The sequence below is a fragment of the Streptomyces sp. PL-25 genome (assembly GCF_058344915.1).
In genome coordinates this window covers 3,076,793-3,133,546 of record NZ_CP136997.1, presented here as the reverse complement: position 1 = coordinate 3,133,546, position 56,754 = coordinate 3,076,793, and the positions used below count along the sequence as shown (strand labels likewise).

The following is a 56,754-nucleotide window of genomic DNA, read 5'->3' as shown; positions in this document are numbered from 1 at the left end:
GCCTCGGGCATCTTCACCCTGCGCAACGGCTCCAGCGGCACCTGCCTGTCCGTCTCCTACGGCTACGGCGCGATCATGGAGAGCTGCACGTCCGCGCGCGCGGACTGGGAGTTCCGCAGCGCCGGCTCCGGCGGCGTCCACCTCTTCAACAAGGCGACCGGCGCCTGTCTGAGCGCCAGCCTGCCGGCCGGCGGCCTCATGACCATGTCCTGCGACCGCGCAGGCAGCAGCGACGCGGACATCAGCTGGCGCTACGGCTCCGGCGGCACCCTCAGGAGCGACTACAACGGCCGCTGCCTCGCCGTCCTCGCCAACGGCACCGTGGACACCGCCGCCTGCTCCTCCGGCTCCGCCGCCCAGCGCTGGTCGAAGGGCTAGGCCCGGCGCCGGCCGGAGCACCGGGACGGCGCCACGCGCCCGCCGGGCACGGGGCGGTCGCGGGACGCGCGACCGCCTCGGCGATACTGGACCCCATGGCTTACGACGATCTTCGCTCCCTGCTCAGGGCGCTGGAGCGCGAGGGCGACCTCAAGCGCATCAAGGCCGAGGTCGACCCGTATCTGGAGGTCGGTGAGATCGTCGACCGGGTGCAGAAGTCCGGCGGCCCCGCACTGCTCTTCGAGAACGTGAAGGGCTCGGCGATGCCGCTCGCCATGAACGTCTTCGGCACCGACCGCAGGCTGCTGAAGGCGCTCGGCCTGAAGTCCTACGCCGAGATCAGCGAGCGGATCGGCGGGCTGCTGCGGCCCGAGCTGCCGCACGGCTTCGTGGGGGTGCGCGAGGCGTTCGGCAAGCTCGGCGCGATGGCGCACGTACCGCCGCGCAAGGTCAAGGAGGCGCCCGTCCAGGAGGTCGTGCTGCGCGGCGACGACGTCGACCTCGACGCGCTGCCCGCGCTGTTCACCTGGCCCCAGGACGGCGGCTCCTTCTTCAACCTCGGTCTGACCCACACCAAGGACCCGGAGTCGGGCATCCGCAACCTGGGCCTGTACCGGCTCCAGCGCCACGACCGGCGCACCATCGGCATGCACTGGCAGATCCACAAGGACAGCCGCAACCACTACCAGGTGGCGGCCCGGCGCGGCGAGCGGCTGCCGGTCGCCATCGCCTTCGGCTGCCCGCCCGCCGTGACGTACGCCTCCAGCGCGCCGCTGCCCGGCGACATCGACGAGTACCTGTTCGCCGGGTTCCTCGCGGGCCGGCGGATCGAGATGGTCGACTGCAAGACCGTGCCGCTCCAGGTCCCGGCCCAGGCCGAAGTGGTCATGGAGGGCTGGCTGGAGCCGGGCGAGATGCTGCCGGAGGGCCCCTTCGGCGACCACACCGGCTTCTACACCCCGCAGGAGCCCTTCCCGGCGCTCACCATCGACTGCGTGACGATGCGCAGGCGCCCGCTGCTCCAGTCGATCGTGGTCGGCAGGCCCCCCACGGAGGACGGCCCGCTCGGCCGCGCCACCGAGCGCTTCTTCCTGCCGCTGCTCAGGATCATCGTGCCGGACATCGTGGACTACCACCTGCCCGAGGCGGGCGGCTTCCACAACTGCGCGATCGTCTCCATCGACAAGAAGTACCCCAAGCACGCCCAGAAGGTGATGCACGCCATCTGGGGAGCGCACATGATGTCGCTGACCAAGCTGATCGTGGTCGTCGACGCCGACTGCGACGTGCACGATCTGCACGAGGTCGCCTGGCGGGCCCTGGGCAACACGGACTACGCCCGTGACCTCACCGTCGTCGAAGGCCCCGTCGACCACCTCGACCACGCCTCCTACCAGCAGTTCTGGGGCGGCAAGGCAGGCATCGACGCCACGAAGAAGCTGCCGCAGGAGGGATACACCCGCGACGGCGGCTGGCCGGAGATGGTGGTCTCCGACCCGGATACGGCGGCGAAAGTCGACCGCCGCTGGAAGGAGTACGGCCTGTGAGCGCCTCCGCCGCCGCGATGCCCCAGCCGGGACGCACGAAAGCATTCCTCCGCCTGGTCATGATCGAGCACTCGGTCTTCGCGCTGCCCTTCGCGTACATCGCCGCGCTCACCGCGATGTACGAGTGGGACGAGAACATCCACTGGGCGCGGCTGCTCCTGGTGACCGTCTGCATGGTGGGGCTGCGCACCTTCGCCATGGCGGTGAACCGGATCATCGACCGGGAGATCGACGCCCGCAACCCGCGCACCGCGCACCGCGAGCTGGTCACCGGCGCGATGTCCGTACGGCACGCCTGGACCGGTGCGCTGATCGCCCTGGTGGTCTTCCTGGGCGCCGCCGCCCTGCTGAACCCGCTCTGCCTGGCCCTCGCCCCCATCGCGGTGGTCCCGATGGTCGTCTACCCCTACGGCAAGCGGTTCACGAACTTCCCGCAGGCCATCCTGGGCCTGGCCCAGGCGATGGGCCCGATCGGCGCCTGGCTGGCGATCAGCGGCGAGTGGTCGTGGAAGGCGGTGATCCTGGGCCTGGCCGTCGGCGTCTGGATCGGCGGCTTCGACCTGATCTACGCCTGCCAGGACGTCGAGACCGACCGCCAGATCGGCGTCCGCTCGGTCCCGGCCCGCTTCGGCATCCCGGCCGCGATCTGGGGCGCCCGCGCCTGCCACACCGTCACCACGGCCCTGTTCGTCTGGTTCGCCCTGGCCACCGGCGCGGGTGTCCTCTTCTGGCTCGGCCTGCTCGTCGTCGTCGGCGCCTTCCTCTACGAACACACCATCGTCCGCCCCCACGACCTGTCCCGCCTGAACCGGGCGTTCTTCAGTGTCAACGGCTTCATCGGCATCGCGCTCTTCGTGTGCGCGCTGCTGGATCTGCTGGTGCGGGGGCTGCGGCCGTAGCCCGTCGTCGGGTGAGGCCGAGTGCTCACCCCGAAGTGACCTGATCTGCCCGGTCACTTCGGGGTGAGTGGGGTGCGGTGGGTGGTTCGCTTCTCGTGGTGGGACCTTGACACAGGGTGAAACCACGCCTTTAAATCTCGCTTACCTATGAAGATCTTGTGATGGCGGGGGCGGGGTTTCGTGCGGGTGGGGTGGGGTGGGCTGGAAGCCGTGGTGCGCCGTGGGCGCAGGCGGCGTGGTGGGACGGCTTCCGCGGTGGCGGCGCTGACAACGGTGGCCGTGATGGCCGCCCTGCCGGCGCCGGCGGCGCATGCCGTCTCCGCGGCGGGGACGGACTCGGTGCCCGTCTCCGAAGGGCAGAAGGCGCTGACCCGGGCGGAGCAGTCCGGCGAGCGGGTGGAGGTGCCGGGCGTGGACCGTGCCGGTCTTCGGCGACGACTCCGGCGAACCCGGCTACTCGGGCGGCAGTTCCTTCGCGGACCGTGCCCTGAACCAGGCCTGGCGCTGGAACCTCGACTATGTCGAGGACCCTCGCGGCAACGCGGTCACCTTCGGCTACGCCGAGCGCTGCACCGCCGACAACTGCTCCAGCCTCACCAAGGACACCGCCGACAACTGGCCCGAGGTGCCCTTCGACGCCTTGTGCACGAAGGGCGACGACGACTGCGACGCCGCCGGTCCCTCCTTCTTCACGCGCAAGCGAGAACGCCGCCATCGACTGGTTCCACAAGTACCGCGTCCTCGCGGTGAACGTCTCGGACCCGGCCGGCAACAACGAGGCCCTCGAATACGCCTACAGCTACAGCGGCGCGGCCTGGCACCACAGCGACGACCCGTTCACTCCGAAGAACGAGCGGACCTGGTCCGACTGGCGCGGATACCGCCAGGTCACCACCCTGGCCGGTGTCACCACCGAGACGCGGTCCAAGACGGTCTCCCTGTACCTCCAGGGCATGGACGGCGACAAGAACAAGGACGGCAGCACCAAGTCCGTCACCGTCGCACCGCTCGCCTCGCCCGCCCTGGGAGCGGCTGCGCAGGCCGACAGCGACCAGTACGCGGGCATGCTCCGCCAGGAGGTCACCTACGACGGCGCGACGGCGATCTCGGCCACGGTGAACGACCCGTGGTCCAAGGAGACAGCTCGCCAGAGCCCACCGGGCGCCGACGACCGGATCGCCCGCTATGTCCGGACCGAGAAAGTCCACTCCTACACGTACCTGACGACGCCTCAGAGCTGGCGCGAACGGCAGACGAAGACGTCTTTCGACGCCACCGTCGTCGGCCAGTGCGCCACGAAGGACGCGGCACTCGATCTGCCCGCGGCCGCCGACCGGCGCGGTGACGTGCTCGCGGACGCCGCCACCGTCTACGACACGCCGAACGCCACCACCTGGTCGGCCACGCAGAAGCCGACCCAGGGGCCAAGCCACCTGGGTCGGCCGCCCCACTGGCTGGTGGCTGTTACTACACCTGCCCCAGGAGCGGCGGAACAGCCAGCAGCGGAGGTGGAACGATCACCCCCGGGGGGAACAGCTTCGGCACACCGACGGGGCCTCTACCGGGAAGCGGTCTCTGCCGGTTACGGGCAGTGCGATCGAGGACCCGTACTACGCGATTCGCGCGCAAGCTTCTCAGATCTGGGATAATTTGCCGGGCTTTTGCAGGTCCTCGCCGGTATGGCCTTTCTGTGGAGGTGCAGTGGCGAGCAGCTCGGCTGCAGCGGAAGACTATGGGCCCGATACCTTGATAATGCGCTGGGTTTTGGGGCGTGGTCCGCACCGAGTTGTTTACGGGGATGACAGTTTGATGTCGGCTTACATGGCAGCCACTTCGGAGGCTGTGGAGGATCGGGCCGCTGCGGTGGGAGACTGGAAGAAGTATCATGAATCCGACTTGGGGACTCTTGCTGAGTACAGCCTGAGTGAGATGTCCACTCTTCAGGGATTTCTTCATGTTTCCATAGATCTCAAGAGTTTGAATAGATACAGGGTGAGGGCTCGGCTAGGTCGCTCGACAGAAGCTCGGGTCCGATGGCGGATGTGACTCATGTGATCACCTGGAAGGAGACACTCTTCTTTGACGAGAACTAGTTCAGGGGCTTACCGGCGTCTAAGGGGGAACGGCGCGTTGAAAGCTTCTCGTTCCTGGCGGTGGATCGCGGGGCTGCTGTTGTGGTGTCCCGTCGGGCTGTTGGCCTCGGGGTGCGGACTTCTCTCCGACTCTCCCGTCGGAGTCAAAGAGAGGATTTCTCGTGACGGTCTGACGGGTGAATGGAAAGACGAGAACGGGTCTTCCATCACATTCCTTGAGACGGGTGATTTCACCGCTGAAAGGGTGTGTGGTGACCCTTCGGTGCGGGGAGGATCTTGGAGGATATTCACCCCCAGTTCGACCGTCGAACCTCATGCCGCTTCGCAGGTGAAGTTGACATTTCGAGGCGACGCTTCGGGGGCGGTAGCGCAATATGAGGTCGCCCGCAGGGAGGGGAAGGTCACCCTGTGGGCAGCTCTGGGGGACTTGGATGATTCTGACTACTGCTTCTTGAGCAAGGGGTGAAGCTCTCGCGTTCGGGCTGGCCGGACCCGTTCTTTTTTCACCGAGCGAAGGGCGAGGTTCTGGAATTTTTTGCCCGGATGGATCCCGGCGCGATCCAAGGAGCTCCGCCTGAGGGCGAGTTGCGGGCTGAAGCAGAACTGAGTGTGCAAGCTTTGTACCTGGCCATGGTGCGGCGGTCCTGGTCGTGAGCTCTGGCCGGACTCGGCTCGGCGGCTCGCACGGCCCACGGGTGGCGGGGACCGGCGGACACGGAGCGTAGGACAGGGCGCAGACTGCTCCCCCTTGTGCGCGGCGGTGTCGCAAGCGTCGGTCCCTGGTTCTACCGGGGCACAGGCAGGCGATCCGTCGCGTCGGCAGGGCCGAAGAGACGACCGGCCCGGTGGCGGGTGACACGGCGATGCATAGAAGGAGAGCCCGGTCGAGCCTTATGCCGTCCGTACCCCTTCCGTCGCCCCGCCCTCCTGGTGCGAGCGCCCGTAGCCCCCGCCGGTAGGCTCGATATGTGAACGCAGGGAAAACGCGGCGCGAGCCTTGGATCGTGGGGGTTTCCGGCGCGTCCGGTACGCCGTACGCGGCTGCTGTGCTGCGCGGGCTGATCGACGCCGGGGAGAGTGTCGACCTGGTGGTCAGCCGGGCCTCGCGGCTCACCCTGCTCGACGAGACGGGCATCTCCTTCCGGGACGCGCACTGGCGGGAGGATCTGGGGGAGTGGCTGGCGCTGGGGGCGGACGGGGAGCCCGGCACCTTCGAGGCGGACCTCGCGGACGTGCGGCACTGGAGCGCCGGTGACCTGGCGGCCGGGCCGTCCTCGGGGTCGTACCCCGCGCGGGGGATGCTGATCGTGCCGGCCTCGACGGCGTGCGTGGCCGGGGTCGCGCTCGGTCTGTCGAAGGACCTGCTCCAGCGGGCGGCGAGCGTGACCCTCAAGGAGCGCAGGCCGCTGGTGGTGGCCGTCAGGGAGACCCCGCTGAACGGCCCGACGCTGCGGCAGCTCGTCGCCCTGGACGACGCGGGCGCCACCGTCCTGCCCGCCTCGCCCGCCTTCTACGCCGGTGCGACCCACATCCAGCACCTGGTGGACTTCGTCGCCGGCCGCGCTCTCGACGCGGTGGGCGTGCCGCACCGGCTCTACCGCCGCTGGGAGGGCGAACTGGGTGGCGGTGCCCGGCGTTAGCAGCAGTACCCGTACCACTTGAGAACAGCATCACTGGGACTTCAGGAACTTCTTTCAGCGGAAGGCTTCGATCGCATGGACGCGGTGGACAGGCAGCTCATCCAGGCCCTGAGGGAGAACGGCCGGGCCTCCTACGCCGAGCTGGGGCGCCTCGTCGGCCTGTCGGGACCGAGCGTCACCGACCGCATCAACCGGCTGGAGGCGGCCGGGGTCATCACCGGCTACCGGGCGACGGTGGACTCCGCCTCGCTCGGCCTCGGCGTGACCGCCCTGATCGGCATCTCCCTCTCGGACGCGGCCGACCACGAGGACGTGGCGCAGCGGCTGAAGGACCTGCCCGAGATCGAGGACTGCTGGTTCATCGCCGGTGACGACTCCTTCATGCTCAAGGTGCGCGCCACGGACGTCGACGGACTGGAGAGGATCATCCGCCGGCTGTCCGGCACCAAGGGCGTCTCCCGGACCCGTACGACCATCGTGCTGTCCACGAAGTGGGAGAACCGGGTGGGAGAGCTGCCCGAGGAGGTCTGACGGCCGGGGCGTCCGGTCCGGGCGTACGGTGTGCAGGAGTCGGTGGAGGAAGAAGAGGAAGAGGTAGCAGAGGTATGGGTATGGACGTCGGGCTCAAGCGCGAGCTGGAGGAGAAGGTCCGCTCCGGCGAGCGGCTGACCCGCGAGGACGGCATCGCGCTGTACGAGTCGGACGACCTGGCCTGGCTCGGCGGGCTCGCGCACGAGGTGCGGACGCGGAAGAACGGCGACGTCGTCCACTTCAACGTCAACCGCCACCTCAACATGACGAACGTGTGCACCGCGTCCTGCGCCTACTGCTCCTTCCAGCGCAAGCCGGGCGAGAAGGACGCGTACACGATGCGCATCGAGGAGGCCGTCAAGCTCGCCCAGGGCATGGAGGCGGAGAACCTCACCGAGCTGCACATCGTCAACGGACTGCACCCGAACCTGCCGTGGCGCTACTACCCGCGTTCGCTGCGCGAGCTGAAGGCGGCGCTGCCCGGGGTGTCGCTGAAGGCGTTCACGGCCACCGAGATCCACCACTTCGAGACGATCTCCGGGCTGAGCGCGAGCGAGATCCTGGACGAGCTGATCGACGCCGGTCTGGAGTCGCTGACCGGCGGCGGCGCGGAGATCTTCGACTGGGAGGTCCGGCAGCACATCGTGGACCACCGCACCCACTGGGAGGACTGGTCCCGTATCCACCGGCTGGCGCACGAGAAGGGTCTGAAGACCCCGTGCACCATGCTCTACGGGCACATCGAGGAGCCCCGCCACCGGGTGGACCACGTGCTGCGGCTGCGCGAGCTCCAGGACGAGACCGGCGGTTTCCAGGTCTTCATCCCGCTGCGCTACCAGCACGACTTCGTGGACATGAAGGACGGCAAGGTCCGCAACCGCCTCCAGGCGCGGACCACGATGGCGACCGGTGCCGAGGCGCTGAAGACGTTCGCCGTCTCCCGGCTGCTGTTCGACAACGTGCCGCACGTGAAGGTGTTCTGGGTGATGCACGGGGTGCAGACCGCCCAGCTCGCCCTCCAGCACGGCGCCGACGACATGGACGGCTCGGTCGTCGAGTACAAGATCACGCACGACGCGGACAACTTCGGCACACCGAACAAGCTGACCCGCGACGACCTGCTGGAGCTGATCCGCGACGCGGGCTTCCGCCCGGTCGAGCGCAACACGCGCTACGAGATCATCCGCGAGTACGACGGCCCGGACGCCGGGCGCCGCGAGTCGCCGCAGCCCATGCGGGTGTGACCGCCCGCGAGCGGTGAGGCCGGATGCCGGGCGGGTACCCGTCCGGCATGGCTGGCGCGAGGCCCCAGAGAACGCGGAGAACCCAGAGGACTCACCCAGGGTCGGACGGCGCGGTGAAGACGCCCGAGGACGCCTACTCCGCCGCGCCCTTCGTCCCGGCCCACGCGGATCTGGCCGCGCTGCGCGAGGCCGCGGCGCGCTGCCGGGGCTGCCCGCTGCACCGGGACGCCACCCGGACCGTGTTCGGGGCGGGAGCGGCGCACGCCCGGGTGATGCTCGTGGGCGAGCAGCCCGGTGACCAGGAGGACCGGCGGGGCGTGCCGTTCGTCGGACCGGCCGGGAAGCTGCTGGACCGGGCGCTGGCCGAGGCGGGCATCGATCCCGGCGAGGCGTACGTCACCAACGCGGTGAAGCATTTCAAGTTCACCCGGTCCGGGCCGGGCAAGCGGCGGATCCACAAGGCGCCGAGCCTGCGCGAGATGACCGCCTGCGGCCCCTGGCTGGCGGCTGAGCTGGCGCTCGTGGAGCCCGAGCTGATCGTGGTGCTGGGCGCGACCGCGGGCAAGGCCCTGCTCGGCTCCTCCTTCCGGGTGACCCAGGTGCGCGGCACCCTCCTCGAACACGAGATCCATGGACGCCCCGAGCGCCTGGTGCCCACGGTGCACCCCTCGGCGGTGCTGCGCGCGGACGACCGGGAGGCCGCCTACCAGGGTCTTGTGTCGGATCTGGGGGTCGCGGCCGGTGCCCTGGGCCGCTGAGTCGACGGCCTTCCCTTCCCCGGATGGTAATAGGTAGTGTTGCGCTATGCCTCTTACCTTCACTCTTGATCCCTCCGTCGACCGCGCCCTGCGCGACGGCATCCTCGACCTCTGGGCGGACGTCACGGACGCGGGCGGCGCGGTCGGCTTCGTGGCGCCGGCCTCGCGGGAGGCGATCCGGCCGGAGCTGGTGAAGCAGTTCGTGGCGATGGCCGAGGGCCGGTCCCGGCTGCTGGTGGGGCACGACGAGACGGGCCGGGTCGCCGCGACGGCGTTCCTGACCCTCAACCGGGACGCCCTCTCCGCCCACTGGCTGTGGCTCTACACGGTGATGGTCCACCCCCGCCACCAGGGCAAGGGCTACGGCCGCGAGCTGCTCGCCGCGGCGGCGGACGCGGCCCGCGGCATCGGGGGCATCGAGGCGCTCCGGCTCAGCTGCCGGGGCGGCCAGGGGCTGGAGCGGTTCTACGCCTCCTGCGGCTACAAGGAGGTCGGCCGGATCCCCGGTGCCACCCGGGTCGCGCCGGACGACGACCGCGATGAAGTGATCATGCTCATGCCGCTGACCTGAGGCTTCGTGCGCCCGCGTGACCCGCCTGCGGGAACGGGCCCCCAGCGTGCTTCACTGGACGGTGCCCTTTGGCCTTGTTCGGAACGGAAGAGTGGTTTGGGATGCTCCGCTACACGCTGATGCGCCTCGGTATCTTCGCGGGCTGCCTCGTGGTCGCCTGGGGTCTCGTGTACGTCGGCATCGTGCCGAGCGGCCGCAACGGCTCCAACGGCCTGTGGATCCCTCTTCTCGCCCTGGTCCTCTCGGCGCCGATCAGCTTCGTCGTGCTGCGCAAGGAGCGTGACCGGGCCTCCGAGCAGGTCGCCGCGCGCGTCGACCGCATGAAGGCGAACATGCAGGCCAGCGCGCTCGAAGAGGAACTGGCCGGGGAAGAGGCGCGGGGCACCTCCAAGGCGTCCTGACCCTCCGGGCCCGCCTGCGCGCCGGGTTCCCGCCCGGTCGGCGGGTCGGCGGGCGGCCGGGTGAACCGTAGGCTTGCCGCCATGGGTGCCGTGAAGACCAAGCGGATGCCGCGCGCGGTTCGTGAACAGCAGATGCTCGACGCCGCCGTGCGCATCTTCGGCCGGCGTGGCTACCGGGCCGCCTCCATGGACGAGATCGCCGAACTGGCGGGCGTCTCCAAGCCGTTGGTCTATCTGTATCTGAACTCCAAGGACGACCTCTTCAGCGCCTGCATCCGGCGCGAGGCCGCCGCGCTGACCGCCGCCGTCCGGGCCGGGGCCCGCCCCGGGCTGCCCGCCGACCGGCAGCTCTGGGAGGGTCTGCGGGCCTTCTTCACGCACACCGCGCGGCACCCGGACGGCTGGGCGGTGCTGCACCTCCAGGCGCGTACCCACGGCGAGCCGTTCGCCGCCGAGACCGCCGCGATGCGCCGGGAGATCGTCACCTTCGTGCGGCAGCTGATCACCGAGGCGGCACACGCCGCCGCCTGCGCCGGGGAGGCGGAGGGCGGCCCCGGCCGGGTGCCCGAGCACGAGGCCGCCGGACTCGCCGAGGCCCTGGTCGGCGCCGCCGAGTCGCTCGCCGACTGGGCCAACACCACCCCGGGTGTCACGGCCCGGCAGGCCGCCACCACCCTGATGAACTTCGCCTGGGCGGGCCTCGGCGACCTCATGGAGGGCCGCCCCTGGACCCCGCCCGCGCCGGGGGCCTGACGCGGGCTCCCACGGGCGCGGGGCAGTGCTCAGCCGCCCGGCGCCGCCACCTCGCCCTCCAGATGCACCCGCCCCGCCGCCCGGTCCGCCGCCCCGTCCGCTGCCTCGCCCGGCGCGCGCAGCGCGAAGCGGCCCCGCTCGTCGGCCGCGTACACCACCGTGCCCGGCAGGAGCACCGGCGCCTTGAACGCGGCCCGGACCGAGACGGCCTCGGGGACCCCGTGGGCGGCCAGGCAGCGCGCCACGGTCCACATGCCGTGGGCGATGGGCCGGGGGAAGCCGAACAGGCGGGCGGTGAGCGGGTGCAGATGGATCGGGTTGCGGTCGCCGGAGGCGGCGCCGTAGCGCCGTCCGAGATCGGCGGGCAGCCGCCACTCGGCCGCGGCGGGCGGCGGGGCCGCCTCCGGCGCGGACCGGCCGGGCCCGCCGGTGGTCCCGGCCGTGCGGTGACGGGCCAGATAGGTGCTGGTGGACTCCCAGACCGTCTCTCCGGCGGCGCGCAGCCCGGTCACGACGACGGCCTCGGTGCCGCGCCGATGGGGTGTCAGGCCCGCGATGTGCACGGAGAGTTCGTATGCCTCGGTGGCGCGCAGGGCGGTGTGCCGGGTGAGGGCGATCGAGGTGTGGACAAGACCGAGCAGCGGCAGCGGGAAGCCGCCGCCGCTCATCAGGCGCATCGCGAGCGGGAAGCCGAGGACGTGCGGATAGGTGAGCGGCAGCGCGTCCGCGCCGGTCGGGAAGCCGCACACCCGCTCGTAGGCCGCCAGCCGGGCCAGGTCGACGCGGGCGGACGGCAGCACGAGCCGGGTGTGCGGCACGGGCGCGTCGGGCCGGGGACGCCGGAAGGGGGAGCGCAGCGCGCCGCGCGCGAGCAGCGGGCCGAGGGCGGGGGCGCGGGTGAGGAGGACGGCGGGGCGCTCCTGCGGTGCGGGGCGCTCCTCGGGTGCGGTGCGGGCCATGGCGGCGTCACGCCCCCAGCAGGCTCTGCCCGCACACGCGGACGACCTGGCCGTTGACCGCGCCGGAGCCCGGGTGGGCGAGCCAGGCGGTGGTCTCGGCGACGTCGACGGGCAGACCGCCCTGGGCGAGGGAGTTCATCCGGCGGCCCGCCTCGCGGATGAGCAGCGGGACGGCGGCGGTCATCTTCGTCTCGATGAAGCCGGGCGCGACCGCGTTCACCGTGACCCCGTGCCGCTCGCGCGCGTGCGGTGCGAGGGCGCGGACCAGTCCGGCGACGCCCGCCTTGGAGGCGCCGTAGTTGGTCTGGCCCGCGTTCCCGGCCAGGCCCGCGATGGAGGCGGTGGCCACGATCCGGCCGCCGGGGCGCAGGGCGCCGGCCGCGAGCAGCGTGTCGGTGGTGCGCAGCACACTCGCCAGGTTGACGTCCAGGACCTGGCCCCAGCGTTCGGCGGACATGTTGACCAGGCGCCGGTCGCGGGTGATGCCCGCGTTGTGGATCAGTATGTCGAGGCCGTCGGGCAGCGCGGCGGCGATCCGCTCGCCCGCGTCGGCGGCGGTGATGTCCAGGGCGAGGGCGGTGCCGCCGAGGCGGCCGGCGACCGCGCGGGCGTCGGCCTCGGCGGCCGGGACGTCCAGGACGACGACCTCGGCGCCGTCCCGGGCGAGGGTCTCGGCCACGGCCGCGCCGATGCCGCGCGCGCCGCCGGTGACGAGGGCGGTGCGCCCGGCGAGCGGCTGCCCCGGGGCACCGGCGGTCCGCTCGTCGCGGGGGCGGCCCGCGTCCGGCCCGGCGACGTGGACCACCTGGCCGCTGACGTACGCCGACCTGGGGGAGAGCAGGAAGTCCAGGGTGGTCCCGGCGGCTTCGGCGTCGGTGAGCCGGACGAGGTTGACGGTGCGGCCCCGGCCGATCTCCTTGCCGAGCGAGCGGATGAAGCCCTCCAGCGCCTGCTGGGCGGCGGCCTGGTGGTGGTCGTCCGGGTCGAGCGGGGCGCCGAGCACGACCACGCGCCCGCTCGCGGCGAGCGTGCGCACCACCGGGTGGAGGGCGGCGTGCACCGCGCCGAGCCCGTCGACGTCCCGGACGCCGGTCGCGTCCAGGACCACGGCCGCCGGATCGCGGTCGCCGGGGGCGCCGAGGGGCAGGCCGGTGCGGGCGAGCACCGGGGCGAGCACCGGGCCGGGACCGAGCGCGGACTTCCCGGCCGTCAGGTGCAGCAGCGGGCCGTCGAGCGCGGGGCGCCCGGCTGACCAGCGGCGCAGCGGCGCGGGCCGGGGCAGTCCCAGGCGCCGGGTCAGGAAGCGGCCGGGCGCGGTGCCGGTGAAGCGCAGATAACGGTCGGCCATGTGCCGTCTCCCACGGGTCGCAAGTGCTTACTGTGGAGTAAGGTTACCGGGGGTAATGCTACGTCACGGGTGAGGAGAAGGTCGAGATGAGTCCTCTTCGGACCGAGTCGCGCGGCATCCGGCGGGTGGCGGTCGTCGGCGGTGCGCGCATCCCCTTCGCCCGCTCCGACGGCCCGTACGCCACCGCCGGTGACCAGGAGATGCTGACCGCCGCGCTGGACGGCCTCGTCGAGCGGTACGGACTCCAGGAACCGGGCGCGGTGGGCGAGTTCGTGGCCGGGGCGGTCCTCAAGCACAGCCGCGACTTCAACCTGGCCCGCGAGACCGTCCTCGGCTCGCGGCTGGACGCGCGCACCCCCGCCTACGACATCCAGCAGGCGTGCGGCACCGGTCTCCAGGCGGTGATCGCCGCCGCCAACAAGATCGCGCTGGGCCAGACCGAGTCGGCGGTCGCGGGCGGCGCGGACACCGCGAGCGACGCGCCGCTGGGCGTCAACGACGAGCTGCGCCGCATCCTGCTCGCCGCCCGCCGGGCCCGGACGACCGCCGCCCGGCTCAAGGCCCTCGCCGGGATCCGGCCCCGCCACCTGGTGCCCGACATCCCGCGCAACGCCGAGCCGCGCACCGGCCTGTCCATGGGCGAGCACGCCGCCGTGACCGCCCGCGCCTGGGGCATCGGCCGCGAGGCGCAGGACGCGCTGGCGGCAGCCAGCCACCAGCGGCTCGCCGCCGCCTACGACCGGGGCTTCTTCCAGGACCTCATGGTCCCCTTCCGCGGCCTGGAGCGCGACCAGAACCTGCGTCCCGGCTCCACGGTGGAGAAACTCGCCGCGCTCAAGCCGGTGTTCGGCCTGGACCGGCCCGGCGCGACGATGACCGCGGGCAACTCCACGCCCCTGACGGACGGCGCGGCCACGGTCCTGCTGGCGTCCGAGGAGTGGGCGCGCGCCCGTGGCCTGGAACCCCTCGCCTATCTGACGGCGTACGAGACGGCCGCCGTCGACTTCGTACGCGGTGATGTCGCCGAGGGCGAGGACGGGCTGCTGATGGCACCGGCGTACGCCGTCCCGCGCATGCTGGAGCGCGCCGGGCTCGGCATCGAGGACTTCGACCTGGTCGAGATCCACGAGGCGTTCGCCTCCCAGGTGCTGGCCACCCTGGCCGCCTGGGAGAAGCGCGGGCTGGCCCCGGTCGACCGCGACCGCCTCAACGTCGCCGGGTCCTCCCTCGCCACCGGGCACCCCTTCGCCGCCACCGGCGCCCGCATCGTGGCGACCCTGGCCCGCCTGCTCGCCGAGCGCGAGGGCCCCGCCCGCGGCCTGATCTCCGTCTGCGCGGCCGGCGGCCAGGGCGTGACGGCGATCCTGGAACGCGCCTGAGCCCCGGGCAGCCGCCCGAGCGGGACCACTTGAGCCGAGCCACTGCCGCCGGGCGGTCCTGCGCGACTTCTCCCACGAGGCGGAGGCGTGGTACGGGAGCTGAGCGGCGGGGCTACGGGGCCGGGGCGGCGTCCGCGGAGCCCGCACCGTCCGGGACCTCCGGGCCGGGCGAGGTGTGCAGGGCATCCGGGGCGTGTGGGGCCTGCGGGGTGTGTGGGGCGCGTGGGGCGTGCGGAGCCTCCGGACTGGAGGGATCCTCCGGCGTGTCCGGGACCGCCGAAGACTCAGGCGGTACGGCGGGCACCGGCGGCACGGACGGCGCCGGAGGCGCGAACGGCCGCGGCGGCCCACTCGGCCTGCGCGGCACCGGATCCGGCCCCGAACCGGACACCCCCGAACCGGACACCCCCGCCCCTGACACCCCCGCGCTCAAGACTTTCGCGCCCGGCCCAGCCGCCCCCGGCAACCCCGCACTCAGCCCCACCGCCCCCGCTGCCCCCGGCACCCCCTCCAGCCCGCGGCAGCACTCCATCACCGTCTCCGCGAAAGCGCGGGCCAGCGGGGACAGGGCGTCCCAGCGGCGGACCGCCCAGCCGACGGTGAGGGGGCGCAGGGCGGGGACGGGGATGAGGCGGAGGGGGCTGGAGGGGGTGGTGTGGCCGGGGAGGGCGGGGACGACCGCGCGGCCCACGCCCAGCTCGGCGAGGAGGAAGGCGGTGTCCCAGTCGGCGACGCTGGTGTCGGAGCCGAAGCGGACGCCCAGCTCGGCGCAGGCGGCGTCGAGGTGGGCGGCGGAGGTGGAGTTCGGCGGGAGCCGGATCAGCCGCAGCTCCCGCAGCTCGGCCGCGTCCACGGACGTACGGGCCGCCAGCGGGTCCTCGGCGCGCAGCGCGAGCACCCACGGCAGGTCGAGGACACCGCGCTGCTCGATGCCGCGCACCGGCGCGCCCAGCGTGACCCAGGCGAGGTCCAGCTCGCCGCCGCCGAGCGCGTCGAAGCAGCCCCGGCTCGAACTCTCCGTGAAGAACTCCAGGTTGACCTTGGGATACCGGCGGCGGAAGGCGACGACCGCGTCCGCCATGAAGTGCCGTACGGTCGTCGCGCCGGTCGCGATCCGCACCGAGCCGGTCTCCCCCTCGGTGAGATCCCGCAGCCGCCGCAGCGCGCCGTCGAGACCGGCCAGCGACTCGGCGGCGGCCGTCCGCAGGATGCGTCCGGCCTCGGTGGGCGCGACCCCGCGCGGCTGGCGTTCCAGCAGGCTGACGCCGGCCTCCCGCTCCAGCCGTTTGACGTGCTGGCTCACCGCCGACTGGGTGCAGCCGAGGTCGCGGGCCACGGCGCTGAGGTTGCCCGCCCGGCACACGGCGACGAACACCCGCAGATCATCGAGAGTCACGCGGACAAGCTAGCCCAGCGGCCGGCAACACCCAAGCAATTGCTTGGAGATGGGCAGACATTCCCAGGATTGACTGGGCCCTGTCCGCGTACGACGATCTTTGCGGGGCCCAGGGCGGCAACCCGCCCCACCTCGCGGGGATCCGGACCCGAGGCGGGGTGCGGCGGGTGCCGACCCGCCCCGAGGCGGAGGGCGCCGGGGCGGAAAAGGGCGGAAAAGGGCAGGAGCCCCGTCGCCGGATGGCGTGGGGCTCCTTGGGTACTGCAATCAGAACGGTTACTGCGCGCGCGACGCTCAGACCGGGGTGACGTTCTCCGCCTGCGGGCCCTTCGGGCCCTGGGTGACGTCGAAGGACACCTGCTGGTTCTCTTCGAGAGAGCGGAAACCGGTGGCGTTGATCGCGGAGTAGTGAACGAAGACGTCGGGGCCGCCGCCTTCCTGGGCAATGAAGCCAAAGCCCTTTTCGGCGTTGAACCACTTCACGGTTCCGGTAGCCATAAGCCCTCCTTGGGCTCAAAGGGTCGCCCTGCTCCAGAACCTGCAAATGTGAAAACGATATCGCCGCACAACTGCATACGTCTGAAAACGACCAGAGCCCGCGGTTACATGCTCCGCAGGCTCTGTACTGCAAGGGAAACCAAAACTGCAACTTGGTGGCGAGCCTAGCATGCGGGCCCCCGAACGCAATAGAGGCCAAGATCACGTCACCCGGATGTTTGAAAGCTCTGGTCAGAGGTTGACACAAACGGACGCAAACGGTCGGTGACGGCAGGTGACGGCAGGGCCGACCGGGTGATCCGCCCCCCGAGCGGGGCCCCGCGCCCCGGCGGCCGAGGGGGTGGCGGCAGCGCCCCGGCGACCAGGGTCTAGTCTCGCGATGTGGACAATTCTCGCACCCGGCCGCGTGTCGGCCACATCCAGTTCCTCAACTGCCTGCCCCTGTACTGGGGGCTCGCGAGAACGGGCACGCTCCTCGATTTCGATCTCCGCAAGGACACCCCGGACAAGCTCAGCGAGCAGCTCGTCCGCGGCGAGCTGGACATCGCCCCGGTCACCCTCGTGGAGTTCCTCAAGAACGCGGACGATCTGCTGGCCTTTCCCGACATCGCCGTGGGCTGCGACGGTCCGGTGATGTCCTGCGTGATCGTCTCGCAGGTCCCGCTCGACCGGCTCGACGGCGCCCGGGTTGCCCTCGGCTCGACCTCCCGCACCTCGGTGCGCCTGGCCCAGCTGCTCCTGGCCGAGCGGTACGGGGTGAGCCCGGACTACTACACCTGCCCGCCCGACCTGAGCCTGATGATGCAGGAGGCGGACGCGGCGGTCCTCATCGGCGACGCGGCGCTGCGCGCCAACCTCCACGACGGCCCCCGCTACGGCCTCGACGTGCACGACCTCGGCCAGCTGTGGAAGGAGTGGACGGGCCTGCCGTTCGTCTTCGCCGTCTGGGCCGCGCGCCGCGACTACGCCGAGCGCGAGCCGCGCATCACCCGCAAGGTGCACGAGGCGTTCCTCGCCTCCCGCGACCTCTCCCTGGAGGAGGTCCACAAGGTCGCCGAGCAGGCGGCCCGCTGGGAGTCCTTCGACGAGCCGGTCCTGGAGAGCTACTTCACCACCCTCGACTTCAGCTTCGGCGCCCCGCAGCTCAAGGCGGTCGAGGAGTTCGCCCGCCGGGTCGGCCCCACGACGGGCTTCCCCGCGGACGTGAAGGTCGACCTGCTGGACCTCTGACGACCGGCCCCGCCCGCCCCGCCCTCCCGAGAGCCCCGGCGCCCCGCCCCGCGACCCGCCCCCCGGCACTACGCTGCCGCCAGGGCCGGGATCCGGAATCCGGCGCACGGGCACACGGGGGACACGGGGGAGGGGGACCGCCATGCAGCCGCTCGCACACGACGAGCCCGCTGCCGTGGGGCCCTACCGGCTGCTCGGCCGGTTGGGCTCCGGCGGCATGGGCCGCGTCTATCTGGGCCGCAGTCCCGGCGGCCGCACGGTCGCGGTGAAGATCGTGCACCCGCACTTCGCGCTCGACGAGGAGTTCCGCGCCCGCTTCCGGCGCGAGGTCTCCGCCGCGCGCCGGGTCGGCGGTGCCTGGACCGCGCCCGTCCTGGACGCCGACCCCGAGGCGGCCGTGCCCTGGGTGGCCACCGCCTACGCGGCCGGACCCTCCCTGGCCGCCGCCGTCGCGCACGGCGGCCCGCTGCCCGCGCACACCGCGCGGGTGCTGGCCGCGGGCCTGGCGGAGGCGCTGGCCGCGGTGCACGACCTGGGCCTGGTGCACCGGGACGTCAAGCCGTCCAACGTGCTGCTCACCCTCGACGGCCCGGTGCTGATCGACTTCGGCATCGCCCGCGCCACCGACGGCACCGCCTCCCTGACCTCCACCGGCGTCTCCATCGGCTCGCCCGGCTACATGGCGCCCGAGCAGATCCTCGGCAAGGCCGTCACCGGCGCGGCGGACGTCTTCTCGCTGGGCGCGGTCCTCGCGTACGGCGCGATGGGCGCGTCCCCGTTCCCGGGGGACTCCTCGGCGGCGCTGCTCTACAAGGTCGTCCACGAGGAACCCGAGCTGGACGCCCTGGCCGACGCGGACCTGCGCGCGCTGGCCCGCGCCTGCCTCGCCAAGGACCCCGCCGCCCGGCCCGCGCCCGGCGAGGTCGCCCGCCGCCTCGCCCCCGAGGGCGCGGCCCGCCTCGTCGCCGGGGGCTGGCTCCCCGGCGCCCTGGTCGAACAGGTCAGCCGCGGCGCCGTACACCTGCTGAACCTGGAGCCCGCCCCGGACCGGCCCTCGGGCCCGATCGCCTTCACGGCGTCCGCGCACCCGGCCGAGGGCCCCGCGCCCGGAATCACGGCCACCGCGCCGCCCGCACCCGCGCCCTCCGTCCCCGAACCCCCGGCCGTCACCGGCGCGTTCGGCCCGCCGCCCGTGATGCCGGGCACCCCGGGCGCGTCACGCTCCGTCCCCCCGCTGCCGCAGGTCCCCGCACCCCGCGACGGCGCCCCGCCGCCCCCGGACGGCGGGAAGCCGGACGGACCGGCCGGGCCCGGCCGGTTCTCCGTCAGCGTGGCGGCCGGGACGGGACCCGGCAGCGGCGGCCGAGGCCGGAAGCTGAGTTGCAGTGTGGTGCTGGCGGTGGCCGGGGCGCTGGCCGTGGCGACGACCACCGGCGTACTGCTGCTGGACCAATTCCGCGGCGGGCACAAGGGCGACAGCGCCGGCACGCCGTCCCCCGGGCGCTCGGCCGCGTCCACGCCCGCGCCCGCCTCCGGCGCCGTGCCCGAGGTCTACGTCGGCACCTGGCGCGGCACCGGCACGGTCAGCGCCCTCGGCCAGGACCTGCCCGGCGGCACCTTCACGGTCGTGATCCAGCGGGCCGGTTCCGCGAAGGTGATCGGTTCGGTCACCCAGTCCGATCCCCTCGGTGGCGGCTGCGTCGACGTGCTCACCCTGAAGTCGGCCACCGCCGAGGAACTCGTGGCCACCGGCCGCGGCAAGGCCGACAACCCCTCCCACTGCGTCCCCGACGCCCACGAGGTCCGCCTGAGCCCGGACGGCACCGACGCGCTGCGCTTCCAGTCCGTCGACCCGAAGGCGGGCAACCCCAAGGCACGTCTGGAACGGGTGAGCTGACCGGGCGGCCGTACGGGCTGGCGTCGGCCCGCGGACGGCGCTGGCGTAGGCTGTTTCGGTCCGTCCGATCCACAATCCTCACGAATCCTCAAGCTCCTCAGCTCCTCTGCGAAAGGGACGCCGGTGACCGAGAAGGCCGACCTTCAGTCCGTCCTCGACCGTGCCGCCGCGGGCGGACGGATCACCCCGGAGGAAGCGCTCTCCCTCTACCGGGACGCGCCGCTGCACGCGCTGGGCTCCGCCGCCGACGCCGTGCGCCGCCGCAAGTACGCCGGTACGGAGCACATCGCGACGTACATCATCGAGCGGAACATCAACTACACGAACGTGTGCGTCACGGCGTGCAAGTTCTGCGCCTTCTACGCGGCCCCCAAGGACACCGCCAAGGGCTGGACCCGCGACCTCGACGACATCCTGCGCCGCTGCGCGGAGACCGTCGAGCTGGGCGGCACGCAGATCATGTTCCAGGGCGGCCACCACCCGGACTACGGCGTCGAGTACTACGAGAAGCCCTTCGCGGCCATCAAGCGGGAGTTCCCGCAGCTCGTCATCCACAGCCTGGGGGCGAGCGAGGTCGAGCACATGGCCCGCATCAGCAAGGTCTCCGTGGAGGAGGCGATCACCCGCATCCACGCGGCCGGTCTCGACTCCTTCGCGGGCGCCGGCGCCGAACTGCTCCCCGAGCGCCCCCGCAAGGCCATCGCACCGCTCAAGGAGTCCGGCGAGCGCTGGCTGGAGATCATGGAGACCGCGCACCGCCTGGGCGTGGAGTCCACCTCCACCATGCTGATGGGCACCGGCGAGACCAACGCCGAGCGCATCGAGCACCTGCGGATGATCCGGGACGTGCAGGACCGCACCGGCGGCTTCCGCGCCTTCATCCCGTACACCTACCAGCCCGAGAACAACCACCTGAAGGGCCGTACGCAGGCCACGCTCTTCGAGTACCTGCGGATGATCGCCATCGCTCGGCTGTTCCTCGACAACGTCATGCACATCCAGGGCTCCTGGCTGACCACCGGCAAGGACGTCGGCCAGCTCACCCTGCACTACGGCGCCGACGACCTCGGCTCGATCATGCTGGAGGAGAACGTCGTCTCCTCCGCCGGTGCCAAGCACCGCTCCAACCGCATGGAGATCATCGAGCTGATCCGCCGGGCCGGCCGCGTGCCCGCCCAGCGCGCGACGACCTACGAGCACCTGGTCGTGCACGACGACCCGGCGAACGATCCGGTCGACGACCGCGTGATGTCCCACATCTCCTCCACGGCCCTCGCGGGCGGCACCGCCCACCCGGAGCTGAAGCTGCTCGCCGCCGACTGATGCTCACCCTCCACCGCTCGCTGGCGGACGCCTCCCGCTGCGTCGCGGTCGACGGCGCCCGGATCGCGGCCCTCGGCCCCTACGAGGAGCTGCGCGCCGCGTACGGCGAGCGGGCCCGCGTCCGCGAGTGGGCCGGGACGCCGGTCCCCGGCCGGTACGTACCGGACGCGGTGCGCCTCCTGGAGACGCTGTACTGGCCCGACCCGCGCGAGGCGGACGAACTGGGCACCGAGCCGCTGCCCGTGGGCCCCGAGGGCATGCCCGACCCCCGCTGGGGCGCGAGCGCCCGGCGCGGGCTCCAGCGGATGCTGACGCGCGGGGTGACGGCGGTGGCGGGACCGTTCACGCGGGCGCCGGTACGGACGGCGGTGCAGCGGTCCGGGGTCCTCGTCGGCTCCGCCGCCCCGGCCCTGGCTCCGGGCGCCCGTGCGGACTTCGCCGTCCTCGGGGCGGACGGGGACTGCCTGGCGACCGTCGTGGGCGGCCGTCTCGTCCACCGGCGGGCATAAATACGATTTCGGTTGTTGACCCTACGGATCAGCGACAGCGCGCTTACTCTCGGCAACGGAGCGAGAGGAGCGGATGCCGCATGGCGAACGTCAAACAACTGGACCCCAGCGCTTCGCCGTTGGACTACTACGGCGCCGAGCTGCGCCGCCTGCGCGAGGCGGCGAAGATGACCCTGAACGAACTCGGCGAGTCGATCTTCTGCACGGGCTCGCTGGTAGGCCAGGTCGAAACGGCCCTGAAGGTGCCGACACGGGACTTCTCGGCACGGGTGGATGCCGCGTTCAACACGGAGGGCTTCTTCTCACGGCTGGTGGGGTTGGTGCTGCGCAGCCAACTGCCGAACTGGTTCCAGCCGTTCGCGGAGATGGAGGCGAAGGCGACGTACATCTCGTCGTTCCAGGCGCAACTGGTCGACGGACTGCTTCAGACCCCTGAGTATGCACGCGCGGTGCTGGAGATGGGCAATGTGGCGAAGATCGACGAACTCGTCGCCGCACGTCTTGAACGCCAACGAATCCTGGACACGGCCGAACCACCGCTAGCGCTAGTGATCCTGGACGAGGCTGTACTCCAGCGGCCGATGGGCAGCTCCGAGGTGATGCGCGCTCAGCTACAGCAGTTGCTGGACTACGGCGAGCGCCCCTGGGTGCAGATCCAGGTGCTGTCCTGCTCGGCTGGCGCGCACGCGAGTTTGGAAGGCTCCTTCGTGGGACTGCGCTTCCGGAAGGAGCCGGAGATCATCTACACCGAGGACCTCATCTCCGGTCACATGACCGCCAACCCGGAAATCATTCGCGACGCCGCTCGCCGTTACGCTAGCTTGCAGGCCGCTGCCCTCTCTGAGGAGGAGTCAGCGAAGCTGATCAAGCGCGTGATGGAGGAACGGTATGGCCCCCGCTCAGCAGTCGGAGAACATCCGGTGGCGTAAGTCCTCCTACAGCGGAAATACGGGCGGCGAGTGCGTCGAGTGCGCCCCGCTCGGCGCCGCTGCCTGGGTCAAGTCGTCGTACAGCGGCAGCACGGGCGGTCAGTGCGTCGAATACGCGCACCTCACCGCCCACATCGCCCTGCGCGACAGCAAGAACCCGGCCGGAGGGCACTTCGCCGTCGCGCCGGGAGTCTTCGCTCGGTTCGTGGAAGCGGCGGCGCAGGGCGAGCTGTAGCCGATCTACCTGGTCAAGCAGACGATGGAGGAACGGTATGGGTCCGCACCTGAAGCTGTCGACGATCTGCTGGCGTAAGTCCTCCTACAGCGGCAGCACCGGCGGTGAGTGCATCGAGTGCGCCCCGCTCGGCGCTGCCGCCTGGCGTAAGTCCTCCTATAGCGGCAACACGGGCGGTGACTGCATCGAGTGCGCGCCCCTGAACGGCGCCACCTGGGTCAAGTCGTCGTACAGCGGCAGCACCGGAGGAAACTGCGTCGAGTACGCGCATCTCCCCGCCAATATCGCCCTGCGCGACAGCAAGAACCCGGCCGGAGGGCACTTCGCCGTCGCGCCGGGAGTCTTCGCTCGGTTCGTGGAAGCGGCGGCGCAGGGCGAGCTGTAGCCGATCTACTCGGTCAAGCAGACGATGGAGGAACGGTATGGCCCCCGCTCAGCAGTCGGAGAACATCCAGTGGCGTAGGTCCTCCTACAGCGGCAACACCGGCGGCAACTGCGTCGAGTGCGCGCCCCTGAACGGTGCCACCTGGCGCAAGTCGTCGTACAGCGGCAACACGGGCGGTCAGTGCGTCGAGTGCGCGCCCCTGAACGGCGCCGCCTGGCGTAAGTCCTCCTACAGCAGCGACACCGGAGGAAACTGCGTCGAATACGCGCACCTCACCGCCCACATCGCCCTGCGCGACAGCAAGAACCCGGCCGGAGGGCACCTCGCCGTGGCGCCGGAGGTGTTCTCCCGGTTTGTGGGGGCCGCCGCGCGGGGCGAGCTGTAGGTCCCGTGCGGGAGGCTGCAACAATGGCCGGGTGACCCGCGCATCCCTGGAGAAGCAGCCGCACGAAGTCGCCTCGATGTTCGACGACGTGGCGGAACGGTACGACCTGACCAACGACGTGCTGTCCCTGGGACAGGACCGGCGCTGGCGCAAGGAGGTCGCGCGGGCCGTCGACGCGCGCCCGGCGCAGAAGATCCTGGACCTCGCCGCCGGTACGGCCACCTCCTCGCTGCCCTTCACCCGGGCCGGCGCGTACGTCGTCCCGTGCGACTTCTCGCTGGGCATGCTCCAGGTGGGCAAGCAGCGGCACAGCTGGATGCCGTTCACCGCGGGGGACGCGACCCGGCTGCCGTTCAAGGACGACACGTTCGACGCGGTGACGATCTCCTTCGGGCTGCGCAACGTCCAGGACTTCGACGCGGCGCTGCGCGAGATGCACCGGGTGACCCGCCCCGGCGGACGCGTGGTGATCTGCGAGTTCTCGCACCCGACCTGGGCGCCCTTCCGGACGCTCTACACCGAGTACCTGATGCGGGCGCTGCCGCCGGTCGCGCGCGCGGTGTCGTCCAGCCCGGACGCGTACGTCTATCTCGCCGAGTCGATCCGGGCCTGGCCCGACCAGAGGGCGCTGGCCGGGCGGCTGCGCGAGGCGGGCTGGTCGAAGGTGGCCTGGCGCAACCTCACCGGCGGGATCGTGACACTGCACCGCGGCTTCAAGGACTGAGCCCGGCGACGGCGCAGGGGTCGCCCGAGCCGTCCGGTCCGTACGGTCCGCCCGGTCCATCCGGTCCGTCCGGCTCGTCCAGGGCGCGGCGCGCGCCGCCCGGCGGGGGTGCGGGCACGCGCGGCTCGCGCACCCCGCCGCCGCCTTCGCCCGCACCGAAGTCGAACCACACGTACACCCGCGCGTCGCGGGGCAGTTCCGCGCCGGGCTGCGGGTACTGGCGTACGACGTGGTCGACGGCGGGGCGCGGGAAGTCGGGGCGGTCGGGCGCGACCAGGAGCAGGCCGCGGGCCCGCGCGGTCTCGTGCGCGTCCACGGCCATCAGGCCGACCAGGCGCGGCACGCGCACTTGTGGTGACTTGGGAGTCGGGTACACGGACGTCACCCCCCAGCGATACCGGCAGCGTAGCCGCCGGACACGGTGGCCGGAAGGATTTTGTGTCTTTCCGTGATATTCGGTTACTCAGCGTCACAGGAGGGGTCCTGGGAGCCCAGCGGCAGCCGGTAGCAGTGGCCGATGCGCCGGGTCTGCGGGGTGAAGAACGTCTCGGCGTGGTGCATGCCCAGGCGCCGGGTGACCGCTATGGAGCGGGTGTTGCGGCGGTCGACCATGGCGACCACGCCCGGCAGTCCGGCCGCCCGCAGCCGCCGGAGGGTCAGCCGGGCCGCCGCCGTGACGTAGCCGCGGCCCCAGTGCTCCCGCCCCAGGCGCCAGCCGATCTCGACCTCGCCCGCCGGGCCCCAGGCGTGCGGCCAGGGCTGGGCGCCGGTGAAGCCGACCGGACGGCCGGACTCGTCGAGGACCGTCCACAGGCAGAAGCCGTGTTCGGCGTCGTGGCGGCGCTGGCGGGCGGTCAGTTCCTCGTAGACGGAGGGCTCGGCGGACCGGCCGCCGTGGAACTCCATGACGTCCGGGTCGTCGAAGAGGCGGTGCCAGGTGTGCGCGTCCTCGTCGGTGGGGACACGCAGCCGTACGACGGGCAGTGCTCGGTTCACGGGACGGGCCCTTCAGCCGGGTGATCAGTGCCGCTGCATAGACTGCCCATGTCCAGTGCCGGTCGGCACGCAGATTTCGAACCTGGGGAGATCCCGCCGTGACCGTCGTGACCGAGTCTCTCTCCGATCCCCTCTCCGGGAACACCGCGGACGTCATCGTCGTGGGCGCGGGACCGGCCGGTTCCACCACCGCGTACCACCTCGCCAAGGCCGGTCTCGACGTGCTCCTGCTGGAGAAGACGGCGTTCCCGCGCGAGAAGGTCTGCGGCGACGGGCTCACCCCGCGCGCCGTCAAGCAGCTCGTCGCCATGGGCATCGACATCTCCGAGGAGGCGGGCTGGCTGCGCAACAAGGGCCTGCGCATCATCGGCGGCGGCGTCCGGCTCCAGCTCGACTGGCCCGACCTGGCCTCCTTCCCGGACTACGGACTCGTGCGCAAGCGCGACGACTTCGACGAGCAGCTGGCCCGGCAGGCGCAGAAGGCGGGCGCCCGGCTCTACGAGCGGTGCAACGTCTCGGGTCCGGTCGTGGACGACCGCACCGGCCGCATCACCGGCGTGACGGCCAAACTGGGCGAGGACAAGCGCGAGGTCACCTTCCACGCGCCGCTCGTGGTCGCCGCCGACGGCAACTCCACCCGGCTCTCCCTGGCGATGGGCCTGCACCGCCGCGAGGACCGCCCGATGGGCGTGGCCGTGCGCACCTACTTCACCTCGCCCCGGCACGACGACGACTACCTGGAGTCCTGGCTCGAACTGTGGGACCGGCGCGGCGCGCAGGACCGCCTGCTGCCCGGCTACGGCTGGATCTTCGGCATGGGCGACGGCACGTCCAACGTCGGCCTCGGCGTGCTCAACACCTCGGCCGCCTTCAAGGAGCTGGACTGGCGGGAGATCCTGAAGGCGTGGTGCGCCTCCATGCCCGAGGACTGGGGCTACACCCCGGACAACATGACCGGCCCCATCCGCGGCGCCGCCCTGCCGATGGCCTTCAACCGCCAGCCGCACTACACGCGCGGCCTGCTGCTCGTCGGCGACGCGGGCGGCCTGGTCAACCCGTTCAACGGCGAGGGCATCGCCTACGCGATGGAGTCCGGCGCGCTGGCCGCCGAGGTCGTCGTCCAGGCGCACTCGCGTGCCACGCCCGCCCAGCGCGAACTGGCCCTCCAGCGCTACCCGCGCGTCCTGAAGGACACCTACGGCGGCTACTACACGCTGGGCCGCGCCTTCGTGAAGCTCATCGGCAACCCGAAGGTCATGCAGATCGCCGCGCAGCGCGGTCTGACCCACCCGATGCTGATGAAGTTCACCCTCAAGCTCCTGGCCAACCTCACCGACCCGACCGGCGGCGACGCGATGGACCGCATCATCAACGGCCTGAGCCGGGTGGCACCCAAGGCGTGACCCGTGGGGGCCCGACGAGGGCCCCGGAACGACGACGAGGCCGGCTCATTCCTGAGCCGGCCTCAGCCGTGTGCGGGCGCGCCCGGATTCGGGGCGCACCTTTGTGATCATCCGGGGTGAATCGGGCGAACCGGTCGCGCCGGAAGGGCCGCTGCCCCCGAGCGGCTGCGGCCCTTCACCCCGTACGGCGCTGTGCGGTGCCTCAGAGCACCCGGACGGCCCCGGTGGGCGGGTCGTACGACAGCGGCCTCTCCACGACGCCCGTGGACGAGTTCTGCGCTCCGACGAACATACCGCCGCCGACGTACACGGCCACGTGGTACGCGCTGCCGCGACCGCCCCAGTACAGGATGTCGCCCGGCTGGAGGTTGGACAGGGAGACCTGGGTGCCGGCCGCCGACTGGTCCTGGGAGACACGCGGCAGGCTGATGTTGACCTGCTTGAAGGCGGTCTGCACCAGGCCGGAGCAGTCGTAGGCGGAGGGGCCGGTGGCGCCGGGGACGTACGCCTTGCCGACCTGGGACTTCACGAACGAGACGATGCCGGCGGCCGAACCCGTCGCGGTGGACGAGCCGGTGGAGGTGCCGGTGCTCGTGGTGGCGCCGGTGTCGCTGCCGCCGGAACCGGCGGAGCCCGACTGGGTGGTGAGGGTGGGACGGACGCTGTCGCGCGCGGCGCGCTCGGCGGCCTCCTTGCGGGCGGCGGCCTCCTCGGCGGCCTTCTTCTTCGCGGCCTCGGCCTTCTTCTGGGCCCGAGCGAGGTCCGTCTTGGCCTGCTTCGCGGCGTTCGCGGCGGCGGAGTCGCGCTCGGCCAGGAGCTGGTAGTGCGCGGCGGCCTGCTGCGTGGCGTCCGCGGACTGGGCGACCTGGCTGGCCAGGTCAGCGGTGAGCGTGGGCAGTTCGAGGGTCTGGGTGACCGGCTCGGCGGCGCTCGCCGTGGAGGCGGACGCACCGGCGACTGCCAGGGTGCCGAGGACGCCACCGGCAACTCCGGCCCGCATCGCGATGGTCGACGCGCTGCGGCGGGGCTTCCGGTGGCTGCGTATGTGAGCGGTGTGGGACATGAGGACAACCGGTATCAGGGGGTCCTCGGACTCTTCAAGAAACGTGGTGTGCGCCACATTTGCGGCACCGGTGCTGCGAACACCGGGCGTGTCGCCCTTTATTGACGCCGTAACGGACATAGCGGGCGCAGATGATCATGCCTGTGATCATGCTCTTTCGCAGTTACGCCCGAATTGCCCCGCGCCTACCATCGGAATCGACCGTTGGCCAAGCCCGGTTCTCATGAAGCTCTCATGGGTGTGGCGGAGGTCACGGAACGGTCACCGCCCCGATGTGCGTCCGCGCGCCGAGCCCACGTCGGCCCCATCTGTCGCACGCGTCACGGTGTCCCCATGGGCACCACGCGTCGCTTGTGAACGGGTGAACGTGTCCACTTCCCGTTCCGGGCTCCCTCTGATGTGTGAAAAGCAGCCCTATATCAAGGTCTTGACGCCGGTCGCCACTTTGCGCCGGACACTCTTCATCTGATAGTGCAGACCCCTTCCGACCTGCAAATACGAGGTAAAATGTAACCAGTGGTGATCACTCAGGTGCTTCGCGTGCGAAGATCACCCCTCATCCGGCTTCATGATCCTTCGTCAGGTGGTGGAGATCACAAAGCCGGTGCAATACCCCGTGTCGCAGATCACAGAGTGTCGGGCATAGGATGCCCTCCAGTTGGGCTTGTGACCTGCTTCACATGTTCCCGATCTTCGCCGGGACGGGCGGGGTTCGTGGGACGGACGAGGCAGGTGCGGCCCAGCGACCGCCAGCAGTCAGTGCCGACTGAGAGGAGCGAGGAGCGGTGAACGCGTATGCGCCCATCCTCGTACTGGGAGCCCTCGGGGCAGGCTTTGCGATCTTCTCCGTGGTCATGGCCACGCTGATCGGTCCGAAGCGGTACAACCGCGCCAAACTCGAAGCCTACGAGTGCGGTATCGAGCCGACCCCCACGCCGGCCGGCGGCGGGCGCTTCCCCATCAAGTACTACCTGACGGCGATGCTCTTCATCGTCTTCGACATCGAGATCGTCTTCCTCTACCCCTGGGCCGTCACCTTCGACGCCCTGGGTGTTTTCGGGCTCGTGGAGATGCTGCTCTTCGTGCTCACCGTCTTCGTCGCGTACGCGTACGTATGGCGGCGCGGCGGCCTGGAATGGGACTGAGGGGCCATATAAGACATGGGACTCGAAGAAAAGCTGCCGAGCGGCTTCCTGCTGACCACCGTGGAGCAGGCCGCGGGCTGGGTGCGTAAGTCGTCCGTCTTCCCGGCCACCTTCGGCCTCGCCTGCTGCGCGATCGAGATGATGACCACCGGAGCCGGCCGCTACGACCTGGCCCGCTTCGGCATGGAGGTGTTCCGCGGTTCGCCCCGCCAGGCGGACCTGATGATCGTGGCCGGCCGGGTCAGCCAGAAGATGGCGCCGGTCCTCAGGCAGGTCTACGACCAGATGCCCAACCCCAAGTGGGTGATCTCCATGGGCGTCTGCGCCTCCTCGGGCGGCATGTTCAACAACTACGCGATCGTCCAGGGCGTCGACCACATCGTCCCCGTCGACATCTATCTGCCCGGCTGCCCGCCCCGCCCCGAGATGCTGATGGACGCGATCCTCAAGCTCCACCAGAAGATCCAGTCCACCAAGCTCGGCGTGAACGCCGAGGAGGCGGCCCGCGAGGCGGAGGAAGCGGCGCTCAAGGCACTGCCCACGATCGAGATGAAGGGGCTGCTGCGATGAGCGACGTGAACCCCGAGAAGGATCTCGGCACCGACAACCTCCCCGGCCAGCGCGGCGAGGGCGGCGAGGAGATCCGCGTCCAGCGCGGCATGTTCGGCGCGAACAACGGCGGCGACACCTCCGGCTACGGCGGCCTGGTCCGCTCGGTGCGGCTGCCCGGACCGGCCACCCGCCCCTACGGCGGCTGGTTCGACGAGGTCGCCGACGAGCTGGAGGGCGCCCTGGAGGAACAGGGCCTGCTGCCGGACAACGCCATCGAGAAGACGGTCGTCGACCGCGGCGAGCTGACCTTCCACATCGAGCGCGAGCACCTGGTCCGCGTCGCCCGCACCCTGCGCGACGACCCCGCGCTGCGCTTCGAGCTGTGCACCGGCGTCAGCGGCGTCCACTACCCGCACGACAAGGGCCGCGAGCTGCACGCCGTCTACCACCTGCGCTCGATCACCCACAACCGGCTGATCCGGCTGGAGGTCAGCGCCCCCGACGCCGACCGGCACATCCCGTCACTGGTGCCCGTCTACCCGACCAACGACTGGCACGAGCGCGAGACCTACGACTTCTTCGGCATCGTCTTCGACGGTCACCCCGCCCTGACGCGGATCATGATGCCGGACGACTGGCCGGGCCACCCGCAGCGCAAGGACTACCCCCTCGGCGGCATCCCCGTCGAGTACAAGGGCGCCCAGATCCCGGCTCCGGACCAGCGGAGGTCGTACTCGTGAGCACTTCGCACGCCTCCCCGAGGGAGACCACGGAAGGCACCGTCTACACGGTCACCGGCGGCGACTGGGACGAGGTCGTCCAGTCCGCGGCCCGCGCCGACGACGAGCGCATCGTCGTCAACATGGGCCCCCAGCACCCCTCCACCCACGGAGTGCTGCGCCTCATCCTGGAGATCGACGGCGAGACGGTCACCGAGGCCCGCTGCGGCATCGGCTACCTGCACACCGGCATCGAGAAGAACCTGGAATTCCGCACGTGGACGCAGGGCACCACCTTCGTCACGCGCATGGACTACCTGACGTCCTTCTTCAACGAGACCGCCTACTGCCTCGGCGTCGAGAAGCTCCTCGGCATCGAGGACCAGATCACCGACCGGGCCACGATCATCCGCGTGCTCCTGATGGAGCTGAACCGGCTCTCCTCCCACCTGGTGTGCATCGCCACCGGCGGCATGGAGCTGGGCGCCACCACCATCATGATCTACGGCTTCCGCGACCGCGAGATGATCCTCGACATCTACGAGCTGATCACCGGCCTCCGGATGAACCACGCGTACATCCGCCCCGGCGGACTCGCCCAGGACCTGCCGCCCGGCGCGGTGGACCAGATCCGCGAGTTCGTGAAGAAGATGCGGAAGAACCTCCCGGAGTACGACAAGCTCGCCACCGGGAACCCCATCTTCAAGGCCCGTATGCAGGACGTCGGCTACCTCGACCTGGCCGGCTGCATGGCCCTGGGCGCCACCGGCCCCATCCTGCGCTCCACCGGCCTGCCGCACGACCTGCGCAAGACCCAGCCGTACTGCGGCTACGAGACGTACGACTTCGACGTCCCGACCGCCGACTCCTGCGACGCCTACGGCCGCTTCCTGATCCGCCTGGAGGAGATGCGCCAGTCGCTCAGGATCGTCGAGCAGTGCCTGGACCGGCTGGAGCCCGGCCCGGTCATGGTCGCCGACAAGAAGATCGCCTGGCCCGCCCAGCTCGCCCTGGGACCGGACGGACTCGGCAACTCCCTCGACCACATCAAGAAGATCATGGGCACCTCCATGGAGGCCCTGATCCATCACTTCAAGCTGGTCACCGAGGGCTTCCGAGTCCCGGCCGGACAGGCGTACGCGGCGGTCGAGTCGCCCAAGGGCGAGCTCGGCGTGCACGTCGTCTCCGACGGCGGCACCCGCCCCTTCCGGGTCCACTTCCGCGACCCGTCCTTCACCAACCTTCAGGCCATGGCGGCGATGTGCGAGGGCGGCCAGGTCGCCGACGTCATCGTCGCCGTCGCGTCCATCGACCCCGTGATGGGAGGCGTCGACCGGTGACCACCTCTTCTTCCGAGCGGGGCGTCAGCCTGGGCATGCCCGAACTGCCCGCGCCCGCCTACCCGGACGACGTCCGCGCCCGGCTGGAGGCCGACGCCCGCGAGATCATCGCCCGCTACCCCGACTCGCGCTCCGCGCTGCTGCCGCTGCTGCACCTCGTGCAGTCCGAGGAGGGCCACGTCACGCGCACCGGGATGCGGTTCTGCGCCGACGTCCTCGGGCTGACCACCGCCGAGGTCACCGCGGTCGCCACCTTCTACACCATGTACCGGCGCGGACCCTCCGGCGACTACCAGGTCGGCGTCTGCACCAACACCCTGTGCGCGGTGATGGGCGGCGACGCCCTCTTCGAGACGCTCCAGGAGCACCTGGGCGTCGGCAACGGCGGGACCACCGACGACGGCAAGGTCACCCTGGAGCACATCGAGTGCAACGCGGCCTGCGACTTCGCGCCGGTCGTGATGGTCAACTGGGAGTTCTTCGACAACCAGACGCCCGAGAGCGTCAAGCGCCTGGTCGACGACCTGCGCGCGGGCCGGCCCGTCACGCCCACCCGCGGCGCCCCGATGTGCACCTTCAAGGAGACCGCCCGGATCCTGGCCGGCTTCCCCGACGAGCGCGAGGGCGCCACCGACGCCGGCGGCAGCGCCGGACCCGCCTCGCTGACCGGGCTGCGCCTGGCCCGGGGCGAGAGCGCGCCCGCGCGCGTGGTCCACCCCCGCGAGGGCGGCCCGCAGGACGCGCAGCGCGACACCGTGCACGAGCCGTCGCCGACCGAGCACCTCAGCTCGCACGACGCACCGCAGCAGACCTCGGCCTCCGATCCGTCGCACCCCGCGGGACCCGCCGCCGAGGAGGGGGAGTGATGACCGTGTCCACATCGCAGGGAGGCACGGCCCGGCCGGAGGCCGGCGGCGGCGCCAGCCCCGAGAAGCTGCTCGCCCCCGTGCTCTCCGCCTTCTGGGACGAGGACCGCTCCTGGACGCTGGACGTCTACCGGCGCCACGAGGGCTACGAAGGACTGCGCAAGGCGCTCGCCATGTCCCCGGACGACGTGATCGCCTACGTCAAGGAGTCCGGACTGCGCGGCCGCGGCGGCGCCGGCTTCCCGACCGGGATGAAATGGCAGTTCATCCCGCAGGGCGACGGCAAACCGCACTACCTCGTCGTCAACGCCGACGAGTCGGAGCCGGGCACCTGCAAGGACATCCCGCTCCTGTACGCCAACCCGCACAGCCTGATCGAGGGCATCGTCATCGCCTGCCACGCCATCAGGTCGTCGCACGCCTTCATCTATCTGCGCGGCGAGGTCGTCCCCGTGCTGCGGCGGCTGCACTCCGCCGTGCGCGAGGCGTACGCGGCCGGCTACCTCGGGACGGACGTCCTGGGCAGCGGACTCGACCTCGACATCACCGTGCACGCGGGCGCGGGCGCGTACATCTGCGGCGAGGAGACCGCGCTGCTGGACTCGCTCGAAGGCCGCCGCGGACAGCCGCGGCTGCGTCCCCCCTTCCCGGCCGTCGCGGGCCTGTACGCGTGCCCCACTGTCGTGAACAACGTCGAATCCATCGCCTCGGTTCCCGCCATCATGAACCAGGGCAAGGAGTGGTTCCGGTCGATGGGCAGCGAGAAGTCCCCGGGCTTCACGCTCTACTCGCTCAGCGGCCATGTCGCGAGCCCCGGCCAGTACGAGGCACCGCTCGGCATCACCCTGCGCCAGCTCCTGGACATGAGCGGCGGGATGCGCCCCGGGCACCGGCTGAAGTTCTGGACCCCGGGCGGCTCCTCCACCCCCATGTTCACCGAGGAACACCTCGACGTCCCCCTCGACTACGAGGGCGTCGGCGCCGCCGGGTCCATGCTCGGCACCAAGGCGCTCCAGTGCTTCGACGAGACGACCTGCGTGGTGCGGGCCGTCACCCGGTGGACCGAGTTCTACGCCCACGAGTCCTGCGGCAAGTGCACACCCTGCCGCGAGGGCACGTACTGGCTCGTGCAGCTGCTGCGGGACATCGAGGCCGGCAAGGGCGTCATGGCCGACCTCGACAAGCTGAACGACATCGCCGACAACATCAACGGCAAGTCCTTCTGCGCCCTCGGCGACGGCGCGGCCTCCCCCATCTTCTCCTCCCTGAAGTACTTCCGCGCGGAGTACGAGGAGCACATCACGGGCCGCGGCTGCCCCTTCGACCCCGCCCGGTCGACGGTCTGGGCGGACCAGCACACGGAGGTGCTCGCATGACCGTGACCACCAACGCCCCCTCCTCGGGCGGCGCGGCGGCACCCCCGCCGGACGACCTCGTGACGCTGACGATCGACGGCGTCGAGATCAGCGTGCCCAAGGGCACCCTGGTCATCCGGGCCGCCGAACAGCTCGGCATCGAGATCCCCCGGTTCTGCGACCACCCGCTGCTCGACCCGGCCGGCGCCTGCCGCCAGTGCATCGTCGAGGTCGAGGGCCAGCGCAAGCCCATGGCGTCCTGCACCATCACCTGCACCGACGGCATGGTGGTCAAGACCCAGCTGACCTCGCCGGTCGCCGAGAAGGCCCAGCACGGTGTGATGGAGTTGCTGCTCATCAACCACCCGCTGGACTGCCCGGTCTGCGACAAGGGCGGCGAGTGCCCGCTGCAGAACCAGGCCATGTCGCACGGCAACGCCGACTCCCGCTTCGAGGGGAAGAAGCGGACGTACGAGAAGCCGGTGCCGATCTCCGCGCAGGTGCTGCTGGACCGCGAGCGGTGCGTGCTGTGCGCCCGCTGCACCCGCTTCTCCAACCAGGTCGCCGGCGACCCGATGATCGAACTGATCGAGCGCGGCGCGCTCCAGCAGGTCGGCACCGGCGAGGGCGACCCGTTCGAGTCGTACTTCTCCGGCAACACCATCCAGATCTGCCCGGTCGGCGCGCTCACCTCGGCCGCGTACCGCTTCCGCTCGCGCCCCTTCGACCTGGTCTCCTCGCACTCGGTGTGCGAGCACTGCGCGGGCGGCTGCGCCACCCGCACCGACCACCGGCGGGGCAAGGTCATGCGGCGGCTCGCCGCGAACGACCCCGAGGTCAACGAGGAGTGGATCTGCGACAAGGGCCGCTTCGGGTTCCGCTACGCGCAGCTCAAGGACCGGCTGACCACCCCGCTGGTGCGCAACCCCGAGGGCGACCTGGTCGCCGCGTCCTGGCCGGAGGCCCTGGAGATCGCCGCCCAGGGGCTGCTCGCCTCGCGCGGCCGCACCGGTGTCCTCACCGGCGGCCGGCTCACCGTCGAGGACGCCTACGCGTACAGCAAGTTCGCGCGGGTGGCGCTGGACACCAACGACATCGACTTCCGCGCGCGCGTGCACAGCGGCGAGGAGGCCGACTTCCTGGCCGCCCGCGTCGCCGGGCACGGCCGGGACGTCGACGGCACCGGCGTCACGTACACCGCCCTGGAGCAGGCACCGGCCGTGCTGCTGGCCGGGTTCGAGTCCGAGGAGGAGGCGCCGGGCGTCTTCCTGCGACTGCGCAAGGCGTGGCGTAGGCACGGGCAGCGGGTGTTCTCGCTGGCCACGCACGCCACCCGCGGTCTGGAGAAGGCGGGCGGCACCCTGCTGCCGGCCGCGCCCGGCACCGAGACCGAGTGGCTGGACGCGTTGGCGGGCGGCGTCGGCCTGGAGGGCGACGGCAGCCGGGCCGCCGAGGCGCTGCGCGCCGAGGGCGCGGTCATCGTCGTCGGCGAACGGCTCGCCGCCGTCGCGGGCGGCCTCACCGCCGCCGTCCGGGCCGCCACCGCGACCGGCGCCCGCCTGGTGTGGATCCCGCGCCGGGCCGGGGAGCGCGGCGCGATCGAGGCGGGCGCGCTGCCGTCGCTGCTGCCGGGCGGCCGCCCGGCCACCGACCCGCGCGCGCGGGACGAGGTCGCCGCCCTGTGGGGCGTCGCCGCCCTCCCGCACCGCTACGGCCGCGACACCGGCCAGATCCTGGCCGCCGCCGCGGACGGCGAACTCCAGGCGCTGCTGGTCGCCGGGGTGGAGGTCGCCGACCTGCCCGACCCGGCACGCGCGCGTGCCGCCCTGGCCGAGGCCGGGTTCCTGGTCTCGCTGGAGCTGCGGCCCGGCGAGGTCACCGAGCACGCCGACGTGGTCCTGCCGGTCGCGGCCGTCGCCGAGAAGGCGGGCAGCTTCCTCAACTGGGAGGGCCGGGTGCGCTTCTTCGAGGCCGCGCTCAAGCCCGAGCAGATGACCCGCCGGCTCGCCCCGACCGATCTGCGGGTGCTCCAGATGCTGGCCGACGCCATGGACGTCCACCTGGGCCTGCCGGACCTGCGCACCGCGCACGCCGAGCTGGACCGGCTGGGCGCCTGGAGCGGCCCGCGCGCCGCCGATCCCCGCGAGAGCGGCGGCGTACTGCCGCGGCCCGCCGCCGGGGAGGCCGTGCTCGCCGGGCACCGGCTCCTGCTCGACCAGGGCCTCCTCCAGGAGGGCGACGACGCGCTCGCCGGGACCCGGCACGCCGCACGCGCGCGCGTGTCGGCCGCCACGGCCGCCGAGGCGGGCGTCGCGGCCGGCGAACTGCTCGCCGTGACCGGCCCGGCCGGCACGACCGCGTTCCCGCTGGAGGTCACCGAGATGCCCGACCGGGTGGTGTGGCTCCCGCTGAACTCCGCCGGGGCCGGCGTCGCCGCCGACACCGGGGCGCAGCCCGGCTCCCTCGTCCGTATCGGCCCGGCGCCCCGCGCGGCCGGGGCCCTTGAGGAGGTGGAGGCGTGAACCCGTCCCTCGCCGCAGAGAACCTGTCGATGTTCGGCACCGACCCGTGGTGGCTGGTCGTCGTCAAGGCGGTGTTCTGCTTCGCCTTCCTGATGGTGACCGTGCTGTTCTCCATCGTGTGGGAGCGCAAGGTCGTCGCCTGGATGCAGTTGCGCATCGGCCCCAACCGGCACGGCCCCTGGGGCATGCTCCAGTCGCTGGCCGACGGCATCAAGTTGATGCTCAAGGAAGACGTCGTCGTCAAACGCGCCGACAAGGTCGTCTACATCCTCGCGCCGGTCGTCGCCGCCATCCCCGCCTTCATGGCGATCGCCGTGATCCCCTTCGGGCCCGCGGGCAACGAGGTGTCGGTCTTCGGCCACCGCACCGCGATGCAGCTGACCGACCTGCCGATCGCCATGCTGTTCATCCTGGCGGTCGCCTCGGTCGGCATCTACGGCATCGTCCTGGCGGGCTGGAGCTCCGGCTCCACCTACCCGCTGCTGGGCGGTCTGCGCTCCTGCGCGCAGATGATCTCCTACGAGATCGCCATGGGCGCCGCGTTCGCCTCGGTGTTCCTGTACTCGGGGTCGATGTCCACCTCGGCCATCGTGGAACAGCAGCACGACCGCTGGTACATCCTGCTGCTGCCGGTCTCCTTCATCCTCTACATCGTCACCATGGTCGGGGAGACCAACCGCGCCCCGTTCGACATGCCGGAGTCCGAGGGCGACCTGGTCGGCGGCTTCAACACCGAGTACTCCTCGATCAAGTTCGCGATGTTCATGCTCGCCGAGTACGTGAACATGGTGACGGTCTCGGCCGTGGCGACGACGCTGTTCCTGGGCGGCTGGCGGGCCCCGTGGCCGATCAGCACCTTCTGGGAGGGCGCCAACCACGGCTGGTGGCCGCTGCTCTGGTTCGTGATCAAGGTGCAGCTGCTGCTGTTCTTCTTCATCTGGCTGCGCGGCACGCTCCCGCGCGTGCGCTACGACCAGCTGATGAAGCTCGGCTGGAAGGTCCTCATCCCGGTCTCCGTGGTCTGGCTGATGCTCGTCGCGACCGTACGGACCCTCAGGAACGAGCACTACGACTTCGCCGACATCGCCCTCTACGTCGGCGGCGGCGTCCTGGCCCTGCTGGTGCTGTCCTTCGTCGCCGACCTGTTCCGCGAGAAGGGCGAGAAGGGCAGGGCGGCGGAGGGGAGCGCCGCGCAGCCGCCCGGGTTCGACCCGATGGCGGGCGGCTTCCCGGTGCCGCCGCTGCCCGGCCAGGAGCTGCCGCCCGTGCCGCGCCGCCGCCCGCGCCGTGAGCGCGAGCTGATTGTCAGTGGTGGCACCGACACTGTCAGTGACGGATCTCTGGATGGAAAGGAGGCGTCCGATGGCTGAGGAGCCCAAGGGGACCGACCCCGGTTTCCAGAACCCCGTGGCCGGCTTCGGCGTGACCTTCAAGGCCATGTTCAAGAAGCGGCTGACCGAGCAGTACCCGGAGCAGAAGAAGACCACCGCTCCGCGCTTCCACGGACGGCACCAGCTCAACCGCCATCCGGACGGCCTGGAGAAGTGCGTCGGCTGCGAGCTGTGCGCCTGGGCCTGCCCCGCCGACGCCATCTACGTGGAGGGCGCCGACAACACCGACGAGGAGCGCTACTCCCCGGGCGAGCGCTACGGCCGCGTCTACCAGATCAACTACGCCCGCTGCATCCTGTGCGGGCTGTGCATCGAGGCGTGCCCCACCCGCGCGCTGACGATGACCAACGAGTTCGAACTGGCCGACTCCAGCCGCGCCGACCTCATCTACACCAAGGAGCAGCTGCTCGCCGGTCTCGACGAGGGCATGGTGGACACCCCGCACGCCATCTACCCCGGCACCGACGAACAGGACTACTACCGGGGCCTGGTGACGGAGGCCGCGCCCGGCACGGTGCGCCAGCCGGCCGTCTCCAAGGGCGAGCGGATCGCGGACGAGGAGGTGGACGCATGAGCCCCGAGCTCGCCGCCTACACCACCTCCACCGGCGAGGCGTTCCAGTTCTGGGTCCTCGGCACCGTCGCGGTGATCGGCGCGCTGTGCACCGTCTTCATGAGGAAGGCCGTGCACAGCGCCCTGTGCCTGGCCGGCACCATGATCGTCCTGGCCGTGTTCTACCTGGCCAACGGCGCCTACTTCCTCGGGATCGTGCAGATCGTCGTCTACACCGGCGCGATCATGATGCTGTTCCTGTTCGTGGTGATGCTCGTCGGCGTGACCGCCGCCGACTCCCTGAAGGAGACCATCAAGGGCCAGCGCTGGCTGGCCCTGCTGTGCGGCCTCGGCTTCGGCATCCTGCTGTTCGCCGGGATCGCCAACGCCTCCCTGAAGGACTTCGCGGGCGCGGGCAAGGCCAACGCCGGCGGCAATGTGGAGGGCCTGGCCTCCCTGATCTTCACCCGGTACGTGTTCGCGTTCGAGCTCACCGGCGCCCTGCTCATCACCGCCACCATCGGCGCCATGGTGCTCACCCACCGCGAGCGCACCGAGCGGGCCAGGACCCAGCGCGAGCTGTCCGAGCAGCGCGTGCGCGAGGGCAGGCACGTACCGCCGCTGCCCGCCCCCGGCGTCTACGCCCGGCACAACGCCGTGGACATCGCGGGCCTGCTGCCCGACGGCACCCCCTCCGAGCTGACGGTCAGCAAGACCCTGCGCGAGCGCGGCCAGATCCGGGACGTCTCGGCCGAGGCGCTGGGCGACCTCAAGGCACTGGAGCAGCGGGCCGAGGAGCGCCTTGAGCGCACCGAGACCGGCTCGGCGGCCTTCAAGCGGCCCGAGGAGGCGTCGAAGTGAATCCCGTCAACTACCTGTACCTCGCCGCCCTGCTGTTCACGATCGGTGCCACCGGCGTCCTCATCCGCCGCAACGCCATCGTGGTCTTCATGTGCGTCGAGCTGATGCTGAACGCCTGCAACCTCGCGTTCGTCGTCTTCTCCCGGATGCACGGCAACCTCGACGGCCAGATCATCGCCTTCTTCACGATGGTCGTCGCCGCGGCGGAGGTCGTGGTCGGACTCGCGATCATCGTGTCGCTGTTCCGTTCCCGCCACTCGGCCTCGGTCGACGACGCCAGCCTGATGAAGCTGTAAGGGGTCGGAAGAATCGTGGAGAACCTGATTGCGCTGCTGATCGCGGCGCCCCTGCTCGGAGCGGCCGTCCTCCTGGTCGGCGGCCGGCGCCTGGACGCCGTCGGCCACTGGATCGGCACCCTGCTCGCCGGCGCCTCGTTCGTGATCGGCCTGGTCCTCTTCGCCGACCTGCTCGGCAAGGGCGCCGAACACCGCACCGTGGTCCAGCACCTGTTCAGCTGGATCCCGGTGGCCGGCTTCCAGGCGGACGTCACCTTCCGGCTCGACCAGCTGTCGATGACGTTCGTCCTGCTGATCACCGGCGTCGGCTCGCTCATCCACCTGTACTCCATCGGGTACATGGAGCACGACGAGCGGCGCCGCCGCTTCTTCGGCTATCTCAACCTGTTCCTCGCGGCGATGCTGCTGCTCGTCCTCGCCGACAACTACCTGCTGCTGTACGTCGGCTGGGAGGGCGTCGGTCTCGCCTCCTACCTGCTGATCGGCTTCTGGCAGCACAAGCCCAGCGCGGCCACCGCCGCCAAGAAGGCGTTCCTGGTCAACCGCGTCGGCGACATGGGCCTGTCGATCGCGATCATGCTGATGTTCACCACCTTCGGCACCTTCGCCTTCGGCCCGGTGCTGGGCGGCGCGGGCGACGCGAGCGAGGGCAAGCTCACCGCGATCGGCCTGATGCTGCTGCTCGCGGCCTGCGGCAAGTCCGCCCAGGTGCCGCTGCAGTCCTGGCTCGGTGACGCGATGGAGGGCCCGACCCCGGTCTCCGCCCTCATCCACGCCGCCACGATGGTGACCGCGGGCGTCTACCTGATCGTCCGTTCCGGCGCGATCTTCAACGGCGCGCCCGACGCGCAGCTCGCCGTCACCGTGGTCGGCGCGGTCACGCTGCTCTTCGGTGCGATCGTCGGTTGCGCCAAGGACGACATCAAGAAGGCGCTGGCCGGTTCGACGATGTCGCAGATCGGCTACATGGTGCTGGCCGCCGGACTCGGCCCGGTCGGCTATGTCTTCGCGATCATGCACCTGGTGACGCACGGCTTCTTCAAGGCCGGGCTGTTCCTCGGCGCGGGCTCCGTCATGCACGGCATGAACGACGAGGTCGACATGCGCAAGTACGGCGGCCTGCGTAAGTACATGCCGGTCACCTTCATCACCTTCGGCCTCGGCTACCTCGCCATCATCGGCTTCCCGGGCCTGTCCGGCTTCTTCTCCAAGGACAAGATCATCGAGGCGGCCTTCGCCAAGGGCGGCACCGAGGGCTGGATCCTCGGCGGCGCGGCCCTGCTGGGCGCGGCCATCACCGCGTTCTACATGACCCGCGTGATGCTGATGACGTTCTTCGGCGAGGAGCGCTGGCACCACCGGCCCACCGCCTCGCCCGACGCGCCCAGCGCCGAACCGGCGGCCGAGGAGCGCGGCGCGCACGCCGAGCCGCATCCGCACGAGTCCCCGAAGAGCATGACCGTTCCGATGATCGTGCTGGCCTTCGGTTCGGTCTTCGGCGGCGCGTTCTTCAGCGTCGGCGACCGCTTCCTGCACTGGCTGGAGCCGGTCACCGGGCACAGCGAGGGCGACTCGCCGCTCAGCGCCGCCGCCGTCACCGGCGCCACCATGGTCTGCCTGGTGATCGGCGTCGGCATCGCCTGGGCCCAGTACGGGCGCAGGCCCGTCCCGGCCGTCGCCCCGCGCGGCTCGCTGCTCACCCGCGCCGCCCGCCGCGACCTGCTCCAGGACGACTTCAACCACGTCGTCCTGGTCCGCGGCGGCGAACACCTCACCCGGTCGCTCGTGTACGTCGACCACACCCTGGTCGACGGGGTCGTCAACGGCACGGCGGCCTCCGTGGGCGGCCTGTCCGGGCGGCTGCGCCGCCTCCAGAACGGCTTCGCCCGCTCGTACGCGGTCTCGATGTTCGGCGGTGCGGCCCTCCTGGTCGCCGCGACCCTGCTGATGAGGGCGGTCTGATACCGATGTCCTTTCCTCTGCTGACAGCGACGGCGGTGCTCCCGGCCGTCGGGGCCGTCGCCACGGCCGCCGTACCGGCGGCCCGGCGCACCGCCGCCAAATGGCTCGCCCTGGCCGTCTCCCTGGGCACGCTCGCGCTGGCCGTCGCCACCCTGGTCCGCTTCGACCCGGACGGCGCCCGCTACCAGCTCACCGAGTCGCACTCCTGGATCGCGGCCTTCGGCGTCCGCTACGAACTGGGCGTGGACGGCATCGGGGTGGCGCTGGTCGGGCTGACCGCGCTGCTGATCCCGTTCGTGATCCTCGCGGGCTGGCACGACGCCGATCCGCTGGAGACCGGCAGCCGCCGCTGGCGTCCCACGCAGGGCTTCTTCGCCCTGATCCTGGCCGTCGAGGCGATGGTGATCCTCTCCTTCGAGGCCACCGACGTCTTCCTCTTCTACATCTTCTTCGAAGCCATGCTGATCCCGCTGTACTTCCTGATCGGCGGCTTCGGGGACCGGGCCCACGAGCACGGCGAGCAGGCGGCCGCCACCCAGCGGTCGTACGCGGCGGTGAAGTTCCTCCTCTACAACCTGGTCGGCGGCCTGATCATGCTGGCCGCGGTGATCGGCCTGTACGTGGTCGCGGGGAACTTCTCGCTGGCCGAGATCGCCGCGGCCCGCGCCAACGGCTCGCTGCACATGGCGACCGGCACCGAGCGCTGGCTGTTCCTCGGCTTCTTCTTCGCCTTCGCGGTGAAGGCGCCGCTGTGGCCGCTGCACACCTGGCTGCCCAACGCCATGGGGGAGTCCACCGCCCCGGTCGCCGTCCTGATCACGGCGGTCGTCGACAAGGTGGGCACCTTCGCGATGCTCCGCTTCTGCCTCCAGCTCTTCCCGGAGGCCAGCAAGTGGGCGACGCCCGTCATCCTCGTCCTCGCCGTGATCAGCATCATCTACGGCGCGCTGCTGGCGGTCGGCCAGCGGGACATCAAGCGCCTGGTGGCGTACGCGTCGATCTCGCACTTCGGCTTCATCATCCTGGGCATCTTCGCGATGACCAGCCAGGGCCAGTCCGGCGCGACGCTCTACATGGTCAACCACGGCATCTCGACGGCGGCGCTGCTGCTGGTCGCCGGCTTCCTGATCTCCCGGCGCGGCTCGCGGCTCATCGCCGACTACGGCGGGGTGCAGAAGGTCGCCCCGGTGCTCGCCGGGACCTTCCTGATCGGCGGTCTGGCGACCCTCTCGCTGCCGGGGCTCGCGCCCTTCGTCAGTGAGTTCCTGGTGCTGGTCGGCACCTTCACCCGGTACCCGGCCATCGGCATCGTCGCCACCCTGGGCATCGTGCTCGCCGCGCTGTACGTCCTCGTCCTCTACCAGCGGACGATGACCGGCCCGGTGAAGCCGGAGGTCTCCGCGATGCCCGACCTCAGGGTGCGCGAGCTGGTGGTCGTGGCGCCGCTGATCGTGCTGCTGGTCTTCCTGGGCGTCTACCCCAAGCCCGTGACGAACATCGTGAACCCGGCGGTCAAGCAGACCATGTCCGACGTACACAAGACCGACCCCAAGCCCGACCTGGAGGCGGCGAAGTGAGCGCAGCAGCCGTCCACAGCCTGTGGACAACCGCGGCCGACCCGATCGCCAAGATCGGCGCGCCGAAGATCGAGTACGGGCAGCTGTCGCCCACCCTCATCGTCGTGGGCGCGGCGATCGTCGGGGTGCTGGTCGAGGCGTTCGTCCCGCGCAAGTCGCGGTACCACGCGCAGGTGTTCGTGTCCGCCGTCGCGCTGTGCGCCGCCTTCGCCGCGGTCGTCGCGCTCGCGGCGGACGGCTACGGCACCACCAAGGCGCACATCGCCGCCATGGGCGCCGTCGCCGTCGACGGGCCGTCCCTGTTCCTCCAGGGCACGATCCTGCTGGCCGGACTGGTCGGCCTGTTCACCTTCGCCGAGCGCCGCCTGGACCCGGAGGCGCACGGCAACCGCGTCGACTCCTTCGCCGCGCAGGCGTCCGCCGTACCGGGCAGCGACGGCGAGAAGGCCGCGGTGAAGGCCGGTTTCACCACCACCGAGGTGTTCCCGCTGCTGCTGTTCGCCGTCGCGGGCATGCTGGTCTTCCCCTCGGCCAACGACCTGCTGACGCTGTTCGTGGCCCTGGAGGTCTTCTCCCTCCCGCTGTACCTGCTGTGCGCGCTGGCCCGCCGCAAGCGGCTCATGTCGCAGGAGGCCGCGGTCAAGTACTTCCTGCTCGGCGCGTTCGCCTCGGCGTTCACCCTGTTCGGCATCGCCCTGCTGTACGGGTACGCGGGATCGGTGTCGTACACGACGATCGCGCAGGTCGTCGAGGGCAATGTGCCCACCGTCGACCCGGCCCTGGCCAACACCACCGGGAACGACGCGCTGCTGCTGATCGGCACCGCGCTGGTCGTGATGGGACTGCTGTTCAAGGTCGGCGCCGTGCCGTTCCACATGTGGACGCCGGACGTCTACCAGGGCGCCCCGACCCCGGTCACCGGCTTCATGGCCGCGGCGACCAAGGTGGCCGCGTTCGGCGCGCTGCTGCGGCTGCTGTACGTGGTGCTGCCGGGGCTGCGCTGGGACTGGCGGCCGGTGATGTGGGGCGTGGCGATCATCACCATGCTGGGCGGTGCGATCGTCGCGATCACCCAGACCGACATCAAACGGCTGCTGGCGTACTCGTCGGTCGCCCACGCCGGTTTCATCCTCGCGGGTGTCATCGCCACCTCGAAGGACGGCGTCTCCTCCGTCCTCTTCTACCTGGCCGCGTACTCCTTCGTGACGATCGGCGCCTTCGCCGTGGTCACCCTGGTCCGCGACGCGGGCGGCGAGGCCACGCACCTGTCCAAGTGGGCCGGGCTCGGCCGGCGCTCCCCGCTGGTGGCGGCCGTCTTCGCCGTCTTCCTGCTGGCCTTCGCCGGTATCCCGCTGACCAGCGGCTTCGCCGGTAAGTTCGCCGTCTTCAAGGCGGCGGCGGAGGGCGGCGCGGCCCCGCTGGTCGTGATCGGTGTGATCTCCTCCGCGGTCGCCGCCTTCTTCTACATCCGTGTGATCGTCCTCATGTTCTTCAGCGAGCCCCACCCCGAGGGCCCCACCGTCGCGGTCCCCTCGCCCCTGACCATGACCGCCATCGCCGTGGGCGTCGCCGTCACGGTCGTCCTCGGCGTCGCCCCCCAGTACTTCCTGGACCTGGCGGACCAGGCGGGGGTGTTCGTGCGCTGATCCGGCACGCGGCACATCGACACGGAGCGGCCCGGTCCCCCGCGCGGGGAGCCGGGCCGCTCGGCTGTGCCTGGAGGGGTTACCGGGTGCTTCCGTGGCGGGTCTTGATCCCGGTCAGGTCGAGGTCCATCGTGAACGGGACGTCCGTCTTCAGCCGCTCACGGAAGATGCCTGTGCTCGTGTACGTACCGGTGGTGGGCTCCAGCTCGAAGACGTGCACGACGGCGCGGTCGTTCTCGTTCTCGACTCTCCAGTAGTGGGGGATCTTCGCTCGGGCGTACTTGAGAGGCTTGGTCTCGCGGTCGCGGGAGACGGATTCGTCGGAGACGACCTCGATGGCAAGAACGACTGCCTCCGCCGGGAACCGGGTCTGCTTCGCGTTCTCCACGGCGTCGCTGCGTACTACGACCACATCCGGCTCAGGGCGATTCTGTCGGTCGATCTCGATGGTGAGCTCGCGCACTACTTGGACCTGTTCAGGTGCCACGGACTGCAGTTGCCACTCGAAGAAACTCACTGCGCGCGAGTGGAAAAGGGTCTGCGGACTCACGAAGACCAGGCTCCCGTCGATCAGTTCCGTATGCGGAGGCAGATTCGGGAGGCGGTCCAGGTCGTCGGCGGTCCATCCGCCTTCCGGCGGAGTCGGCCAGGTGGGCTCGGACGTCTTCGGTTCGACGCTCATCAGTGCTCCCATGGGACGGAGTCTCGCCGGTGCGTTCAGACTATCGGCCGGAAACAGGCAGGTCTCCTGCGTACGTGTGAACGAGTCCCGTGTCGTTGACCGGCGCCCCGGGTCCGGCCTGTGGATAAGTCCATCGCTGTCGGCGGCGCCCCCTATCGTGGAGGACGTGGTCGAGGGACGACGGGCGGGGGACGAGACGATGGGTGGGACAGGCGGTGTCACCGACATGGCAGTGACGGACAGCGAGGCGCTGGCCACGCTGCGCCGGGTCTTCGGGTACGAGGCGTTCCGGGGCGAGCAGGAAGCGGTCATCGAGCATGTGATCACCGGCGGCGACGCCGTCGTGCTCATGCCGACCGGCGGCGGCAAGTCGCTGTGCTACCAGATCCCCGCCCTGGTCAGGCCCGGCACGGGCATAGTGGTCTCCCCGCTGATCGCGCTGATGCAGGACCAGGTGGACGCCCTGCGCGCGCTCGGTGTGCGCGCCGGTTTCGTCAACTCCACGCAGGACTTCGACGAGCGCCGCACGGTCGAGGCGGAGTTCCTCGCGGGCGAGCTGGACCTGCTCTACCTGGCCCCGGAGCGGCTGCGCCTGGACGCCACGCTCGACCTGCTCTCCCGCGGCAAGATCTCCGTCTTCGCCATCGATGAGGCCCACTGCGTCTCCCAGTGGGGCCACGACTTCCGCCCCGACTACCTGTCGCTGTCCCTGCTGGGCGAGCGCTGGCCCGACGTGCCCCGGATCGCGCTCACGGCGACCGCCACCCGGGCCACGCACCAGGAGATCACCCAGCGGCTGGACATGCCGCGGGCCCGGCACTTCGAGGCCAGCTTCGACCGGCCCAACATCCAGTACCGGATCGTGCCCAAGGCCGACCCCAAGAAGCAGCTCCTGGCCTTCCTGCGCGCGGAGCACGAGGGCGACGCGGGCATCGTGTACTGCCTCTCGCGCAACTCCGTGGAGAAGACCGCCGAGTTCCTGTCGGCCAACGGCGTCCGCGCGGTGCCCTACCACGCGGGCCTCGACGCGGGCACCCGCGCCACGCACCAGGCCCGCTTCCTGCGCGAGGACGGCCTCGTCGTGGTCGCGACCATCGCCTTCGGCATGGGCATCGACAAGCCGGACGTCCGCTTCGTCGCCCACCTCGACCTGCCCAAGTCCGTCGAGGGCTACTACCAGGAGACCGGCCGCGCCGGCCGCGACGGCCTGCCCTCCACCGCCTGGATGGCCTACGGCCTGAACGACGTCATCCAGCAGCGCAAGATGATCCAGTCCGGCGAGGGCGACGAGTCCTTCCGCCGCCGCGCCGCCGCCCACCTGGACTCGATGCTCGCCCTGTGCGAGACGGCCGGCTGCCGCCGCGGACAGCTCCTCGCCTACTTCGGCCAGGACCCCGACGCGAGCGGCTGCGGCAACTGCGACACCTGTCTGACCCCGCCCGAGACCTGGGACGGCACGGTCGCCGCCCAGAAGGTGCTCTCCACGGTGGTCCGGCTCCAGCGCGAGCGGGGGCAGAAGTTCGGCGCCGTGCAGATCATCGACATCCTGCTGGGCAAGCGCACCGGCAAGGTGATCCAGTTCGACCACGACCAGCTCTCCGTCTTCGGCATCGGCACCGAGCTGACCGAGGGCGAGTGGCGCGGGGTCGTCCGCCAGCTCCTGGCGCAGGGACTGCTCGCGGTCGAGGGCGAGTACGGCACGCTGGTGCTGACCGAGGCCAGCGGCGAGGTGCTGCGCGCCGACCGGAAGGTGCCGCTGCGCAAGGAGCCGAAGCGGCCGGCCACCGCGCGCTCCGCGTCGTCCTCGTCCTCCGGGCGGGGCAAGGGCAAGGCCGCCGTGGCGGAGCTGCCCGCGGAGCTGCTCCCCGCCTTCGAGGCGCTGCGCGCCTGGCGCGCCGAGCAGGCCCGCGAGCAGGGCGTTCCCGCGTACGTCATCTTCCACGACGCCACCCTCCGCGAGATCGTCACGCTCTGGCCGGACTCGGTGGCGCGGCTCGGCACGGTCGGCGGGGTCGGCGAGAAGAAGCTCGCGACCTACGGGGAGGGCGTCATCGGCGTGCTGAAGTCGCTGTCGGCCCCGTCCGGCGACCGCGCCGCCTCCGCACCCGGCCCCGCCTCCGACATCGAGCCCGAGCCGGACTTCGGTCCGGAGCCGGAACCGGAGGACGACTGGATATAGCCGGCCGGGCGGAACCGGCAGCCGGAACCGGCGGAGCCGGCCGCCCGGAGCCGGCCCGGCGGTGCCTCGGCCCGGGGTCTCGTCCAGCGGGTCACAGCGCCCGTGACGCGTACGCCCTGACATCCGCGTCCGGGTCGGGCGGTGGCTGTGGCCAGGGCGGCTCGGGCCGAGGCCGACGCGGTGTGCCGGGCCAGCGCCAGGACCGCGGCCTTGCGGACGTCCCCGTTGGGGTCGCCGAGGGCCCCGGCCAGGGCGGGCACGGCGGTCCCGGCGTCCGCCGCGGACAGCGCGGTCGCCGCGCCCGCCCGGACCTGCCAGGCCGCGTCACCCAACGCCGCCACGGCACGCGCGGCGAAGCCGGGCGGCTCCCCGGCGGCGGCCACCGCGGCGAACGCCGCACCGCGCACCAGCACGTCCGCGTCCCCGGTCAGCCGGTCCAGCGCGGCCACGGTGCGGTGACCGCCGCCGAGCCCGCCCAGCGCCTCGGCCACCGCGACCCGCACCTCACGGGACGGATCGCCCGCCGCACCGGCCACCGCCTCGGCGGCGTCGACCGAGACCAGGGCGCGCACGGCCTCGATCCGCACCGAGGCGGCCGTCCGCCGGACCCGGCCAGGCACAGCCGGCGATCGTCGTCGGCCAAGGCCCGTCACCTGAGCGCCGTCAGCCGATCGCCGTCAGCCGATCGCCGTCAGCCGAGCGCCGTCAACCCGGGGGCGAACGTGATCAGCAGCGGCAGCAGGGGCACCAGCGCCGCCACCGTGGTGGTCAGCGCCCTGCGCCGGCGGTCCAGCCGGGGCGGGGGCTCCAGGAGGCGGTCCACGCGCTCGCCCAGCAGGCGATGGCTGGAGGAGCAGGAGAGGACCCCGCGGTGCTGGTTGAGTTCGATCAGGGCGAGGGCCGTGGTCAGATGGCCGTGGCGGCGCGAGGCGGTGTCGTCGGCGGACAGTTCGACCAGGCGGTGCGTCTGGTCGCAGAAGTGCGCGAAGAGCGGGACGTGCGGGAAGCCGGTCGCCAGCGCGGTCGACAGGTGCAGCAGCCAGTCGTGGTGGGCGCGGGCGTGCCCGCGTTCATGGGCGAGCACGGCGTCGAGCTGGTGGCCCGTCAGCCGCCGCAGCGCGCCCGTGGTGACGATGAGCTGGGGCGGGTGTCCGGGCATCCACCAGGCGTCGGGGTACTCGTCCTCCAGCACCAGCATCGGACCGCGGGCCACGGGCAGGCCCTCGGGCAGGTCGGGGGCGCGTTCGCGCAGGTGCGCGCGGGCCAGCCCGCGGCGCCTGCGCGCCTCGGCGACCTCGCGGCCGAGCATCGCGGTGGTCCAGGCGGCCCCGCAGGCCAGCAGCAGGGTGAGGACCGCGGCCCACGCGGGCGCCACCGACAGGTCGTACGCGGCGGTCACGGCGGGCGGCGCGGGCGCGAACACCCGGTCGCGGACGGTGTGGAAGACGGCCGCGGTGCCCAGGACCAGCGCGGCCAGACAGCACAGCAGCACGGTGGCCACCAGGCACTGCCAGACCCACAGCGCGACCACGGGATCCCGCTCGGGCCACTCCGCCCGCGTCAGCGCGCGGGGGACCGGTACGGCGGCCGTCAGCGCGACGGCGGTCAGCAGGAGCAGGCAGACGGTCATGCCACGGGCTCCGGATCCTGATCGGAGGTGGGCGGAGTGGGGTCGTACGGTGGGTCGTGCCGTGCGGTGGTGCCGTGGTGGTGCTGTGGCCGCGGAACGTGCCGTACGGCGGCCCCGTACGGCAGTTCTGTGCGGCAATGCTGTGCGGCAGTTCTGTGCGGCGGTGCCGCGGGGTGGTGCGTGTCGTTACCGCCAGTATGACGGGGACGGGCGCCACGAGTCAGGGTCCGGCGGCAACCGGTCCGCTCTCCGAGGCACCCCCCGCCCTCCTCGGAAGGTCCGGCCCCCTCAGCCCGCCACGATCCGCCCGGTCACCTCGCCCAGGCCGACCCGGACCCCGTCCGCGCCCGGCGCCCACGCCGTCAGCGTCACCACGTCCCCGTCCTCCAGGAACGCGCGCTTGCCGTCCGGGAGTTCGAGCGGTTCGCGACCGTTCCAGGTGAGTTCCAGGAGCGAGCCGCGCTGGCCGGGCTCCGGTCCGCTCACCGTGCCCGAGCCGTACAGGTCGCCGGTGCGCAGGGAGGCGCCGTTGACCGTCATGTGGGCGAGCTGCTGCGCGGCCGTCCAGTACATCGTGGAGAACGGCGGCTCGGACACCGTATGACCGTTGATCGCGACGGAGATCCGCAGGTCGTAGCCGCCGGGCTCCTCGCCGGTGTCGTCCAGGTAGGGCAGCAGCGGGTGCGTGCGGTGCGGCGGGTCCGTCCGCGCGTCCTCCAGCGCGTCCAGCGGTGTGATCCACGCCGACACGGAGGTGGCGAAGGACTTGCCGAGGAACGGGCCGAGGGGGACGTACTCCCAGGCCTGCACGTCCCGCGCCGACCAGTCGTTGAGCAGGCACAGCCCGAACACGTGCTCGCGGAAGTCCGCCAGCGCCACCGGCTGCCCGGCCCGCGAGGGCACCCCGACCACGAAGCCGACCTCGGCCTCGATGTCCAGCCGCACCGAGGGGCCGAACACGGGCGCGGGGTCGGCGGGGCCCTTGCGCTGTCCCGAGGGGCGTACGACGTCCGTGCCCGAGACGACGACCGTCCCCGAGCGGCCGTGGTAACCGATCGGCAGGTGCTTCCAGTTGGGGGTGAGGGAGTCCTCGGCGTCCGGGCGGAAGATCTGCCCGACGTTGCGCGCGTGGTTCTCGGACGCGTAGAAGTCGACGTAGTCCGCGACCTCGAAGGGCAGGTGCAGGGTCACCGAGGAGAGCGGGTGCAGGAAGGGGGCCACGGTCTCCTGGTGCGCGGGCACCGTCACCCACGCCGTCAGCGCGCGCCGCACGTCCGACCAGGCGGTGCGGCCCGCGGCGAGCAGCGGGTTCAGGGTCGGCCGCGCGAGCAGGGCGGCGTACGGGGAACCGAGCGCCAGCGCCGCCGCACCCGCGTCGAGGACATGGTCGCCGAGCCGGACGCCCACGGTCCGCTCCTGCGACCCGGCGCGCGAGAAGACACCGTAGGGAAGGTTGTGCGGACCGAAGGGGTCGCCCTCGGGGACCTCGAAGGGGGGCATCGGGTACTGCCTCTCTTTCGTGTGCCGGTGTTCCATGGGGGACATGGGTGTCTGGCCACACGTTCATGTGGTCGCGCCACACGTTACGGGGGAGGCAGCTGTCTTGGGCAGTGTCCGAGGAGTCTCCCGGCGACACGGCGGAGGGACGTCGTCCGGTTTCCGCCCGTCACTCGCCTGGCGGATCCGTATTCTCTGATCATGCCCGCACCCGCTGCCCCCGCGTACGCCCTCATCGCCACCGACCTGGACGGCACGCTGCTGCGCGGCGACGACTCCGTGTCCGGGCGGACCCGCGCCGCGCTCGGCCGGGCGGCGGCGGCCGGTGCCCGGCACCTCGTCGTCACCGGACGCCCGGCGCCGCGGGTCCGCCCGCTGCTGAGGTCCCTCGGCGGCACCGGGCTCGCGGTGTGCGGCCAGGGCGCCCAGCTCTACGACGCCGGGGCCGACCGCATGCTGTGGTCGGTCACGCTCGACCGGGAGACGGCCGAGACCGCGCTCGGCAAGATCGAGGCGGAGGTGGGGGAGGTGTACGCGGCGGTCGACCAGGACGGCGTGGACGGCCTCACGCTCATCGAGCCGGAGTACCGCATGGCGCACCCGACGCTGCCCGCCGAGCGGGTCGGGCGGCGCGAGGAACTGTGGCGCGCGCCCATCAGCAAGGTGCTGCTGCGCCATCCCCGGCTGTCCGACGACGAACTGGCGGCGGCGGCCCGCGGCGCGGTCGGTCCGCTCGCCTCGGTGACCATGTCGGGCCCGGGGACCGTCGAGCTCCAGCCCTGCGGCATCACCAAGGCGACCGGTCTCGCGCTGGCCGCGGCGCGGCTGGGACTCGGCCCCGGGGACGCCCTCGCCTTCGGCGACATGCCGAACGACATCCCCATGTTCCGGTGGGCGGCCCGGGGGGTGGCGATGGCCGGCGCCCACCCGGAGCTGAAGGCGGTCGCCGACGAGGTCACCACGTCGAACGAGGACGACGGCGTCGCCGTCGTCCTCGATCGTCTGTTCGTCTGAGCCCTCCGCGTGCCGGCCGGCACGCGGCTGCCCGTCAGTACGCGCTGTTGACGTTGTCGATGGAGCCGTAGCGCGCGGCGGCGTAGTTGCACGCGGCCGTGATGTTGGCGACCGGGTCGTAGATGTCGAACGACGTGCCGGCCACGTGGTAGGCGTTGAAGGTCGGCTGGATGACCTGGAGCAGGCCCTTGGAGGGGATGCCCGCGGCGGCGTTGGAGTCCCAGTTGTTGATGGCCAGCGGGTTGCCGGACGACTCGCGCATCACATTGCGGTGGATGCCGTTGTACGTGCCGGGGATGCCCTTCTGGGCCATGACGGCGAGCGACTCGCGGATCCAGCCGTCCAGGTTGTTCGGGTAGGCGACCGTGCTCGCCGTGGTGGCGGTGGCGGCGGTCGGGGTGGCCGCGGAGGCGCCGGACGCCCCGATCAGCGGCAGGGCGAGGATCGCGGCACCGGTGCCGGAGACGGCGAGGGTGCGGACGAGACGAGCGGCGCGGGAGCGGCTGGGACGACGTGCAGACATGGGGATTTCCTCTCCGTCGCCTGCGAGGTGAGCTGTCGGGTTCGGGCGGGGAGGTGCCCGGCCGGCTCCTCAGAGCACGGCTTCACCCCGAGCCGTTCCGGCGCGGCGTACGACGTAGGACGTACGGCGCTCCGGCCCGGCGACTTACCTGGGTCCCCCGCTCCTGCCATGAGCTGTCGGTGGGTGGTCATCGAGCGCTGGCAGGATTCGGCGTCCGCTCGACTGGCCCGGAACGTATGCGAGAGCACATGTCCCGAACAAGTACCTGATGCATACATCGTCCTAGTTGACCTTGATCCAGGGCATTTTGGCCGCTTGATCCTTTGCGATTGCCAAGGGTCAACTCGCTTGCGGGGGACGGGGAGCGGGGGGTCGGCGGGCCGTGGCGCGGGGTGGCGGTGCACGTGATGCAGCTCACGGAATAATTCGGCCAGGAGCATTTGCCCCCAAGGGGAATTGAAATGCTAATAAGGGTAAATCGGACTCGTAGGGCTGGAAGTGACGGCCGTCACGATCGGTGAGGCCCTGGCCTTGTTCGTACGTACGTGGGCACGGGTGGGCGTGTGGAAGGAGAGTGGGCGCGGCGGGACGGGTGAGAGGAGGGGAAGGGGGAGGCTGGGGAGGAGCGGGAAAGAGCAAGTCGATAAATATCTGTTCATATGTGGTGATCGAAAACATATCGGTCGTGATCCGATACCACCTGGCCTGTATCGGTGGGCGCTATCGGTGATCGAAACGTGACCGGATACGCTGACTTGAGTGATGGCAGCGACCTATCGACAAACCGTGTAAGCGCCAGCAGACACCAGCAGACAGGAGACCCCTCGTGACCGTCGTCGGGCCGTTCGGGCTGAGCGTGCGGGACCAGGCTCTCGAAGCCGATGTCCAGGCCGGATTGGCGGCTGTCGAGGAAGGGCTGCTCGAAGCCACCAAGAGCGAGGTCCCGTTCATCACGGAGGCCGCCCAGCACCTCGTGAAGGCGGGCGGCAAGCGGTTCCGGCCGCTGGTCGTGATGCTGGCGGCCCAGTTCGGCGACCCCGACGCGCCGGGGATCGTGCCCTCGGCCGTGGTCGTGGAGCTGACCCACCTGGCCACGCTCTACCACGACGACGTGATGGACGAGGCCGCCGTGCGGCGCGGGGTGGCCAGCGCCAACACCCGCTGGGGCAACGCGGTCGCGGTCCTCACCGGAGACTTCCTCTTCGCCCGCGCCTCCCAGATCCTCGCGGACCTCGGCCCGGAGGCCGTCCGGGTCCAGGCGCTCGCGTTCGAACGGCTCGTCACCGGGCAGATCCTGGAGACCGCCGGACCGCAGGACGGCAGGGACCCGGTCGACCACTACCTGGACGTGCTGGGCGGAAAGACCGGTTCGCTGGTGGCCGTCGCGTGCCGGTTCGGCGCGATGATGTCCGGCGCCGACGAGCGGGTCGTGGACGTGCTGACGCAGTACGGGGAGCGGCTCGGTGTCGCCTTCCAGCTCGCGGACGACGTGCTCGACATCGCCTCCGACTCCCAGGAGTCCGGCAAGACCCCCGGCACCGACCTGCGCGAGGGCGTCGCCACGCTGCCGGTGCTGCGGCTGCGCGAGCGCGCCGCCCGGCTGGGTCTCGCCGAGGACATCGCCCTGTGCGAACTGCTCGCCTCCGACCTCAGCGACGACGCCCGGCACGCCGAGGCGCTGGCCGCGCTGCGCGCCCACCCCGCGCTCGAACAGGCCCGGCGGGACAGCGTCCGCTACGCCGAGGAGGCGCGGGCCGCGCTGGCCCCGCTGAAGGAGTGCGGCGCCAAGGTGGCCCTGCTCCAGCTGTGCGACGCGGTGGTGCACCGGGTCGGCTAGCTCTAGGGCCGGTCTCCCCGCATCCCCGGGCCCGGCCCTGGCCCTCCCTGCCTCTTCCTTGCCCTCCCCGCTTCTTCCTTGCCTTCCCCGCCTCTTCCGCCTCTTCCTTCCGGGCCTTTTCCTGTGCGCTTCCGGGCGGCCTGAGGGGCCTCTTCCTGTGGTGCCTCTTCCCGCCGGGTCTCTCCACCCCCGGTCCCGCCTCTCCACCCGGCCGGACCCGGTCCCGGAGGGGGTCCCGGCCGGCTTCTCCACCCCGACCCCTACGGGGTGGTGGAGAAGCCGCCCTCGTGTGTCATACCGCAGGCGTACACGGAGTTGGCTCCGCGGTCTGACGCTTCGTCGCGGCCGATTTGGTCAGATGGAAGCACGGACCACACCACTCCTCACCGATTCGGGTGAGAATGGCGGCTTGGGGTGGGAGCAGTGCACACGGGCAGCCGCCGCCGACGACGGAGGTAAGGCACACATGGCACCGTACGAATCCGACGACACCAGGGACACCCCGGAGGCCGGCGACCGCGCCTCGGCGCGCCGCAAGGCCGCCCGTTACGGCGTCCCGGTCGCGGTGGTGGGGGTGGCGGCGGCGACCATCGGGCTCGTCCCGGCACTCGCCGACTCCGGTGACCCCGACCTGCCGAAGATCACCGCGCAGCAACTCATCGAGAAGATCGCCAAGTCGGACGTCGAGCGCCTGTCCGGCACCGTCAAGATCACCACCGATCTCGGGCTGCCGAACCTCGGCGGTCTGGAGAGCAGCCTCGCCTCCGGCGCCCTGGGCGGCGGCGACGGCTCGTCCGCCGACCCCAGCTCCAAGCTGACCGAGCTGGCCTCCGGCACGCACACGCTGCGCGTCGCGGCCGACGGCCCGGACCGGCAGAAGGTCTCGCTCGTCGAGAGCGCCGCCGAGTACAGCCTCGTCCACAACGGCAAGGACGTCTGGGGCTACGACAGCAAGTCCAACGAGGTCTACCACTCCACCGCCCCCCAGGACGGCGCCAAGGACCGGAGCGAGGGCAAGGACCACCTCCCGGCCACGCCCAAGGACTTCGCCGACGAGGCCCTGAAGGCGGCCGACGACACCACCTCGGTGACGGTCGACGGCACCGCCCAGGTCGCCGGGCGGGACGCCTACAAGCTGGTGATCAAGCCCCGGCACGCCTCGGGCACCACGGTCGGTGCGATCAGCATCGCGGTGGACTCCGCCACCGGGCTGCCGCTCAAGTTCACCCTCACCCCGGCGAGCGGCGGCGCCGCCGTCGTGGACGCGGGCTTCACCCAGGTCAGCTTCGACCGGCCGGCCGCCTCCACCTTCGACTTCACCCCGCCCAAGGGCGCCAAGGTCACCGAGGAGAAGGACGGCAAGGCGGGCGAGCACGCCCTTCCGCCGGGCGCCCCGCACAAGGGCCTCACCCCGGGGAAGGACGTCACGCAGGGCAAGGGCCTCGACAAGGACGGCCCGAAGGTCATCGGCGAAGGCTGGAACTCCGTCGCCACCTTCGACACCGGCGGCAAGGGCGGCCTCCCGACCGACGCCGGCTCCGCCGCGGGCGGCGACCTGGGCGGCTTCCTGGGCTCGCTCGGCGACCACGTGAGCGGCTCCTTCGGCAAGGGCACGGTCTTCTCCACCCGCCTGGTCAACGCGCTGATCACGGACGACGGCAAGGTCTACGTCGGCGCCGTCACCAAGGACGCGCTGGTGAAGGCGGCCGACGCCGCGAAGTAGCCGCGTCCGGCACGACAGGAAGACAGCACGACAGGACGACGGCACGACAGCACGACGGATCGGGGGAAGCCGATGGACGAGGTGTCCGCCGAGCGGCCGGGCGCGGCCACGGCCGCGTCCGCGCCCGGGGGCGACGGCGGTGCCGCTGGCGCGGACGACGGCCATGTCATCCGCACCCGCGCGCTCACCAAGCGCTACCGCGGCGGACAGCTCGCCGTCGACGGCCTCGACCTGGCCGTCCCGGCGGGCAGCGTCTTCGGCTTCCTCGGTCCCAACGGCTCCGGGAAGACCACCACCATCCGCATGCTGATGGGCCTCATCGAACCCACCTCCGGCACGGCGCACGTCCTGGACAGGCCCATGCCCCGGTCGGCGCGCACCGTGCTCCCGCAGGTGGGAGCGCTGATCGAGGGGCCCGCCCTGTACGGGTTCCTCTCCGGGCGGGACAACCTGCTGCGCCAGGACGCGGCCGACCCGACCGCCGACCCGCGCACCCGGCGCGCCCGCGTCGAGGCGGCACTGGACCGGGTGGGCCTGACGGCCGCGTCCGGCAAGAAGGCCCGCGCCTACTCCCTCGGGATGAAGCAGCGCCTCGGCCTCGCCGCCGCGCTGCTGCGGCCGCGCAGGCTGCTCGTCCTGGACGAGCCGACCAACGGCCTTGACCCGCAGGGCATGCGGGAGATCCGCTCCCTCGTGCGGGAGCTGGCCTCCGACGGCACGACCGTCTTCCTCTCCTCCCACCTGCTCGACGAGATCGAGCAGGTGTGCACCCACGCGGCGGTCATGGCCCACGGCAGACTGATCGCCCAGGGCGCGGTCGCCGAGCTGGCCGCCGGGGCGCGCGGCCGGCTGGTGGTCACCACCCCGGACACGGCGGACGCGGCCCGGGTCCTGAAGGAGCAGGGCATCGGCGACCTCGCCGTCACCGACGGCCGGGTGACCGGCGAACCACCGGCGGCCGACCTCGCCGAGGTGAACGCGGCCCTGGTGACGGCGGGCGTGCGCGTCCGCGGATTCGGCGTCGAACGGGCCTCCCTGGAGGACGCGTTCGTGGCACTCACCGGGGAGGGATTCGATGTCGCGGGCTGAAGCGGCGGACCTGGCCGCACCCGGGGCGGACGCACCGGCCCGGCCGAACCCGCTGTGGTCGCTCGGGCTGCTGCGCAACGAACTGGCGGTCACCTTCAGGCGCTGGCGCACCCTCGCCCTGCTGGGCGTGCTGGCCGCCGTGCCGGTCCTCGTCGGGGTGGCCGTACGGATCGAGACGGGCGACGGTTCGCAGGTGGCGGGCGGGGGCGGCGAGGGACCGGCGTTCATCGCGCAGATCACCAACAACGGCCTGTTCCTGGTCTTCACCGCCCTGGCCGCGACCCTGCCGTTCTTCCTGCCGCTCGCGGTGGGGGTGGTCGCG

General features: G+C 71.5%; 50 protein-coding genes, 4 pseudogenes and 1 riboswitch (2 of these 55 only partly in view). Of the genes and pseudogenes, 42 read left to right on the top strand and 12 right to left on the bottom strand.

Annotated elements, in window-relative coordinates; genetic code table 11:
• The 11 genes and pseudogenes from R4Z62_RS13940 to R4Z62_RS13890 form a co-directional block, all read left to right on the top strand.
• Window positions 1-378, top strand: the end of a protein-coding gene (locus R4Z62_RS13940) for a serine/threonine-protein kinase (RefSeq protein ID WP_491519933.1). The gene continues 1,674 nt to the left of window position 1, outside the view; only the last 378 of its 2,052 coding nucleotides appear in the window; its start codon lies beyond the left edge, outside the window; its stop codon occupies window positions 376-378.
• A 95-nt stretch (window positions 379-473) separates the two neighbouring features.
• Complete coding sequence (locus R4Z62_RS13935; protein WP_491519932.1) at window positions 474-1,925, top strand: menaquinone biosynthesis decarboxylase; 1,452 nt, start codon at window positions 474-476, stop codon at window positions 1,923-1,925.
• On the top strand, window positions 1,922-2,824 hold the full coding sequence (gene mqnP / locus R4Z62_RS13930) for a menaquinone biosynthesis prenyltransferase MqnP (RefSeq protein WP_491519931.1): 903 nt from the start codon (window positions 1,922-1,924) through the stop codon (window positions 2,822-2,824). Before R4Z62_RS13935 ends, mqnP begins: the two co-directional genes overlap by 4 nt.
• A gap of 412 nt (window positions 2,825-3,236) precedes the next feature.
• Window positions 3,237-4,282 (top strand): annotated as a pseudogene (locus tag R4Z62_RS13925) (RHS repeat-associated core domain-containing protein); the annotation flags it as partial.
• A gap of 1,603 nt (window positions 4,283-5,885) precedes the next feature.
• On the top strand, window positions 5,886-6,557 hold the full coding sequence (locus tag R4Z62_RS13920; RefSeq protein WP_491519930.1) for a UbiX family flavin prenyltransferase: 672 nt from the start codon (window positions 5,886-5,888) through the stop codon (window positions 6,555-6,557).
• A 75-nt stretch (window positions 6,558-6,632) separates the two neighbouring features.
• Window positions 6,633-7,088: an Lrp/AsnC family transcriptional regulator gene (locus R4Z62_RS13915; RefSeq protein WP_037861223.1), complete on the top strand. Its 456-nt coding sequence runs from the start codon at window positions 6,633-6,635 to the stop codon at window positions 7,086-7,088.
• Between the two features lie 80 nt (window positions 7,089-7,168).
• Window positions 7,169-8,332, top strand: coding sequence for an aminofutalosine synthase MqnE (gene mqnE / locus R4Z62_RS13910; protein ID WP_064534511.1), 1,164 nt, complete (start codon window positions 7,169-7,171; stop codon window positions 8,330-8,332).
• 113 nt (window positions 8,333-8,445) lie between these two features.
• On the top strand, window positions 8,446-9,090 hold the full coding sequence (locus tag R4Z62_RS13905) for a UdgX family uracil-DNA binding protein (protein WP_389599083.1): 645 nt from the start codon (window positions 8,446-8,448) through the stop codon (window positions 9,088-9,090).
• A 46-nt stretch (window positions 9,091-9,136) separates the two neighbouring features.
• Window positions 9,137-9,661, top strand: a complete 525-nt coding sequence (locus tag R4Z62_RS13900; RefSeq protein WP_064534513.1) for a GNAT family N-acetyltransferase — start codon at window positions 9,137-9,139, stop codon at window positions 9,659-9,661.
• Window positions 9,662-9,762: 101 nt separating this feature from the next.
• Window positions 9,763-10,062 carry a DUF4229 domain-containing protein gene (locus R4Z62_RS13895; protein WP_064534514.1) on the top strand — a complete coding sequence of 100 codons (300 nt, stop codon included), beginning with the start codon at window positions 9,763-9,765 and terminating at the stop codon, window positions 10,060-10,062.
• A gap of 81 nt (window positions 10,063-10,143) precedes the next feature.
• Window positions 10,144-10,815 carry a TetR/AcrR family transcriptional regulator gene (locus tag R4Z62_RS13890; RefSeq protein WP_491519929.1) on the top strand — a complete coding sequence of 224 codons (672 nt, stop codon included), beginning with the start codon at window positions 10,144-10,146 and terminating at the stop codon, window positions 10,813-10,815.
• A 29-nt stretch (window positions 10,816-10,844) separates the two neighbouring features.
• On the opposite strand, the gene R4Z62_RS13885 is transcribed toward R4Z62_RS13890, so the two are convergent.
• On the bottom strand, window positions 10,845-11,774 hold the full coding sequence (locus R4Z62_RS13885; protein ID WP_491519928.1) for a MaoC family dehydratase: 930 nt from the start codon (window positions 11,772-11,774) through the stop codon (window positions 10,845-10,847).
• Between the two features lie 7 nt (window positions 11,775-11,781).
• Entirely contained in the window at window positions 11,782-13,122 is a 1,341-nt protein-coding gene (locus R4Z62_RS13880) for a 3-oxoacyl-ACP reductase (protein ID WP_491519927.1), read from the bottom strand.
• A gap of 86 nt (window positions 13,123-13,208) precedes the next feature.
• On the opposite strand from R4Z62_RS13880, the gene R4Z62_RS13875 reads away from it, so the two are divergent.
• On the top strand, window positions 13,209-14,501 hold the full coding sequence (locus tag R4Z62_RS13875) for an acetyl-CoA C-acetyltransferase (protein ID WP_389599092.1): 1,293 nt from the start codon (window positions 13,209-13,211) through the stop codon (window positions 14,499-14,501).
• Window positions 14,502-15,021: 520 nt separating this feature from the next.
• Here R4Z62_RS13875 and R4Z62_RS13870 read toward each other — a convergent pair.
• A pseudogene (locus R4Z62_RS13870) lies at window positions 15,022-15,897 on the bottom strand (LysR family transcriptional regulator); the annotation flags it as partial.
• A gap of 294 nt (window positions 15,898-16,191) precedes the next feature.
• Complete coding sequence (locus R4Z62_RS13865; RefSeq protein WP_004984723.1) at window positions 16,192-16,395, bottom strand: cold-shock protein; 204 nt, start codon at window positions 16,393-16,395, stop codon at window positions 16,192-16,194.
• 381 nt (window positions 16,396-16,776) lie between these two features.
• Between R4Z62_RS13865 and R4Z62_RS13860 the strand changes: the two genes are divergently transcribed.
• From R4Z62_RS13860 to R4Z62_RS13820, 9 genes are all read left to right on the top strand, one after another.
• Window positions 16,777-17,625: a menaquinone biosynthetic enzyme MqnA/MqnD family protein gene (locus R4Z62_RS13860; RefSeq protein ID WP_064534519.1), complete on the top strand. Its 849-nt coding sequence runs from the start codon at window positions 16,777-16,779 to the stop codon at window positions 17,623-17,625.
• 142 nt (window positions 17,626-17,767) lie between these two features.
• Window positions 17,768-19,522, top strand: a complete 1,755-nt coding sequence (locus R4Z62_RS13855) for a serine/threonine-protein kinase (protein ID WP_491519926.1) — start codon at window positions 17,768-17,770, stop codon at window positions 19,520-19,522.
• A gap of 123 nt (window positions 19,523-19,645) precedes the next feature.
• Window positions 19,646-20,845, top strand: coding sequence for a cyclic dehypoxanthinyl futalosine synthase (gene mqnC / locus R4Z62_RS13850; RefSeq protein ID WP_491519925.1), 1,200 nt, complete (start codon window positions 19,646-19,648; stop codon window positions 20,843-20,845).
• Window positions 20,845-21,354 carry an imidazolonepropionase-like domain-containing protein gene (locus R4Z62_RS13845; RefSeq protein ID WP_491519924.1) on the top strand — a complete coding sequence of 170 codons (510 nt, stop codon included), beginning with the start codon at window positions 20,845-20,847 and terminating at the stop codon, window positions 21,352-21,354. Before mqnC ends, R4Z62_RS13845 begins: the two co-directional genes overlap by 1 nt.
• 80 nt (window positions 21,355-21,434) lie before the next feature.
• Entirely contained in the window at window positions 21,435-22,283 is an 849-nt protein-coding gene (locus R4Z62_RS13840; protein ID WP_064534523.1) for a helix-turn-helix domain-containing protein, read from the top strand.
• Entirely contained in the window at window positions 22,243-22,518 is a 276-nt protein-coding gene (locus R4Z62_RS13835; protein ID WP_064534524.1) for a DUF397 domain-containing protein, read from the top strand. Before R4Z62_RS13840 ends, R4Z62_RS13835 begins: the two co-directional genes overlap by 41 nt.
• Before the next feature lie 37 nt (window positions 22,519-22,555).
• The gene (locus tag R4Z62_RS13830) at window positions 22,556-22,903 is read left to right on the top strand and encodes a DUF397 domain-containing protein (RefSeq protein WP_079159032.1); all 348 of its coding nucleotides are present in this window, start codon (window positions 22,556-22,558) and stop codon (window positions 22,901-22,903) included.
• Window positions 22,904-22,940: 37 nt separating this feature from the next.
• Window positions 22,941-23,288 carry a DUF397 domain-containing protein gene (locus tag R4Z62_RS13825; protein ID WP_064534525.1) on the top strand — a complete coding sequence of 116 codons (348 nt, stop codon included), beginning with the start codon at window positions 22,941-22,943 and terminating at the stop codon, window positions 23,286-23,288.
• Between the two features lie 31 nt (window positions 23,289-23,319).
• The gene (locus tag R4Z62_RS13820; RefSeq protein ID WP_382843227.1) at window positions 23,320-24,012 is read left to right on the top strand and encodes a demethylmenaquinone methyltransferase; all 693 of its coding nucleotides are present in this window, start codon (window positions 23,320-23,322) and stop codon (window positions 24,010-24,012) included.
• Here R4Z62_RS13820 and R4Z62_RS13815 read toward each other — a convergent pair.
• The gene (locus R4Z62_RS13815) at window positions 24,002-24,334 is read right to left on the bottom strand and encodes a PASTA domain-containing protein (protein ID WP_491521870.1); all 333 of its coding nucleotides are present in this window, start codon (window positions 24,332-24,334) and stop codon (window positions 24,002-24,004) included. The two genes, R4Z62_RS13820 and R4Z62_RS13815, sit on opposite strands and share 11 nt — an antisense overlap.
• Window positions 24,335-24,471: 137 nt before the next feature.
• Entirely contained in the window at window positions 24,472-25,008 is a 537-nt protein-coding gene (locus tag R4Z62_RS13810; protein WP_064534527.1) for a GNAT family N-acetyltransferase, read from the bottom strand.
• A gap of 98 nt (window positions 25,009-25,106) precedes the next feature.
• On the opposite strand from R4Z62_RS13810, the gene R4Z62_RS13805 reads away from it, so the two are divergent.
• Window positions 25,107-26,411, top strand: a complete 1,305-nt coding sequence (locus tag R4Z62_RS13805; protein ID WP_064534528.1) for a geranylgeranyl reductase family protein — start codon at window positions 25,107-25,109, stop codon at window positions 26,409-26,411.
• A gap of 202 nt (window positions 26,412-26,613) precedes the next feature.
• Here R4Z62_RS13805 and R4Z62_RS13800 read toward each other — a convergent pair whose 3' ends face one another.
• Complete coding sequence (locus tag R4Z62_RS13800; RefSeq protein WP_079159033.1) at window positions 26,614-27,474, bottom strand: C40 family peptidase; 861 nt, start codon at window positions 27,472-27,474, stop codon at window positions 26,614-26,616.
• A gap of 785 nt (window positions 27,475-28,259) precedes the next feature.
• Here R4Z62_RS13800 and R4Z62_RS13795 point away from each other — a divergent pair.
• Genes R4Z62_RS13795 through nuoN form a run of 14 tightly spaced genes read left to right on the top strand, consistent with a single transcriptional unit; the run spans window position 28,260 to window position 44,258 of the window.
• On the top strand, window positions 28,260-28,619 hold the full coding sequence (locus tag R4Z62_RS13795) for an NADH-quinone oxidoreductase subunit A (RefSeq protein ID WP_007383963.1): 360 nt from the start codon (window positions 28,260-28,262) through the stop codon (window positions 28,617-28,619).
• A gap of 15 nt (window positions 28,620-28,634) precedes the next feature.
• Entirely contained in the window at window positions 28,635-29,189 is a 555-nt protein-coding gene (locus tag R4Z62_RS13790) for a NuoB/complex I 20 kDa subunit family protein (protein ID WP_037887621.1), read from the top strand.
• The gene (locus R4Z62_RS13785) at window positions 29,186-29,911 is read left to right on the top strand and encodes an NADH-quinone oxidoreductase subunit C (RefSeq protein WP_018568269.1); all 726 of its coding nucleotides are present in this window, start codon (window positions 29,186-29,188) and stop codon (window positions 29,909-29,911) included. Before R4Z62_RS13790 ends, R4Z62_RS13785 begins: the two co-directional genes overlap by 4 nt.
• Window positions 29,908-31,230: an NADH-quinone oxidoreductase subunit D gene (locus R4Z62_RS13780; protein ID WP_064534529.1), complete on the top strand. Its 1,323-nt coding sequence runs from the start codon at window positions 29,908-29,910 to the stop codon at window positions 31,228-31,230. The genes R4Z62_RS13785 and R4Z62_RS13780 overlap by 4 nt, the downstream gene beginning before the upstream one ends.
• Window positions 31,227-32,096, top strand: a complete 870-nt coding sequence (gene nuoE, locus R4Z62_RS13775; RefSeq protein WP_037887624.1) for an NADH-quinone oxidoreductase subunit NuoE — start codon at window positions 31,227-31,229, stop codon at window positions 32,094-32,096. Before R4Z62_RS13780 ends, nuoE begins: the two co-directional genes overlap by 4 nt.
• The gene (nuoF, locus tag R4Z62_RS13770; protein WP_491519923.1) at window positions 32,096-33,472 is read left to right on the top strand and encodes an NADH-quinone oxidoreductase subunit NuoF; all 1,377 of its coding nucleotides are present in this window, start codon (window positions 32,096-32,098) and stop codon (window positions 33,470-33,472) included. Before nuoE ends, nuoF begins: the two co-directional genes overlap by 1 nt.
• Window positions 33,469-35,973, top strand: a complete 2,505-nt coding sequence (locus tag R4Z62_RS13765) for an NADH-quinone oxidoreductase subunit G (RefSeq protein ID WP_491519922.1) — start codon at window positions 33,469-33,471, stop codon at window positions 35,971-35,973. The genes nuoF and R4Z62_RS13765 overlap by 4 nt, the downstream gene beginning before the upstream one ends.
• Window positions 35,970-37,343 (top strand): NADH-quinone oxidoreductase subunit NuoH, encoded by a 1,374-nt coding sequence (gene nuoH, locus R4Z62_RS13760; protein WP_064534532.1) that lies wholly within the window; start codon window positions 35,970-35,972, stop codon window positions 37,341-37,343. The genes R4Z62_RS13765 and nuoH overlap by 4 nt, the downstream gene beginning before the upstream one ends.
• The gene (gene nuoI, locus R4Z62_RS13755; RefSeq protein WP_064534533.1) at window positions 37,336-37,938 is read left to right on the top strand and encodes an NADH-quinone oxidoreductase subunit NuoI; all 603 of its coding nucleotides are present in this window, start codon (window positions 37,336-37,338) and stop codon (window positions 37,936-37,938) included. The genes nuoH and nuoI overlap by 8 nt, the downstream gene beginning before the upstream one ends.
• On the top strand, window positions 37,935-38,777 hold the full coding sequence (locus R4Z62_RS13750) for an NADH-quinone oxidoreductase subunit J (protein WP_018568276.1): 843 nt from the start codon (window positions 37,935-37,937) through the stop codon (window positions 38,775-38,777). Before nuoI ends, R4Z62_RS13750 begins: the two co-directional genes overlap by 4 nt.
• Window positions 38,774-39,073: an NADH-quinone oxidoreductase subunit NuoK gene (gene nuoK, locus R4Z62_RS13745; RefSeq protein WP_018568277.1), complete on the top strand. Its 300-nt coding sequence runs from the start codon at window positions 38,774-38,776 to the stop codon at window positions 39,071-39,073. The genes R4Z62_RS13750 and nuoK overlap by 4 nt, the downstream gene beginning before the upstream one ends.
• A gap of 15 nt (window positions 39,074-39,088) precedes the next feature.
• Window positions 39,089-41,035, top strand: a complete 1,947-nt coding sequence (gene nuoL, locus R4Z62_RS13740) for an NADH-quinone oxidoreductase subunit L (protein ID WP_064534535.1) — start codon at window positions 39,089-39,091, stop codon at window positions 41,033-41,035.
• A gap of 5 nt (window positions 41,036-41,040) precedes the next feature.
• Complete coding sequence (locus tag R4Z62_RS13735; RefSeq protein WP_385503497.1) at window positions 41,041-42,612, top strand: NADH-quinone oxidoreductase subunit M; 1,572 nt, start codon at window positions 41,041-41,043, stop codon at window positions 42,610-42,612.
• Window positions 42,609-44,258, top strand: coding sequence for an NADH-quinone oxidoreductase subunit NuoN (nuoN, locus tag R4Z62_RS13730; protein WP_064534537.1), 1,650 nt, complete (start codon window positions 42,609-42,611; stop codon window positions 44,256-44,258). Before R4Z62_RS13735 ends, nuoN begins: the two co-directional genes overlap by 4 nt.
• Before the next feature lie 79 nt (window positions 44,259-44,337).
• Here nuoN and R4Z62_RS13725 read toward each other — a convergent pair whose 3' ends face one another.
• On the bottom strand, window positions 44,338-44,940 hold the full coding sequence (locus R4Z62_RS13725; protein WP_491519921.1) for a Uma2 family endonuclease: 603 nt from the start codon (window positions 44,938-44,940) through the stop codon (window positions 44,338-44,340).
• Between the two features lie 199 nt (window positions 44,941-45,139).
• Here R4Z62_RS13725 and recQ point away from each other — a divergent pair, with 199 nt between their 5' ends.
• Window positions 45,140-47,119, top strand: a complete 1,980-nt coding sequence (recQ, locus tag R4Z62_RS13720) for a DNA helicase RecQ (protein ID WP_491521869.1) — start codon at window positions 45,140-45,142, stop codon at window positions 47,117-47,119.
• Between the two features lie 91 nt (window positions 47,120-47,210).
• Here the strand turns inward: recQ and R4Z62_RS13715 are convergent.
• The 3 genes and pseudogenes from R4Z62_RS13715 to fahA all read right to left on the bottom strand — a co-directional run.
• Window positions 47,211-47,709, bottom strand: a pseudogene (locus R4Z62_RS13715) (HEAT repeat domain-containing protein); the annotation flags it as partial.
• A 461-nt stretch (window positions 47,710-48,170) separates the two neighbouring features.
• Window positions 48,171-48,317: pseudogene (locus R4Z62_RS13710) on the bottom strand (M48 family metalloprotease); the annotation flags it as partial.
• Between the two features lie 720 nt (window positions 48,318-49,037).
• Window positions 49,038-50,249: a fumarylacetoacetase gene (fahA, locus tag R4Z62_RS13705; protein WP_064534541.1), complete on the bottom strand. Its 1,212-nt coding sequence runs from the start codon at window positions 50,247-50,249 to the stop codon at window positions 49,038-49,040.
• 198 nt (window positions 50,250-50,447) lie between these two features.
• Here fahA and R4Z62_RS13700 point away from each other — a divergent pair, with 198 nt between their 5' ends.
• Window positions 50,448-51,260, top strand: coding sequence for an HAD-IIB family hydrolase (locus R4Z62_RS13700; protein WP_491519920.1), 813 nt, complete (start codon window positions 50,448-50,450; stop codon window positions 51,258-51,260).
• A gap of 34 nt (window positions 51,261-51,294) precedes the next feature.
• Here the strand turns inward: R4Z62_RS13700 and R4Z62_RS13695 are convergent, their stop codons facing one another.
• Window positions 51,295-51,783: a transglycosylase SLT domain-containing protein gene (locus R4Z62_RS13695; protein WP_018568292.1), complete on the bottom strand. Its 489-nt coding sequence runs from the start codon at window positions 51,781-51,783 to the stop codon at window positions 51,295-51,297.
• Window positions 51,784-51,785: 2 nt separating this feature from the next.
• A riboswitch (cyclic di-AMP (ydaO/yuaA leader) is annotated at window positions 51,786-51,975 on the bottom strand.
• Between the two features lie 634 nt (window positions 51,976-52,609).
• Between R4Z62_RS13695 and R4Z62_RS13690 the strand changes: the two genes are divergently transcribed.
• The 4 genes from R4Z62_RS13690 to R4Z62_RS13675 form a co-directional block, all read left to right on the top strand.
• On the top strand, window positions 52,610-53,620 hold the full coding sequence (locus R4Z62_RS13690) for a polyprenyl synthetase family protein (RefSeq protein WP_064534543.1): 1,011 nt from the start codon (window positions 52,610-52,612) through the stop codon (window positions 53,618-53,620).
• A 466-nt stretch (window positions 53,621-54,086) separates the two neighbouring features.
• Window positions 54,087-55,343, top strand: a complete 1,257-nt coding sequence (locus tag R4Z62_RS13685) for a LolA family protein (protein ID WP_064534544.1) — start codon at window positions 54,087-54,089, stop codon at window positions 55,341-55,343.
• Between the two features lie 72 nt (window positions 55,344-55,415).
• A complete protein-coding gene (locus R4Z62_RS13680) occupies window positions 55,416-56,432 on the top strand; it encodes an ABC transporter ATP-binding protein (RefSeq protein WP_355481290.1) in 1,017 nt (338 codons plus the stop codon).
• On the top strand, window positions 56,419-56,754 hold the start of the coding sequence (locus tag R4Z62_RS13675) for an ABC transporter permease (RefSeq protein WP_385503486.1). Its footprint extends 564 nt past the window's final position; 336 of the gene's 900 nt are visible here — the first part of the coding sequence; its start codon is at window positions 56,419-56,421; its stop codon lies beyond the right edge, outside the window. Before R4Z62_RS13680 ends, R4Z62_RS13675 begins: the two co-directional genes overlap by 14 nt.

Excerpts from the sequence above, each read along its gene's own strand:
- R4Z62_RS13840 (WP_064534523.1), top strand. The coding sequence starts at position 21,435 with ATGGCGAACGTCAAACAACTGGACCCCAGCGCTTCGCCGTTGGACTAC.
- R4Z62_RS13900 (WP_064534513.1), top strand. The coding sequence starts at position 9,137 with ATGCCTCTTACCTTCACTCTTGATCCCTCCGTCGACCGCGCCCTGCGC.
- R4Z62_RS13685 (WP_064534544.1), top strand. The coding sequence starts at position 54,087 with ATGGCACCGTACGAATCCGACGACACCAGGGACACCCCGGAGGCCGGC.
- R4Z62_RS13800 (WP_079159033.1), bottom strand. The coding sequence starts at position 27,474 with ATGTCCCACACCGCTCACATACGCAGCCACCGGAAGCCCCGCCGCAGC.
- R4Z62_RS13880 (WP_491519927.1), bottom strand. The coding sequence starts at position 13,122 with ATGGCCGACCGTTATCTGCGCTTCACCGGCACCGCGCCCGGCCGCTTC.
- mqnE (WP_064534511.1), top strand. The coding sequence starts at position 7,169 with ATGGACGTCGGGCTCAAGCGCGAGCTGGAGGAGAAGGTCCGCTCCGGC.
- R4Z62_RS13825 (WP_064534525.1), top strand. The coding sequence starts at position 22,941 with ATGGCCCCCGCTCAGCAGTCGGAGAACATCCAGTGGCGTAGGTCCTCC.
- R4Z62_RS13845 (WP_491519924.1), top strand. The coding sequence starts at position 20,845 with ATGCTCACCCTCCACCGCTCGCTGGCGGACGCCTCCCGCTGCGTCGCG.
- R4Z62_RS13830 (WP_079159032.1), top strand. The coding sequence starts at position 22,556 with ATGGGTCCGCACCTGAAGCTGTCGACGATCTGCTGGCGTAAGTCCTCC.
- fahA (WP_064534541.1), bottom strand. The coding sequence starts at position 50,249 with ATGCCCCCCTTCGAGGTCCCCGAGGGCGACCCCTTCGGTCCGCACAAC.
- R4Z62_RS13785 (WP_018568269.1), top strand. The coding sequence starts at position 29,186 with ATGAGCGACGTGAACCCCGAGAAGGATCTCGGCACCGACAACCTCCCC.
- R4Z62_RS13695 (WP_018568292.1), bottom strand. The coding sequence starts at position 51,783 with ATGTCTGCACGTCGTCCCAGCCGCTCCCGCGCCGCTCGTCTCGTCCGC.
- nuoF (WP_491519923.1), top strand. The coding sequence starts at position 32,096 with ATGACCGTGTCCACATCGCAGGGAGGCACGGCCCGGCCGGAGGCCGGC.
- R4Z62_RS13885 (WP_491519928.1), bottom strand. The coding sequence starts at position 11,774 with ATGGCCCGCACCGCACCCGAGGAGCGCCCCGCACCGCAGGAGCGCCCC.
- nuoI (WP_064534533.1), top strand. The coding sequence starts at position 37,336 with ATGGCTGAGGAGCCCAAGGGGACCGACCCCGGTTTCCAGAACCCCGTG.
- R4Z62_RS13915 (WP_037861223.1), top strand. The coding sequence starts at position 6,633 with ATGGACGCGGTGGACAGGCAGCTCATCCAGGCCCTGAGGGAGAACGGC.
- R4Z62_RS13875 (WP_389599092.1), top strand. The coding sequence starts at position 13,209 with ATGAGTCCTCTTCGGACCGAGTCGCGCGGCATCCGGCGGGTGGCGGTC.
- R4Z62_RS13855 (WP_491519926.1), top strand. The coding sequence starts at position 17,768 with ATGCAGCCGCTCGCACACGACGAGCCCGCTGCCGTGGGGCCCTACCGG.
- R4Z62_RS13680 (WP_355481290.1), top strand. The coding sequence starts at position 55,416 with ATGGACGAGGTGTCCGCCGAGCGGCCGGGCGCGGCCACGGCCGCGTCC.
- R4Z62_RS13735 (WP_385503497.1), top strand. The coding sequence starts at position 41,041 with ATGTCCTTTCCTCTGCTGACAGCGACGGCGGTGCTCCCGGCCGTCGGG.
- R4Z62_RS13815 (WP_491521870.1), bottom strand. The coding sequence starts at position 24,334 with ATGGCCGTGGACGCGCACGAGACCGCGCGGGCCCGCGGCCTGCTCCTG.
- R4Z62_RS13895 (WP_064534514.1), top strand. The coding sequence starts at position 9,763 with ATGCTCCGCTACACGCTGATGCGCCTCGGTATCTTCGCGGGCTGCCTC.
- R4Z62_RS13835 (WP_064534524.1), top strand. The coding sequence starts at position 22,243 with ATGGCCCCCGCTCAGCAGTCGGAGAACATCCGGTGGCGTAAGTCCTCC.
- R4Z62_RS13790 (WP_037887621.1), top strand. The coding sequence starts at position 28,635 with ATGGGACTCGAAGAAAAGCTGCCGAGCGGCTTCCTGCTGACCACCGTG.
- R4Z62_RS13865 (WP_004984723.1), bottom strand. The coding sequence starts at position 16,395 with ATGGCTACCGGAACCGTGAAGTGGTTCAACGCCGAAAAGGGCTTTGGC.
- R4Z62_RS13725 (WP_491519921.1), bottom strand. The coding sequence starts at position 44,940 with ATGAGCGTCGAACCGAAGACGTCCGAGCCCACCTGGCCGACTCCGCCG.
- R4Z62_RS13750 (WP_018568276.1), top strand. The coding sequence starts at position 37,935 with ATGAGCCCCGAGCTCGCCGCCTACACCACCTCCACCGGCGAGGCGTTC.
- recQ (WP_491521869.1), top strand. The coding sequence starts at position 45,140 with ATGGGTGGGACAGGCGGTGTCACCGACATGGCAGTGACGGACAGCGAG.
- R4Z62_RS13765 (WP_491519922.1), top strand. The coding sequence starts at position 33,469 with ATGACCGTGACCACCAACGCCCCCTCCTCGGGCGGCGCGGCGGCACCC.
- R4Z62_RS13890 (WP_491519929.1), top strand. The coding sequence starts at position 10,144 with ATGGGTGCCGTGAAGACCAAGCGGATGCCGCGCGCGGTTCGTGAACAG.
- R4Z62_RS13700 (WP_491519920.1), top strand. The coding sequence starts at position 50,448 with ATGCCCGCACCCGCTGCCCCCGCGTACGCCCTCATCGCCACCGACCTG.
- R4Z62_RS13935 (WP_491519932.1), top strand. The coding sequence starts at position 474 with ATGGCTTACGACGATCTTCGCTCCCTGCTCAGGGCGCTGGAGCGCGAG.